Below are 54,604 nucleotides of genomic sequence, written 5' to 3'. Positions count from 1 at the left end.
ATCCGGACCCGGAAGCTGCCGCTGCTGTACAACATCGGCATCGCGGTGGCCGCCCTCGCGATCGCCGCGGCGATCGTGTTCCCCACCGGCATCGGCAACTGGGTGCTCGTCGCCGTCCTCGGCGTCGTGTTCTACCTGATCGGTCTTCAGGTGGTGGCCGGCCGCATCGAGGGCAGCCGCGCCGCGCGCAACCGCATGTGGCAGGCGGCCATCTACTGCGCCTGCGTGCTGGCCATCCTGCCGCTCGCCTCGGTGGTGTGGACGCTGGTCTCCAAGGGCGTGTCCCGTCTGGACGGCAACTTCTTCAGCACCTCGATGAACAACATCGGCGCCCGGGACCCCGAGGGGGGCGCCTACCACGCCATCATCGGCACCCTGGAGCAGGTCGGCATCGCGGCCCTGATCGCCGTGCCGCTCGGCGTGCTCGGCGCGATCTACCTGGTCGAGTACGGCCGGGGCAAGTTCGCCACCACGGTCCGCTTCTTCGTCGACGTCATGACGGGCATCCCGTCCATCGTGGCCGGTCTGTTCGTCCTGTCGTTCTGGGTGCTGATCGTCAGCCCCTGGTTCAACAACGGGACGCCGCGATTCTCGGGCTTCGCCGCCTCGCTGGCGCTGACCGTGCTGATGCTGCCGACGATCGTCCGGTCCACCGAGGAGATGCTGCGGCTGGTGCCCGGCCCGCTGCGCGAGGGCGCCTACGCCCTCGGCGTGCCGCAGTGGAAGACGATCGTCAAGGTCGTCCTGCCGACCGCCCTGCCCGGCATCGTCACCGGCGTGATGCTCTCGATCGCCCGCGCGGCCGGCGAGACGGCCCCGGTGCTGCTGGTCGCGGGCGGCGCCGCCGCGATCAACTTCGACCCGTTCGCGGGTGGTCAGCAGTCGCTGTCGCTCTTCGTCTACCAGCAGGCCGCCGACGCCTCCCGCTACGCGCCGGCGCGGGCCTGGACCGCCGCCCTGACGCTGGTCGCTCTCGTACTCGTCCTGACGATCGCGGCGAAGCTGCTCGCCCGCCGCTCCAGTCTCCGATAAGAGGTATCCCCCATGGCCAAGCGCATCGAGGCGAGCAACGTCAGCTCGTACTACGGCAACTTCAAGGCGATCGACAGCATCTCGATGACCGTCGAGCCCAAGACGATCACCGCCCTGATCGGGCCGTCGGGCTGCGGCAAGTCGACGTTCCTGCGGTCCATCAACCGCATGCACGAGGTGCTGCCGAACGCCCGCATCGAGGGCCGGCTCACCATCGACGACCAGAACATCTACGACCCGGACGTGGACGTCACCGCGGTCCGCCGGCTGATCGGCATGGTCTTCCAGCGCCCCAACCCGTTCCCGACCATGTCGATCTACGAGAACGTGGTCGCCGGGCTCAAGCTCAACGGCGTCAAGAAGAAGTCCGTGCTGGACGACGCGGCCGAGCAGTCGCTCAAGTCGGCCAACCTCTGGAACGAGGTCAAGGACCGGCTCAACCGGCCCGGGGCCGGCCTCTCCGGCGGCCAGCAGCAGCGTCTCTGCATCGCCCGCACCATCGCGGTGGAGCCCCAGGTCGTGCTGATGGACGAGCCGTGCTCGGCCCTCGACCCGATCTCGACGCTGGCCATCGAGGACCTGATGTTCAAGCTGAAGGACCGCTTCACGATCATCATCGTCACGCACAACATGCAGCAGGCGGCCCGGGTCAGCGACAAGACCGGCTTCTTCTCGATCGACAAGACGGGCGACCCCGGCCGCCTGATCGAGTACGACGACACGCAGAAGATCTTCAGCAACCCGTCGGAGAAGAAGACCGAGGACTACATCACCGGCCGCTTCGGCTGAGTCTTTCCGTATGAAGCGAAGGCGCCCTGCTGCTCAAGGAATGTGCAGCAGGGCGCCGCCGTCTTCGGTGAACTCCACGCGAGGCCGGACCGGGATGGCGGCGTTGCGGCGACTCGCGGCCGCGACGACTTCGGCAATCCGGCCGTACGGGCGTAAAGAGCTCACGGTCGAGCGCGTCGGCGGGAGCATGGCCAGGCCGTCGGCGGCCGCCGGGCTGACCCACGTGGTGCCGTCGCTCTCCCCGGAGACGTCCCGGGCCGTCTGCCCCTCCGGCAACAGAGCCACGAAGAACCAGGTGTCGAACCGCTTCGGCTCGAACTCCGGGGTGATCCAGCGGGCCCACGGGAGCAGCAGATCGTCACGCAGGCGCAGCCCGTGCCGGCCCAGCAGCTCGGTCAACGTCAGCTCGCGCGCCGCCAGGGCCGCCCGCTCAGCCTCCCAGGCGCCGGCGCCCACGTCGCCGACCGTGCGGCCGGGCTGCCCGGCCGGTCCGGCCAGCAGAACGCCGGCCTCCTCGAACAGCTCACGGGCGGCGGCGCCGACGACCGCCCGGGCCCGCTCGCCGGGCACGCCGAGCAGCTCCGACCAGTCGTCCCGAATCGTCTCCGGGCGGTCCGACGGATCCACGCCGCCGCCCGGGAACGCGTAGAGGCCGCCGAAGGACATCGTCGTGGCGCGCTTCAACGCGTACAGCTCGAAGGAACCGCCCGAAGGGCGCAGAAGCACGACGGTGGCGGCGTCGCGGACGGGAGCGGGAGTGCCGCGGAACTCGCGCGCCCTCTTGACCATGGCCGGGGGAAGGCTGAACGGTGTCGAGTCGGTCACCATTCGATCCTCACACCGGAAGGGGTCCGAAGGATAGCGTAAGGATCATGACCGCACAGAAGGTTCGCTGGGGCATCCTGGGCCCCGGCGGGATCGCCGCCACGTTCGCCGCCGACCTGCCGCTCGTGCCCGGGGCCGAGCTCGCCGCCGTCGGATCGCGCTCGGCGGAGACCGCCACCGCGTTCGCCGAGCGGTACGGCTTCGCCCGCGCCCACGGCTCGTACGCCGACCTCGCCGCCGACCCCGACGTCGACGTCGTCTACATCGCCACCCCGCACGCCTTCCACGCCGAGGCGGCGCTGCTCTGCATCGAGGCCGGCAAGCACGTCCTGGTCGAGAAGCCGATCACGCTCGACCTGCTGACCGCGGCCGAGGTGATCCAGGCGGCCCGGGAGAAGGGCGTCTTCCTCATGGAGGCCATGTGGATGCGCCTCAACCCGGCCATCCGCAAGATCAGCGAACTGGTGGAGGAGGGCGCGATCGGCTGGGTCAGCGCCATCCACGCCGACTTCGGCCTGCAGGGGCCGTTCGACGCCGAGCACCGGCTGCGCAACCCCAAGCTGGGCGGCGGCGCCCTGCTCGACCTCGGCGTCTACCCGATCAACCTGGTCCACCTGATCCTCGGCGCGCCGGCCTCGGTGCAGGCGTGGGCCCACCTGACCCCCGAGCGGGTCGACGAGAACACCGGCGTGCTGCTCGGTTACGAGCCGGGCGCGGTCGCCGCCATCACCTGCAGCATCAACGGCGAGAGCCGCAACAACGCGACGATCACCGGCACCGAGGGCCGGATCGAGCTGCCCTCCGGCTTCTTCGTGCCGCGCTCGTTCGTGCTGCACCGTGCGGGCCAAGCCCCGGAGACCTTCGACTTCCCCTTCGAGGGCAGCGGCTACCAGTTCGAGGCGGCCGAGGTCCAGCGCGCCCTCCTGGCCGGCGAGCCGGAAAGCCCCCTCATGCCCCACGCCACCACGCTGGAGGTCATGACCCTCCTGGACACCATCCGCGACCAGATCGGCGTCGTTTACTGAAGGATGCTCATCGGCTCTGTGGACGCGCGGGGGCAGGCCGTCGCGGTGCTGACTCCCGGGTGTCCCAGCGCGTGCTGGCCAACTGCCGCTCGGTCAAAGTGAGCAGGTCGAACACCTCCCGAGCGAGATAGGCAGTCGTTCCCCGATCCACTGCCTTCCGGCTGAGAATGCGGGCGCCGGCCAATTCCTCCAGGGCCGCTCGCGCGGCCGGGGCGGACACGTCCAGCAGCCGCTGTACCGACTGGGGTGTCGTGACTGGGACTTCGGGAAGCAGGGGCAGCAGTCGCATCGCAGCCGAGTTGGTCCGAGGCTGTCGCGTCGCGCCGCCGTCGAACCGATGAGCCAGATAACTTTCAATCCATTGCCGGCGAAGATCGGCGAGCTGGGTAACAAACTGTTGAGCTTGCTCGACTGCTACCTCCACAGCGCGCAGGAATGTCTGCAGCCATGTACTCACACCAACGGCGGCCTCCGCGCCGTCAGCCGCCCCGATATAGCGGTAGGCGGTCAGCCCGGCGACATACTCCTCCGATCTGGTGAGCAGCACGAGGCTGACCGGTAGAACAGCGGCGCGGGTGAGCCCTCGTCGCGTCAGAACGGTATGGATCAAGGCCCGGCCGACCCGCCCGTTACCGTCGGCAAAGGGGTGGATCGTCTCGAACTGGGCGTGCACCAAGGCGGCTTGGACGAGCGGAGCGTGGATGGCGCCGCTCAGATAGTTGGCTAGGTCCTCGACCAGACCGGTGACCTCCTCGGGCGGCGGAGGGACGAAATCTGCCTGCAAGGGGTGCCAGTCACTGCCGCCGATCCAGTTTTGTTTGTCTCTGAGCCCCTGCTGAGGATGGTCGGGGAGCAGTGCCCGGTGAAGATCGCAGAAGTTCTCCGGCCCGATGAGGTCGTATGAGGCCAGATCGCCCGCCGCTTGCCGCAGAGTGACGATGTTGTTGGCGACCAGGCGTGCGTTCTCGTTGAAGCCGGCGATCGGCGCATCTTCTGTGGTGGCCAGTTCGGCCAGAGCCACCTGCTGCGCGGAGACCTGTAGTCCCTCGATCCGGGAGGACGCGATCGCCTCGTAGCGCAGGAGGAAGCGTGCCAGGCTTTCAAGACCCGTCGACCCCGGTGCGTCGGCGAGCCCACGAACGGCCGTCTCGACCCGGGCGGCCGTCTGCGCCAACTCGAGGCCAACTACTACCGGCCGGGTCACCAACCTGTCCGGGATGTAGGTCGCGTAGTGGCCGCCCTGCCTGTCGCGGCGGGCCGGCGCGTCCCAGGACCGGTCCCAGCGGGCCTCACGAAGCTCGGCCATAGTCCTTATCCTCTCGCTGGAGGCTGGTCTGAGAAAGGATAGCCCTTAAACTTTCTTTGTTGAGGGGTCTGAGCAAGGTTAAGAGTTATCGGCTTTACGTCAGCGGATCGTTAGCCGGCTATTGGGTTGTGCTGCGGCAAGATCGTTAGCTGGCTATCCTTCGATGGTGAAGAGCGTCGAGGTCATGCGCGTCAATTCGGCGCTGAACAGGATGAGTCAGCTGTATCGGGTGGCCAAGGCCAGGCGGCTCGGGGAGCTGGGGCTGCACCCGGGACAGGATGTGCTGCTCTGGAATCTGGCGCAGGAGCCGGACGGGATGACCGTGACCGAGCTGGCGGCGCGGCTCGGGGTGGAGCCGCCGACCGCGACGCGGAGTCTGGCCCGGTTGGGGGCCGGCGGGTGGTTCCGGCGGGAGCCGGTGCCGGGGGACCGGCGGCAGGTGCGGATCGTGATCACCGAGGCCGGGCTGAAGCTGGTGCCGCGGATCGAGGACGCCTGGAACGACCTGGCCGACCAGATCATCGGGTCGGCCACGGTGGCCGAGCGGGCGATCGTGCTGAGCGCCCTGGAGCGGGCCAACGACCGGCTCCGGGCGGATCTCGGCGAGGACGCCGACGGTTAGCCGGGCAACGGCCGGCCCGCCCGGTGGATGACCTCGGCGGTCAGCCGAACAGCGGGCGTACGGCCAGGTAGATGCCGCAGGCGATCAGGCCGGCGGCCGGGAACGTGGTCACCCAGGCGACGACGATGTTGCCGGCCACGTTCCAGCGGACCGCGTTCAGTCGCTTGGTGGCGCCCACGCCCATGATCGCCGAGGTGATCGTGTGGGTGGTCGAGATGGGGGCGTGCAGGACGTACGCGTTGAAGAAGAGGACCGAGCTGGCCACCGTCTCGGCGGCGAAACCCTCGGCCGGGCCGAGGTCGATGATCTTGCGACCGAGGGTACGGATGATCCGCCAGCCCCCGGAGTACGTGCCCAGGGCCAGCATCGTCGCCGTGGTGATGTAGACCCACCAGGGGATGTGCGTCGCGCTGGACTGGAAGCCACCCGTGTAGAGGGCCAGCACCACGATGCCCATGGTCTTGGCCGCGTCCTGGATGCCGTGCCCGATCGACATGGCGGCCGCGGAGAGGGTCTGCGCGACCCGGAAGCCGCGGTGGAGCCGGCCCGGGTTGCCGCGCCGGAAGATCCACATGATGGCGATCATCACGATGAAGCCGAGGACGAAGCCGACGACCGGCGACGCGACCATCGGGATGAGCACCTTCTGGACGATGTTGCCCCACTGCACGATGCCGTCGCTGGCCAGCAGCGTCGCCCCGACCAGGCCGCCGAACAGGGCGTGGGAGGAGCTGGAGGGCAGGCCGAACCACCAGGTGATCAGGTTCCAGGCGACCGCGCCGACCACCCCGGCGAAGACCACGCCGAGGCTGGGCACCCCGATCGGCAGCTTGACCAGGCCCTCGCCGACGGTCTTGGCCACCTCGCCGCCGAGGTGGGCGCCGATGAAGTTGCCGATCGCGGCCATGGCCAGGGCGATCCGCGGGGTCAGGGCGCGGGTGCTGATGCTGGTCGCGATCGCGTTCGCGGCGTCGTGGAAGCCGTTGGTGTAATCGAACGCCATCGCGGCGATGATGACCGCCAGGACGGCGATGAGCTCGGGCGACAAGGTCTAGGACTCCTTGACCGCAATGGTCTCGACGGTGTTGGCCACGTGCTCGAAGGCGTCGCAGGCGGCCTCGAGCTCGTCGGCCACCTCCTTCATCTTCAGGACGGTCAGCGCGTCGTACTCGCCGGAGAAGAGCCGGACCAGCAGCATCCGGTAGGAGCGGTCGCCCTCGTTCTCGAGGCGGTTGATCTCGATCCAGTACTCGTCGAGGCCCTTCATGGCCCGCAGCTTGGGCATCGCGTCAGCGGTGATCTTGGCCTGCTGGTCGAGGACGTCGACCAGCTCGTGCATCTCCCGCGGAAGCGAGGGCAGCTCCGTGAGCCCGTACAGGTAGAGGAGGTTGCCGACCGCCTCGAGGTGGTCCATCACGTCGTCGAGCTGGGAGCCGAGCGAGTAGATGTCCTCGCGGTCGAACGGCGTGATGAAGGTGGAGTTGATCTTCTTGTAGAGATCGTGGGTGATCTGGTCGCTGTCGTGCTCGACGTCGGTGAGCCGGTCGCTGACCGACTGCACGTCGACACCGGGCAAAGCCAGCTCGTTGAGCAGCTCGGTGCCCTTGACGAGGTTGGCGGCCGCCTTCGTGAAGAGCTCGTAGAAAGCTCCCTCGACGGGACGGAATGAAAACTTCACGGGGCGACCTCGATCGGCAAGCTGGGGATGGATCTCCAGGAATGCTAAGGCCTCCCGTGGTTTACCTTTCGTTCGCCTGTTAAACGGGTGTGCCGGAACGACGTGGGGCGGTGGGCCGGGGGGAGGTGCGCCGGACGGCGCGGGTCGGCAGCGGCTCCCGCGCCACCCACCGGCTGACCGGGTGACGGCGCAGGTGCCGGGCGAGTCCGCGCTGGTCGGTGTCGGCGATGACGTCCACGCCGGCCTCGCCGAGCTCGGTCCAGACGGCCCGGCGGGCGGAGCGGGACCCGTCGGGCAGACCGGAGATCCGGACCGTACGCCCGTCCTCGTGGGCCGACCGGACCAGCGCGTGCAGCAGGTGGCGCTCCTCGGCGGAGATCGGCTCGCAGCCGTCCCAGCCGAACCGGCGGCCCCAGGGCTCACTGATCATCGGGACCAGCCCGGCCGGCGCCGCCCGGGAGCCGATGTCGTCGAACGTGCCCTCGGCGAACGCGTACCGCACCTGGTCCGCGGCGAGCAGCTCCCGCACGTCGACGATGCCGGTGATCGAGACGGTGACCGCCCCCGGGGCCAGCTCGCCCTGGTCGTAGTGGCTGAGCAGGGCGGAGTGGTCCCGCAGCTGCTGATCGAGCATGCGGTACGCGTGCAGCAGCGCCGCCGCGTCGCGGTTGGCCCCGGTGAACTCGACGACCAGGCGGAACGGCACCTGCTGCTGAGGCGCGAGCCGGCCGCCGTGGGCGCGGATCCGCGCGAAGAGCGGCGAGAGCACGAGCCGGCGCAGCGTACGCCCGGGCTGGGGCGCTCCGGGGCCGAGGAAGAGCTCCCCGTGCGGTCCGGGGGTGACCGGCACCGTGAGACCGCCCAGGCCGTGCCGGAGCACGACCGGCAGCGGGTCGAGGTCGGCCGGGCGGGCGATCGCGTGACCGGCGGCCTGGTACGGGCCGGGCCGGCGGGCCAGCGCCACGGCCGTGACCGCCCCGGCCACGGCCGCGACCCCGGCGAGGCCACTCGCGATCGTCACGGCGTCGTTCACAGCACACCATCCTGTACTGGCTCAAAATCAGCATTAGTCCGAAATGCGCATTTTCACTGTGTCACATGTGCTACCTCTCGCCGGGCAATCTCGCGCAGAATTCCCCCATGCCGCCCGTCGAGGAGTTCGAGACCCACCGCCCGCACCTGTTCGCGGTGGCCTACCGGATGCTCGGCAGCGCCGCCGAGGCCCAGGACGTGGTGCAGGAAGCGTGGCTGCGCTACTCCAAGAACGCGGATGAGGGCATCCGCGACTTGCGCGGCTGGCTCACCACCGTGACCGGGCGGCTCTGCCTCGACGTGCTCAAGTCGGCCCGGGTCGCCCGCGAGGCCTATCCGGGTCAGTGGCTGCCCGAGCTCTTCGTCGACCCCGACGGCGACCCGGCCGGACAGGCCGAGCGGCGCGACCAGGTCGGCCTGGCCCTGCTCGTGGTGCTCGAGCGGCTGACCCCCGAGCAGCGGGTCGCCCTCGTGCTGCACGACGCGTTCGCGGTTCCGTACGGCGAAGTGGCCAAGGTCCTCGGCAGCAGCGAGGAGGCCGCCCGGCAGCACGCCTCGCGCGGGCGGCGGGCCGTGGCCGAGGGGCAGGTACGGCACACCAGCGACCCGGCCGAGCAACGACGCGTGCTGGCCGCCTTCCTCGAGGCGGTCGACGGCGGAGACGTCCGCGACCTGGTCGCCGTGCTGGCCCCCGACGTGGTGTCGATCAGCGACGGCGGCGGCTGGTTCAACACGGCCCGGCGCCCGGTCGTCGGGGCCGACCACGTGGCCCGCTTCTTCCTGGGCATCCTCAACGGCAAGCGGCTCGGCGCCGACGCCACCTTCGTGCCGGCGATGGTCAACGGGATGCCCGGGGTCTACGCCTTCGGCCACTACGCCGACGGGCGGCCGATGCGGGCCGCCCTCGGGCTCACCGTCTCCGACGGCCGCATCACCGGCATGTTCCAGCAGCTGAACCCCACGAAGCTGTTAGTCAGCGACCTTCTGTAGGTATTTGTGGAAGTGGGTGGCGAAGGGCTCGGTGCCGTCGCCCAGCGCCACCAGCAGCTTGTCGGCGGCCGCGCGGGCCTCCCGGACGAGATCATCGGGGTAGCCGAACAGGGCGCGGTGCTCGTCGAACTCGTCCTCGTCGCGCAGCTCGACCACGCCGGTCGAACGCCGGCGCACCACGTCGAGGTCGAGGTCGACGATGTGCACGGTGTCGCCCTCCCACCGCGCCGGCGTGGTGATGTCGCAGTAGACCTCGCTGGTCCGCGGGGGCGGGTTGAACATCCCCGTCCACCAGGCATGATGAGGGATGAGCAGGACGAACGGGATCTGCTCGACGCTCGGCCGGCCGTGGTAGACCGACGACGTGCCCCGGGTGACGCCCACCCAGACACCGAGGTCGTCCTCGTCGAACACGCGGGCCGGATAGTCCCGGTGGGCCGAACCGTCGTACTTCGTGTAGACGACCCGGACCGTCTCGTTCGGCATGCGAGAACCCTAACGGTGGTCGGCTTCTGTCGGTGGTGGCGGGTACCGTCTGCGCGTGCCCGCAGCGACGAAGAAGAAAGCCACCGCCGAGCAACTGCTTGCCGCCGCCGTCGGAGCGGTCCCCGGCGGAGCCGCCCGCCCCGGCCAGCAGGCCATGGTCGCGGCCATCGACAAGGCCATACGGGACCGGGAGCACCTGCTCGTGCAGGCCGGCACCGGCACCGGCAAGAGCCTGGCCTACCTGACCCCGTCGCTGCTGGTGGACGGGCCCGTGGTGATCTCCACCGCCACCCTGGCCCTGCAGAACCAGCTCGTCGAGCACGACCTGCCCCGGCTGGCGGCCGCCGTCGAGCCGGTGCTCGGCCGCAAGCCCACCTTCGCCGTGCTCAAGGGCCGCCACCACTACCTGTGCGTCGCCAAGATGGAGCACGCCGACGAGGAGGCGCCGACCGACACGCTGTTCGACGACGCGCCGCCGCAGCGGGCCACCCAGTGGCTGGGCGAGGCGGGCCGGCTCGGCAAACAGATCCAGCGCCTGCAGGCCTGGGCCGAGAAGACGAAGACCGGCGACCGCGACGAGCTCGACCCCGGCGTCGACGACACCGCCTGGCGTCAGGTCTCGATGCCGGCCCGCGACTGCGTCGGCGCCGCCAAATGCCCGTACGGCGCGGAGTGCTTCGCCGAGGCGTCCCGGGCCCGGGCCCGCGAGGCCGACATCGTGGTCACCAACCACAGCCTGCTCGCGGTCGACATGCTGGCCGAACGCCACATCGTCCCGCCGCACAAACTGCTCGTCATCGACGAGGCGCACGAGCTGGCCGACCGGGTCTCGGCCGCCTCCCAGGCCGAGCTGACACCCGACGCGGTCGAGCGCTCGGCCCGCCGGGCCCGCACCCTGATCCCGCCCGCGGTCGCCGAGTCGCTGGCCGAGGCGGCCGACGCGCTCACCGTCGGCCTGGCCGACGTCCCGGCCGGCCGGATCACGAACGGCCTGCCCCAGCCGCTCCGGCACGCCCTCACGCTGCTCGACGCGGCCACCCGGGCCGCGCTCACCGCGATCGGCGAGGTCAAGTCCGACGACTCCGACCCGGTCCGCAAGCAGCAGGCCAAGGCGGCCTTCGACGACCTCGGCGACACCACCGAGCGGCTGCTGGCCGAGGACGCGTTCGACGTGGCCTGGGTCGAGAAATCCGACATGGGCTCCGGCCGCCGCGCCCTCGTCGTGGCCCCGCTGTCCGTGGCCGGCACGCTCTCCCAGGGGCTGTACTCGGACCGTACGGTCGTCGCCACCTCGGCCACCCTGACGCTCGGCGGCCGCTTCGACACGGTCGCCCGCTCGCTGGGGCTGCCGGTCGCGGCGTCCGCTCCCGCCGAGAGCGCCTCGGGCGACGGCTGGACCTCACTCGACGTCGGCTCACCCTTCGACTACCCCAAACAGGGCATCCTGTACGTGGCGGCGCACCTGCCCCGGCCCCAGATGTCCGGCCTGCCCGACGCGGCCGGCGAGGAGCTGCTCAAGCTGGTCGAGGCGCTCGGCGGCCGTACGCTCGGGTTGTTCTCCTCCCGCAAGGCGGCCACCCAGGCCGCCGAGCTGCTGCGCGCCCGCACCGACCTGCCGATCCTGCTCCAGGGCGAGGAGTCGCTGCCGATCCTCGTCCGCAAGTTCCGCGAGCAGAAGGAGAGCTGCCTGTTCGGCGTGATGTCGCTCTGGCAGGGCGTCGACGTGCCGGGCGACGCCTGCCAGCTCGTGGTGATCGACCGGCTGCCGTTCCCGCGCCCCGACGAGCCGCTGGCCGCCGCCCGCTCGGCCGCGGTCGACGCCAACGGCGGCTCCGGCTTCGCCTCGGTCAGCGTGCCGATCGCGGCCGTCCGGCTGGCCCAGGGCGTCGGCCGCCTCATCCGGGCCACCGGCGACAAGGGCGTGGTCGCGGTCCTCGACTCCCGCCTCGAGACGGCCCGCGGCTACGGCGCCTTCCTGCGCAAGTCGCTGCCCCCCTTCTGGTACACGACCCGCACCGACGTCGCCGTCGGCGCCCTGCAGAGGCTGGCCAAACAATGATCCACATCGCCTGCACCTTCGTCGTCGACGCCACCGGCGCCCTCCTGCTGCAGCTGCGCGACGACAAGGCGCCCTACCACCCGAACGTCTGGGGCCTGCCCGGCGGCTCCGTCGAAGAGGGCGAGACCCCGGCCGAGGCGGCGGCGCGGGAGCTGTGGGAGGAGGCGTCGATCCGGCCGTCGGCGCCGGTGCGGCTCTTCGCCCGCCAGGAGCTGCCGGACGAGGGCCGGGTGAAGAACTACTTCTACGCCCCGACCGCCGCCACCCAGGCCGACGTGGTGCTCGGCGAGGGGGCAGCGATGATCTTCGTCCCGGCCGCGCAGGTGCCCGGCCGCCCGTTCACGCCGGGCACGGCCGAGATGGTCGACCGCTTCCTGGCCTCACCGGAATACGCGGCGCTCCACCCATGACCGACCTGCCGCCGCCGGCCTCCGGCTCCCCGCCCGGCGCTGGCTCTCCGCCGGGCGCTGGCTCTCCGCCGGGCGCTGGCTCTCCGCCGGGCGCTGGCTCTCCGCCGGGCGCTGGCTCTCCGCCGGGCGCTGGCTCCCCGCCTGGCGGGGGCTCCGCGCTGCCCGACGCCGGTCCCGGCATCCCGCCGGCCGCGCCGGGCTCTCGGCCGGCCGGGTCGGGGTTCCCGGCGGCGACGGCGCCGGCCGGGTCCGGGTTTCCGCCGGCTGAGCCGGTGCGGCGGCGGTGGTGGCTGATCGGGCTGGTCGGGGTGTGGATCGTGGTGGTCGCGGTGCTGGCGGTCTGGTCGGTCGGGCACGAGCGGGCGAGCGTGCCCGAGCAGCGGGACATCGCCCACGCCGTCCCGGATCTCCAGCGTGCGGCCGGGACTTTGCTGGCGGCCGCCGACGGGCCGGGCCGGGCGGTGGTTCTGGGCGAGTTGGAGCTGGCCGACGGCTGCCGGGTCACCCCGGTCCGCGACGGCGTGGCCGGCGCCCGCGACGTCACCGTCTACGTGCCGCAGGGCGAGATGCGCACCGCGATGGAGCAGATCCGCAACGCCCTGCCCAAGGCCTTCGAGACGGAGCTGGGTGAAGGCCGCGGCGGCACGCGACTGTCGTTCCACGCCGACGCCGGCAACTTCATCGCCGTCGACGGCGTCGCCGAATCGACCGCCCAGGTGCTGACCTTGCGCCTGACCACCGGTTGCCGCCCGCACTCGGACGACCTCGACCGCTCGGATCCCGCCGCCGCCCCGGCCCCGGCGATCTTCCAACGGGCTGTCGACGCGCTCGGCCGCGGCGACACTCCGGAGACCTTCGCCGCTCCCTGTCCGGATAAATCCGTCACGGCGACCTACGTCGCGGCGGGGGTGCCAATGGCCAAGGATTTGGCGACGGCGCTGGCCACGGTCAGCAACGGCGCCGAGGTCATCCGAGCCGACAAATCGGTCCGGGCCTACCGGTTCGGCGAGGACTCGCTTGTCGTGGTGCCCGACGGCAACGACGGGAAGCTGCTGCGCATCAGCGTCACCACCGGCTGCGCCTAGTAGACGAGGGCCTGGGCGCCTTCTTGCATGATCTCTTCCACGAAGACGGCGGCGCCGGCGATGCGGATGCCGGGTAGGACGTCGGCGGGGGTGATGTCGCGGCGGGCGGCGCACTGGGTGCAGAGGGTGATCTTGCCGCTGGCCAGCAGCAGGTCGATCAGGTCGGGCAGGGGGGCGGCGTGCGGCAGTTCGAATTCCGCCGCCTTGCCGGGCAGGGCGAACCAGGCCGACTCGCCGGTCAGCCAGAACGACACGTCCACCCCGGACGCGGCGGCCGTGCTCGCCACGGTGAAAGCCTGCGAACAGCGCTCGGGGGCGTCGGCCCCGGCGGTTGCCTTGACGACCAGCAAGCGTGCCATGAGCGCCAGCATAGGATGGGCCGGTCATGGTTACGGAAATCGGGTTCGTGAGTCTGCTGGTCGCCGGTCTGGGCGGCCTGGCCGGTGGTTTCGGCTATTTGGCGATGCGTGTTGCTAGGGGGCGTTGGTGAGCGAAAATCCGTTGGGCCCACCCCCTTGGCTGAACGCCCCGCCCGTCGAGAGGTATCCCTATGAGGACACCCACGACCTGCGGTCCGGCCCTGATCTGCATCCGGCGCTGCTGGGCCTGCTGCCGTTCATCGGCCTGTGGCGTGGTCGCGGGCAGGGCGGCTTCCCGCAGGAGGAGGATTACGACTTCGCCCAGGAGGTGCGGATCAGCCACGACGGCCGTCCGTTCCTGCGCTGGGAGTCGCGGGCGTGGCTGCTCGACGATGACTCGAAGCCGGCTGGTGAGTGGATCGTCGAGTCGGGCTTCTGGCGGCCGGTGCTCAACGAGGGCCGGGCCACCGACGAGATGGAAGCCACGATGATCACGGCTGACGGCGTGGCCGAGCTTTACGTCGGCAAGGTCATCGGCACGACTCGCCTCGAGATGGAGGCGGACGCGGTGGCGTACGTCCCGTCGGGTCTGCATGTGACCGGTGGGCAGCGGTTGTTCGGCATCGTCGACGCGGCGCTGCTCTACGCGCACGAGCAAGCGGTGGACGACAGCGGCCTGCGCCCGCACATGTCGGCGCGACTGCTGCGCATCGGCGGCTGAGGAAGCGGCGCCAGAAGCGGCTGAGAAAGCGGCTAAGAGAGCGAGGCGGCGGGGGCGTAATCTCGTAGCGTGTCCGCCACTTCGCTAGCCGCCATGCTCCGGGAACGAGGCCTGCGGCTCACCCCGCAGCGCCAGCTCATTCTGGAGGCGGTGCACGAGCTCGGTCACGCCACACCCGAGCAGGTGCACAACCACGTGCGTGAGCGGGCCGCCGGCGTCAACATCACCACCGTCTACCGGACGCTTGAGCTGCTGGAAGAGCTTGGGCTGGTCAACCACACGCACCTGTCGCACGGGTCGCCGACCTACCACACGGCGGGTGAGGATCAGCACGTTCACCTGGTCTGCCGTGGATGCGGGTCGATTTCTGAGGTAGACCCGTCGGTGATGGAGCCGGTCACCGATCGGCTGCTCGCCGAGCGGGATTTCCGGGTCGATGTCGGCCACGTCTCGCTCTTCGGGGTGTGTGGGGACTGCAAGGAGCTGTGAGATGACCGTGGTGATGGCCGAGGATCTCGACCCCACGTCCGCCGATGCCGGCGTGCCGGTGCACTACGGCGACCCGATGCGCGAGCAGCGCACCCTGGCCACCGCCGTGGGCCTGGTCGACCGCTCGAACCGTGACGTGATCGCTGTGCCGGGCGAGGAGCGCGCCTCCTGGCTGCACACGCTGACAACTCAGCACTTGTCGGATCTGTCGGCCGGGCAAGGCAGCGAGCTGCTCGTGCTCTCGCCCAATGGGCACGTGGAGCAGCACGCCTTTGTCACCGAGGACGGGACAACCGCCTGGCTCGACACGGAGCCGGGCGCGGGTACGGGCCTGCTGAAGTACCTGGAGATGATGCGGTTCTTCACCCGTGTCGAGCCTCGTGATGCCAAATCGGAAGTGTCCGTCCTGTCGCTCGTGGGCCCCGGCGCGGCCGATCTCTTTCCGGGGCTGGCGGCTCCGAGGGTCGCGGCCGTCCCGGGCGCGAAATTCGCTGCGGGCGAGGTGCCCGGCCACGCCACCAGCGTCTACGCGGTCGCCGAATACGAGGGCGGCCTGGCCCGCCGCGTACCCCTCGGGGTTGATCTTCTGGTGCCGCGGGAAGCGAAGACCGCGGTGATCGAGAAGCTCGGGGTGCCGCTGGCCGGCCTCTGGGCCTACGAGGCGATCCGGGTCGAGCACCGCATCCCGCGGCTGGGCTGGGAGACCGACCACCGGACCATCCCGGCCGAGGCCGACCTCGTCGCCGCCGCCGTCCACCTCGACAAGGGCTGCTACCGCGGCCAGGAGACGGTGGCCCGGGTGCACCACCTGGGCCGTCCGCCGCGCCGCCTGGCGCTGCTGCACTTCGACGGCGTCGCCACCGACCAGCCCCCGGCCCAGGGCACGCCGGTGGTCCTCGGCGACCGCGAGGTCGGCTTCGTCGGCACCGCGGTCCGCCACCACGAGCTGGGCCTGATCGCCCTGGCCGTGCTCAAGCGCAACGTCGCCGACGACGCCGAGCTCAAGGTGGGGGAGTCCGCCGTCGCGATCGATCCCGCCTGAGGCAGGATCGGTGCCATGACCGGTACCGTGATCACCGTCGCTCCGACCGGCGCCGAGAGCAGCAAGGCAGCCGTACCCGCGCTGCCCGTGACCCTCGACGAGCTCGTGGCGACCGCCAAGGAGTGCGAGGCGCTGGGCGCCTCGATCATCCACGTGCACATCCGTGACGACCGCGCCGAGCCGACCCTCGATCAGGGCCGGTTGCGGGCGACCGTGGCGGCCCTGCGCGACTCGACCGACCTGATCGTCCAGCTCTCCTCGGGCGGGGCCGTGACCGACCCGGAGTCCGACCGGCTGGCCGTGCTCGACGCCGGGCCCGAGATGGCCTCGTGCACGATGGGCACGGTCAACTTCGGCGACGGCGTCTTCCTCAACCGCTGGGATTTCATCGTCGACCTGCACACCCGCATGCAGGAGCGGGGCATCGTGCCCGAGTACGAGATCTTCGACCTGGGCCAGCTCACCACGCTGCAGCGCTTGCTCAGTCAGCACGGCCTGCCGTTCGGCGGTCACGTGCATGTCGATCTGGTGATGGGTGTCCCGGGCGGCATGCCGGGCACGCTGGCCGCGCTGGCCGCCTGCGAGCAGGCCATCCGCGATCTTCCGGCGGGCACCACGTTCTCGGCCACCGGCATCGGCCGTACGGCCATCCCGGTCATCCTGGCCTCGCTCTCGGCCGGGGGTCACCTGCGGGTGGGGATGGAGGACACCGTGACGTACGCCAAGGGGCGCCCCGTGGAGTCGAACATGCAGCTCGTGGCCCGGGCGGCCGGGTTCGCCCAGCTGGCCCAGCGCCCCCCGCTGACGACGGCCGAGACCCGCACCCTGCTAGGAGTCCCCGTCCGATGATCATCGCTGAGGTGGTGCGCTCGGGGTTCGTCGAGAGTGTGCACCACGGATCGGTCGCCGTCCTCGGTGGCGAGAGCCGCGGCGACGTGACCAGCCCGATCTTTCCCCGTTCGTCCAACAAGCCGATGCAGACCGTCGGCATGCTGCGGGCCGGCCTGGTCCCGCGCGACGGCGCCGACCTGGCCCTGATCAGCGGCAGTCATTTCGGTGAGCCGTTCCACGCCCGCCGGGTCCGGGAGATCCTGGCCGGCGCCGGTCTGACCGTCGACGCGCTGCGCTGCCCCGCGTCGCTGCCGCTGGCCGAGAAGGACCGGGACGCCTGGCTGCGCCAGGGTGGTGGCCCCGAGCGCGTGCTGATGAACTGCTCCGGCAAGCATTCCGGCATGCTGGCGACCTGCGTGGCCAACGACTGGCCGCTGGAGACGTACCTGGACCCGAAGCATCCGCTGCAGGTGGCGATCGCCGAGGCAGTGGCCGATCTGACCGGCGAGACCGTCGCCGCGACCGGGGTGGACGGCTGCGGCGCGCCCGTGCTGGCGGTGTCGCTGACCGGGCTCGCCCGCGCGTTCCAGCGGCTGGTGGAGGGTTCGCCCGGGAGTTTCGAGCGCCGGGTGGCCGATGAGATGCGGGCCCACCCGGAGCTGGTCGCCGGCACCGGGGCCGATGACACCGTGCTGATGGGCGCGGTGCCGGGCCTGCTGGCCAAGGGTGGCGCCGAGGGTGTGGTGGCGGCCGCCGTGCCGGGTGTGGGCGCGGTCGCGATCAAGGTCGACGACGGCGGCATGCGGGCGCGGACGCCGGTCCTGATCGACGAGCTGCGCCGGCTCGGCGTCGCGGTCCCGATGATCGAGGAGCTGGTGCTGGGCGGCGGGGAACCGGTGGGAGAAGTCCGCTCAGTGAGGTGAGACACGCTAGCTATTGTTAGCGTTTTGCTTGCAATAGCTAGCACTCCGCGCTAGCTTCGAATGCGTGGCCGCACCCAAGGACCTGCCCCAGGACATCGGTGGTTTCATCCGCGACATGCGGCAGACCGCCAAGATTTCGCTCCGCCAGCTCGCCGACAAGGCGGGCGTGAGCAATCCGTACCTGAGCCAGATCGAGCGCGGCCTGCGCAAGCCCAGTGCCGAGGTGCTGCAGCAGATCGCCAGCGCGCTGCGGGTTTCGACACCCGCGATGTACCTGCGCGCCGGCCTGCTGGACAGCGAGGGCCAGCAAGGGGTGCTGGCCGCGATCGCGGCCGATCCCGAGCTGACGATCGCGCAGAAGCAGTCGCTGTCACAGATCTACGAGACGTTCCGTAACGAGAATCTGCGCAACCAGCCGGCCGAAGAGACCCCTCCGACCGTCGAGGAGACGACATGACCGAGCAGACCAAGACCCGCTTCCCCGCCCCCATCTACGCCGCCGCCGGCGCCGGTGACCTCGCCTACCAGCAGCTGCGCAAGCTGCCGGCCGTGGTCAACGAGCTGAGCGAGCGCGCCGCCGCCTCGCTGCGCGTCTACAACGAGCAGGCCGGCACCAAGGCCGCCGAGCTGCGCGACAAGGCCGCCACCACCGACTTCGACGCCCTGCGGGGCAACGCGGCCAGCGTGGCCACCTCCTTCGCCCAGATCGCCCAGGACCGCGCCCTCGCGGCGTACACCGCCCTGGTCGCCCGCGGCGAGCGGGTCGTCGGCAGCGGTGTCGTCGAGGCCGCCGACGTGGTCAACGCCGACATCGAGACCACCGAGGAGCCCAAGGTCCTCGAGGCCGCCGAGGCCACCAAGGAGGTCGCGTCCGCTCCGGCCACGCCGAAGCCGCGCAAGCGCGCCCCCAAGACCGACTCGGCCAAGTAAAGCGACACGACATGATCAGCGGGGCTCGGCAGCAGCCGGGCCCCGCGGCATAGACTTCTCCTCATGGCCTATTCCGCGCCGCTCTTCTACGACGACGTCGTCGTCTACCTCAACCTGCTCGTCCTGATCCTTTCGCTGGTCGTCCAGGCGGTCGCGCTGATCCACTGCCTCACTCAGCGCGGTGACGGTTTCCAGGCCATCGGCACCCTGCCCAAGGGCGCGTGGGCGGCCATCCTGGCCGTCTGCATCGTGCTGACCCTGCTGCTCAGCGGCCCGGTCGGCATCTTCAGCCTGATCGGCATCGCCGCCGCCCTGATCTACCTGCTGGACGTGCGCCCCGGCCTCAAGGACCTGTCGGACGGCAAAGGTTTCTGGTGAGGCGGTTCGGCCCGCCCCCGCCCGACGGCGGGCCCCGCGTGTTGCGCGCCGATTCCACGGGCCCTCGTTCCGGGCGGCCCACGCTGCCCGGTCCGCCCACCGAGATCGTGTCAACCCCCTCGGGCGTACGCCTGGAGATGCTGACCACCGGCGTCGGTGACCCGGTGACCGTGTTCGGGCACGGGCTGGGCGGTGACATCTCGGGCACCCGCCCGCTGGGCAGCGCGGTCGCCGGCCGCCGGGTCTTCTTCCACTTCCGTGGCCACGGGCGGTCCGAGGCGCCGGCCGGCCCGTGGAGCTTCGGCGACCTGGCGAACGACCTGCGCTCGGTGGCCGACCTGTCCGGCGCGACCCGCGCGCTCGGGGTCAGCATGGGCGCGGCCGCGCTGTGCCGGCTGCTGAGCGAGACCCCCGACCGGTTCGAGCGGGTGGTGCTCTACCTGCCGGCGTCGCTCGACGGCACCCGTCCGGTGGTGGCCGAGGAGCGGGTGGAGCGCCTGCTGGCCGCCGTGGAGTCGGGCGAGGCGGCGTCGATCGCGGCGGCCGCCGAGACCGAGCTGCCCCCGTCGGTTCGCAACACGCCGACCGGCTGGTCCTATCTACGCCAGCGGGTCGAGCAGTTGCAGCGCGACGGCCTGGCCGCCGAGCTGACGACGCTGTGGCACGCGCCCGCGGTCGCCGACCCCTCGACCCTGCGGAAGTTCACCGGCCGGGCCCTGGTGATCGGCTGCCAGGGCGACGAGGTGCACCCGGTGGCCTGGGCCTCGCAGGTGGCGGAGCTGCTTCCGGACGCTGAGCTGCACGTCTACGACCGGCCCGCCGTGCTCTGGACCAATCGCCGCGAGCTGCGTGAGCGCATCTCGCACTTCCTCAACGCATAGAAAAGGGCCCCTTCCGCGCTCAGCTGTTGAGGGTGATCTGACGCCAGGTCAGGTCGCTCCAGTTGCCGACCTTGTCGGCCGCCTGGTACTGCGGCTCGATGATCCAGCCCTTGGTCAGGCCCTTGACCGGGACCGACCAGGTGCCGGCGGCGGAGACGGCCGACATGCCCCAGACGCTCTCCGGCACGTTGTCCAAGCTCTGACCGGTGTAGCGGACCCAGGTCTTGGCGCCGAAGTTGTAGTAGTACTCGACGCCCGCGGTGTTGTACTTCCACAGCCAGACCGCGGCGAGGTCCGCCCCCGACTGGCTGTCGTGGGCCGTGCCGCGGATCGTCGCCCACGAGGCCGCCTTGTTCGGGCTGCCCGGGTAGGTCAGCGCGACCGTCGGGGCCGTCCCGTCGGTCAGCACCGACAGGGGCGGCGAGGCCACCGGCTGCGACTTGCCCTGGGCGTTCTTCAGAGTGGTCTGCGGCGTCCAGGTGCCCGGCCCGTACCAGTGCTCGGCCGTGGTCGAGGTGCCCTGGCGCAGCAGCGTCTTGGTGTTGTCGCCCCAGCTGGTCCAGGTGGCGGTCGACCTGGCCGGGATGTTGCTGGCGTTCCAGGTGGCCAGGTTCTGATAGGAGCCGTACGTCCAGACCGTGGACTTGCTCCACCGGTACGTGCCGAACTCCTCGGTCACCGCGACTGTGGCGCCGGCGCTGAAGGTGCCCGGGCCGGACGCCTCGCCGTCGCTCAGGAGCACCTCGACCGTGGACTCGCCGAGGCGGGTGTAGGAGTGCTTCCAGGTGGTCTCGCCGGCCGCCGCGACCGTCGTGGCGCCGTCGCCCCACTTGATCGTGCGGGTGATCAGGCCGGGCTCGACGTCGTCGTCGGCGAGGTCGGTCTGGGTCAGCGTCACGGTCTGCCCGGGCCAGATGCCGGTGCTGTCGAGGGTGTAGGTGCCGGTGGGTGCGGCGCCCGCGGCGAACGCGGGGGTGGCCACCCCGACGAGGCCGGCGGCAAGTGTCAAAGATAGGAGAGATGCGAGCTTCATGAGGACCCCCGTGGGTGGTGCTCTCCCTTCTCGACAGAGGGGAGCCAGCGGACAGTACCGGCGGTGCCCGGTATTGATCAACCCCGTTCTGCTCGTTGGGCCGTAACCTTTCGCTGCCATCGGGCTGTTGTTCAGACCGTGCGGTTATCCCCCAAATCACTTTTTTTCGGACTCGTGGCGCTGGGTCTGCCGATCGCGGTGACGGTCGGATGGTCCCTGGCCGCCCCGGCCAAGCACCCGGCGGCGATCGGCGTCCCCGGCGGTGAAGGCGCCCTCGGCTCGGCCCCCAAGCCCGAGCAGACCACGCCGATGACCCCGGTCCGGTATTCGCCCCGGCCCGGCCGCCCGGCGCCGGTCACGGCCTCGTCCTCGGTCACCCCGGCCGCCGTCCCCACGGCCACGGTGACCGCGGTGCCGAGCGCGACCACCGCCGCCGTACCCACATCGGCCCCGCCGCCGGTCGTGTCGTCGGAGCCGGAGCTCCCGCCGCTGGACCAGCCCCCGGTCCCGACCCCGACCGAGATCACCTCGATCCCGATCCCACCGATCGAGTCGGGTGATCCAAGCGCCATCCCCAGCGAAAGCACGCCGACGCCGTAACCGGCGGGGCTGGGCCGCAGGTCATAGACTCCCGGGTCGTGAACGTTGACGCGGGTAAACCGCTCGGAGCGGCCCGACGCTTCCTGATCGGGGCCGGGCTGCTCGCCCGGGGGCTCGGCATCCTGCTGCGCCGCCCCCGGCTGCTGCTGCTCGGCCTGATCCCGGCGGTGATCGCGGGCGCGCTCTACGCCACCGCGCTCTTCTTCCTGATCGACTTCCTGCCCGAGCTGTCCGACGCGGTCACCTGGTTCGCCGACGACTGGGGCGAGACGTGGGGCGACCTGGTGCAGGTGCTCGCCGGGGCCGGCCTGCTCGGCGTGTCGGTGCTGCTCGGCGTGCTCAGCTTCACGGCGGTCACCCTGCTCATCGGCGACCCGTTCTACGAGCGCATCTCCGGGCTGGTCGAGGACCAGTTCGGCGGCGTGCCGGACGAGGTCGAGGTCGGCTTCTGGCCGTCGCTGGGCCGCAGCCTGGTCGACTCGCTGCGCCTGATCGGACTGTCCATCCTGGTCGGCATCCCCCTGTTCCTGCTCGGCTTCGTCCCGTTGGTGGGCCAGACTGTCATCCCGGTCCTGGGCGGCGCCGTCGGCGGCTGGCTCCTGGCCGTCGAACTCACCGGCGTCCCCTTCCAGCGCCGCGGCCGGCGGCTGCGCCACCGCCGAGCCGTCCTCAAACAGAACAAGGCCCTGGCCCTCGGCTTCGGCGTCGCCGTCTTCTGCTGCTTCCTCATCCCCCTCGGCGCCGTCCTCCTGATGCCCGCCGCCATCGCCGGCGCCACCCTCCTGTCGCGCGAGGTCCTGGGCCACCCCACCACCTCAAGCCGACTCGCGGACCACCAGCTCAGTCGATAGGCCGCCGCGCCCAACAGGCCGACCTCATCGCGTCCTCAGGCCGCTGATCAGATCCGCGGCCAATAATGATGTTGAAAGCGCGACCGTTTCCGGCTGTCCGAGTCCCTCTTCGGCGCGTCTCCATACGTTCGGCGATCTTGTAGGTCTTCGTCACGAGGAGTGCAGCCGGGCCGGCAACTCGTGCTTCGAACGATCGGCCATCCACCGGGTCAAGAGCCTTGATGATCTCGGTGGTGTTGTCGACGACGGTCGCCTCGAGACCGCGAGCTCGCCGCATAGCGCGCTTGCTGTGCGGCGGCGCGCGCTCCCCGAGCGGTAGGACCACCGGCTCCGGCGAGACCCTCGGGGACCATCAAATCAACGGGTATGCCCGAGGCGTTCACCACGATCCGGGCTGGCGGTGAACGGGATCCGGCATGAAACCAGCAGCCTCCATCGCGGCCTCCACTCGAGGATCATCGCCAAGCGACCGAGGATCAATAGCGAGATCGCGAGAGTAGATCGACTTCAGCGGCGCCATAGTTGTTCATTTGCCCTCATCCATTCGAGGAGTTCTTCCGCCTCCTGCGGGCTGCGACCGGGCCCAGTCATGAGGCGACAGCAACCTGAGCCGGCGCGGCGATCTGAATGCCGATCGAGTTGGCCGTGCTCCTGACGAACGGAACGTCGATCTTCGGCTCGGCCAGCATCACGTTCGCCCCGGCTTCCGCCGGCCGCAGTCCCCACTCCTCAGCGATCGCCTCGACGTCGCGTACGTAGACCATCGCGGCCCGGGCTGGGGCGTAAGAAGCCCATTCGGCCGCCGCGACAGTCCCGGTGAACGCATACTTCGACGGTTCTGTCCCAGCGGCACGTTCTGTCAGGTTGTCCAGTCCTCGTGGTGCTATCCAGCGACTCACTTGGCTGTTGCTGACGAAGCCATAGTCCTCGCTCCACCGGCGCAGCACCCTGTCCCAACGCGGGATGACGATCGATCCACGATCCGTGCGTTCCGCCAGCTCCTCCCTTTCCAGGAAATCGACGACTCGGTATCCAGCACCCGTGGATACGTTCGCCAAGCGCACCAACTCCCGGATCGTCCAGTTGTCTGAGAAGTCAGCGATCGCTCGGACGATCTTCGCGGCTGGAGCTCCTTTGAGGGTGTCTCGCGGCCGGCCGGGTCCACGCCATGGGTCTCCATCAGTCCCATGATGAGCAACGTGCAGTCCGGGCGACGACATCTCTATGTGGACATTGCTCGTCACATCCACGAAGGACAGCCCTCGGTCGATCAATCGGGTCCGAAACTGGGGTGAGAGATAGCGGGCGGTTACCAAGCCCTGGCCATTGCCCACCTTCGCCACGTACTTCGAAAGCTGACTTGCGATGCCCTCGATGTCCCGGCTTTCGACCGCACGCTTGGCCTCGATGGCCAGGGTGGCGGAGCGACCGTCAGGGGCGGTGACGACATAGAGCTTGTCGGCGCCCACGTCGGTCACAACTTCGGCCGCTGCTTGATCCAGAGACCAACTCTTGGGGAGAAGCTCCCTCAGGAGCGCCAAGGCGCGACGTACCACTTCACCCTCGGTCTCGGGCGGGGGTAGATCGGTGAACTTTGCCGCGATGTTCATAAACCAGCTTCGTCCGCTGACAGCGGAAACAAATCTTTTCCGAACGCCGAGGTATTCTTCGCGGCTCGGACCGACGTGGTGCGCCGGCGATCAGTGATACATAAAATCTTCTCGTTCCGCTGGCGCGGAACAACGTGATAACCCGAACGAGAGACGCGCGGCTAAGCCGACTCGCGGACCACCAGCTCAGTCGGTAGGACGACGGCGTCGGGGAGGGCGGTGTCGCCGTTGATGAGGCCCAGGAGCTGGCGGGCCATGGTGCGGCCCATGTCGGCTATGGGCTGGCGGACGGTGGTCAGGGGCGGGTCGCTGTAGCGGCTGATCTCGAAGTCGTCGAAGCCGATCACGGCGACGTCCTCGGGGACGCGGCGGCCGGCCTGGCGGAGGGCGGCCAGGGCGCCGTGGGCCATCATGTCCGAGGCGGCGAAGACCGCGTCCAGGGCCGGGTCGGCGTCCACAAGGGAGCGCATCGCGGTCAGGCCCGACTCGCGGGTGAAGTCGCCCAGGGCGACCCGCTGGGGCAGGCCGGCCTCCTCCAGGGTGGCGCGGTAACCGGCCAGCCGGTCGATGCCGGCCACCATGTCCTGGGGGCCGGCGATGGTGGCGATCCGCTTGCGCCCGTGGGTGACCAGGTGACGTACGGCCGCGGCGACCCCGCCGAAATGGTCGACGTCCACATAGGGCACGGGAGGGCCGCCGATGGGGCGGCCGCTGCAGATGACCGGGATGCCGAGGCGGACGAGGGCGCCCGGCAGGGGGTCGGCGCCGTGCATGGAGGCGAACATGACGCCGTCGACGTGACCGGCCACGGCGTACCGTTCGACGCGGTCGTGGCTCTTGGCCGAGCCGGCCATCATCAGCACGAGCTGTTTGTCGGCGGCCTCCAGCTCGACCCCGGCCCCACGGATGATGGCTGGGAAGAACAGGTCGTCGGAGAAGACCCGGTTCGCCGTCTCCGGCAGGATCAGCGCGATCGACTCGGTGCGCTGGGTGACGAGGCTGCGGGCGGCCTGGTTCGGTACGTAACCGAGCTCATCGACGGCCCGGTTGACCGCCTCCTGGATTCGGGCGGCCACCGAGGTGGATCCGTTGACGACGCGGGAGACGGTCGCCCGGGACACCCCGGCGCGGCGCGCCACTGCTTCCAGGGTCGGCCGCTCCCGCGTCACCACCAAAGGTCACCCTTCGTCAGAACCCGGCGCCGCGATGCCGTTGCGCCGGATCACCTCCCTGTACCACTTCGCGCTGTCCTTGAGGGTCCGCTGCTGGGTCGCGTAGTCGACGTGCACGACCCCGAAACGCTTGCGGTAGCCCTCGGCCCACTCGAAGTTGTCCATCAGCGACCAGACGAAGTAACCGCGCAGATCGACGCCGGCCGCCAGGGCATCATGGCAGGCCCGCAGGTGGCCGTCGAGGTACTCGACGCGCCGGGTGTCGTGCACCTCGCCGTCGGCCGACGGTCCCTCGGGGTACGCGGCGCCGTTCTCGGTGATCATCAGCGGGGTGCCCGGGTAGTCCTCGTGGATCCGCTTGAGGTGGGCGGTCAGGCTGGCCGGCTCGATGAGCCAGTTCATGTCGGTGACCGGGCCGTTCGGCTCGCGGTAGGCGATGCCCTCGCTGCCCGGCTGGTCGAGCGCGGCCGGCGTTCCGGGCTTCGCGGAGACGTACGCCGGCTGGTAGAAGTTGATCCCCAGCACGTCGATCGGCGCGTTGATCGTCTCGAGGTCGCCGTCCCTGATGATCGACGACGGGTCGACGAACTGCGAGATGTGCTCGAGCACGTCCGCCGGGTACTCGCCCTTGAGCAGCGGGTCGTAGAAGATCCGGTTGGAGAGCCCGTCGATGATCCGGGCGGCCTCGCGGTCGGCCGCGTTCTGCGGGTCGACCGGGAAGACGACGGCCGGGTTGAGCGTGATGCTGACGCTGCGGGCGCCGGCCGAGCGCAGCGCCCGGGCGGCCAGGCCGTGGCCGAGCAGCAGGTGGTGCACCGCGGTGAGGGCGGCCGCCGGCTCCTGTCGGCCCGGCGCGTGCACGCCGCTGCCGTAGCCGAGGTAGGCCGAGCACCACGGCTCGTTGAGCGTGGTCCAGGTGCCGACCCGGTCGCCCAGCCGGGCGTACATGATCTGGGCGTAGTCGGCGAAGGCCTCCGCGGTCTCACGGTTGGGCCAGCCGCCGCGGTCCTCGAGGGTCTGCGGCAGGTCCCAGTGGTAGAGGGTGACCACCGGGTCGATGCCCTTGCCGAGCAGCTCGTCGGTGAGGCGGTCGTAGAAGTCGAGGCCGCGGGTGTTGACCGGGCCGGAGCCGTCGGGCTGGATGCGCGGCCAGGCGATGGAGAACCGGTACGACTTCAGGCCGAGGTCCGCCATCATCGCCACGTCCTCGACGTAGCGGTGGTAGTGGTCGCAGGCGACGTCGCCGGTGTGCCCGCGGTAGACGCGGCCGGGCGTGCGGCTGAAGGTGTCCCAGATGGACGGGCCGCGACCGTCCTCCCGGGCCGCGCCCTCGATCTGGTACGACGCCGTGGCGGCGCCCCAGATGAAACCGTCGGGGAAAGTTGCCCCGGCGAGGGCCGGCTGCGCCGACGTGGAGGTGACGGTGGCCGTCATACGTTCTCCGCTTCCTGGGTGGCTTACGCGAAATCCGAACTTAACCGGTTCATCATAGGGACGGAACCGGTCCCGGGGTTGTCCGTAAGTCGAATGTAAGCGTCAGCCGGCTTGCAGGGCGGCGATCAGCCTAGGGTCTCCGGTGACGACGAGGTGGTCCGTGCGCTGGCGTCCCATCAGCACCAGCAGCAGGTCACTGGCGGTGCCGGTGGCCTGAGCGCGGGCGTGATGGTCGTCGTCGTCGAGGATCGTGCTGGTGTCGAGCAGCGCCACACCCATGCCGCGCAACCGGACGAACCACTCATGTCCGGCATCGTTGGCCACCAACTGGACCACGCCGCGCAGGTCGGTCGGGCCGGTCCGGCGGCCGGCCGGCAGCCAGGTGTCGAGCACCTCGCCGATGCCGTCGGCGGCCAGCTTGGTCTCGATCGGGGTGGCCCGGCCGGCCGCGGCCTCCGCGTCCCAGCGGCGCAGGGAGATCTCGTGGGCCGTGCGCCGGTGCCAGAAGCCGGCCGTCTTGGCCTGGGGCGCCCAGTTCCACGCGGGGACGTCGGCCTCGAGCGCGTCGAGCGTCTCGATGGTGCCGGTGAGCTCGCGGCGCAGGCCGTCGAGCTGGGTCTCCCAGTCGGGGCGGGGCGGGAGCGGCAGCTCCTCGGGCCGGGTGGTGACGCCGCGGGGCGTGTAGTCGCGGACGAAGCGCAGGAAGGAGGTGACCTGCTCGACCAGGTCGCCCGCCGCCTCGGGCCCGGCCTGGGCCACGGCGTCCTGCAGCGCCGGGCTGTCGGCCCGCAGAGCAGCGAGCCAGAAGTCCTTCGTCGCGTGCAGCCTGTTCATCGCGTTGCTCTCCGCTCCACCGGACCGCCGATGAGATGCCGAAATCGTTGAGCCTAGGGTTGGACTCGTGCAGAACGTTAGCGCCGCACCGCAAACCGACCTGTCGGCGTACACGACGCTACGCCTCGGCGGGCCGCCCGGCATCCTCGCGGTCGCCACCGAAACGGACCAATTGGTTGATACGGTGCGTAATGCCACGTCGGAGGGGCGACAGATCCTCCTCCTGGCGGGTGGCAGCAACGTGGTCATCGGCGACGAGGGCTTCCCCGGCTCCGTCGTGCTCATCCGCACGCGCGGGATCCGCGAGATCGAGCCCGCCACGCTGCGGGTCGCCGCGGGGGAGCCCTGGGACGACTTCGTTCAGTACGCCGTGACGAACGGTTACTCGGGCGTCGAGTGCCTCTCGGGCATCCCGGGCTCGGCCGGCGCCACGCCGATTCAGAACGTCGGCGCGTACGGCGCGGAGGTCGCCCACACGATCGTGGCCGTGCACGTGTACGACCGGGAGACCGACACCGTCCGCGAGATGACCCCGGAGGAGTGCGGCTTCGCGTACCGGGCCAGCGTCTTCAAGCACAACGACCGGTTCGTGGTCCTGGAGGTCGACTTCCGGCTGGCCCGCTCCGGCGACTCGGCCCCGATCCGCTACGCCGAGCTGGCCCGCAACCTGGGTGTCGAGGCGGGTGACCGGGTGCCGCTGCAGCAGGCCCGCGACACCGTGCTGAAACTGCGGGCCGGCAAGGGCATGGTGCTGGACGCCGACGACCGGGACACGTGGTCGGTCGGCTCCTTCTTCACCAACCCGGTGGTCAGCGCGCACGAGTGGGAGGCGCTCGGCCTCGACGCGCCGCACTGGCCCGGCGAGGACGGCCGCGTGAAGATCCCGGCGGCCTGGCTGATCGAGCACGCCGGCTTCCCGAAGGGTTTCGGCGGCGACGGCGTGGCCATCTCGGCCAAGCACACCCTGGCCCTGACCAACCGCGGCACCGGCACGACGGCCAAGCTGCTCGACCTGGCCCGCACGGTCCGCGACGGGGTGCGGGACCGCTTCGGCGTCGAGCTGCACCCAGAGCCGGTGCTGATCAATTGTGAAATCTAGACAGCCCTAGCCGGTCAAGGGTGGCGGCGGGGTGGTTGGACGGGATCAGTCCCAGCCGAAGACCTGGGTGTAGTAGGGCACGCCGTTGGCGCCGTAGGCGACGCCGGTGCCGATCGAGTGGGCGCCGCAGTTGAGCATGTTCGCGCGGTGGCGGGGGCTGGCCATCCAGGCCCCGACCACCTCGCTCGCGGTCCGGTAGCCCCAGGCGATGTTCTCCCCGGACGGTTGCTCGTAGCCGGCCTCGTGCGAGCGCCGGACGAAGTTGGTCCCGTCGTTCCAGACGTGGCTGAACCGGCCGGTCCGGGCCATGTAGAGGCTCTGCCGGACCGAGGCGACGATCAGCTCCCGGTCGACGACGAGCTGGCCGCACCCGTTGGCCGACCTCTGCTGGTTGGTCATCGTGACGACCTGGGACATGAGGACCGCCGGGTTGACCGCGCCGGGCTGGACGACCGTGCCGAACCGGACGGCCGAGCCGACCTCCACCACGGTGAGGGGCGGGACCGTGCCGGACGGGCCGCCGGTGCCCGCGTACGCGGATGTCGCGCCTGTAAGTAGTAGAGCCGGAACAGCGGCGAGCAGGAAAAGGCGTCGCAGCACGGTAGCCCCCAATCCCCAATTCGCGGGCCGGGTCGGCCCATCTAGGCCTATCGCAGCGGTTAATTGGTCTTACGTCCCTTATTTGCCGGAAACCGGAATCCGCGGACGGGAAAGTGTCAGGCTGAGGGGATGGGTTTCGGCGGGACGGCCGGGGGCCTCTCGGTCGATCCGGGCGGACCGCGCCCCGGCGGTCGATTAGCTCGCTAAACTGTGACTGTCCGTAAATAGGCCGTGACATCACGCTATCGTGGGTTTGCGCGGTTGATTCCGAAGCCGGCGGTCGTGCGAGCGACGCCGAGCGGGACCTCTGCGAAAAAGGCAACGAGCCACCGGACGCCGATCCCGGCGCCCCGGCGGACGGTCGTGCCCGGACGAAGAGCACGAGCGAGGGGTGGGGGCAGGGTGAGCACAGCATGAGTCGCCTTCTCGTGGTCGAGGACGATCCGGACATCGCTCTTGCCCTGCGGCTGCTTTTTAGCCGTGCGGGTTACGAGGTCGCGCATGCCGGCGACGGGCGTACCGGTCTCAAGGAGGCGTACGCCGAGCACCCCGACCTGGTGGTCCTCGACGTCGGCCTGCCTGAGATGGACGGCTGGCAGGTGCTGGAGCGGCTCCGCGACGTCTCCGACGTCCCGGTGCTGGTGCTCACCGCGCACGGCCAGGAGGCGGAGAAGGTCCGCGGCCTGCGCGGCGGCGCCGACGACTACCTGACCAAGCCGTTCGCCAACAACGAGCTGCTGGCCCGGGTCGAGGCGTTGCTGCGCCGCTCGTCGAGCGGTCAGAACCAGTGGGCCAGCCAGGTCTACGACGACGGGCTGGTACACCTCGACCCGACCAAGCGCCGGGTCTACGTCAAGGGTGACGAGAAGCGCCTGACGCCGACCGAGTTCCGGCTGCTGAACGCCCTCGTCCGGCACGCCGGCGCCGTGCTCAGCCCGAACCAGCTGCTGACGCAGGCGTGGGACGACCCCACCGGCATCGGTCAGGAGCGGGTCAAGTTCGCCGTTCTGCGGCTGCGCCGCAAGCTCGGGTGGTCCGATCCCGACGATTCACCCATCGAATCCGTTCGCGGATTCGGCTACCGCTACCGCCGTCCGGGCGGAGAGGGCTGAAATTTCCCATTCGGTCGACCTCCGGGTGTCCTCAGATGACGCGATCGATCGTCGATGAGGGCTGTGGGAAGGCGAGCAGGAGGTAGTAAGCGTGGAAGACCTTGGTGAGATCGTCGGCGAATTCCTCATGGAGAGCCACGAGAACCTGGACCAGATCGACCGTGACCTGGTGGATCTGGAGCAGGAGCCCAACTCCCGTGATCTGATCTCCCGGATTTTCCGGGCGATCCACACGATCAAGGGCACCAGTGGCTTCCTGGCCTTCACCCGGCTGGAGACCCTCGCCCACGCGGGCGAGTCGCTGCTCTCCAAGCTGCGGGACGGCGTCATGCCGGTCACCCCGGCCACGATCACCACGTTGCTGGCCACGATCGACGGCGTGCGCTCGATCCTCGCGTCGATCGAGGAGCACAACGTCGAGGGCGACGTCGACATCGAGTCGATCATCGCGCAGGTCCATGCGCAGATGAACGCCGGCGGGGAGGCCGCTGCCGCTCCGGCCGAGCCCGCGGGTGAGGCCGAGACCGAAGCGGAGGAGACGCCCGAGCCGATCGCGGAGGTCCGCCCGGCGCCGGAACCGGTGGAGAACCAGCGCAAGCCGGTGGGCGAGATCCTGGTCGAGTCGGGCGCGGCCCAGCCGGCCGACGTCAGCTCCGCGCTCCAGCAGCAGATCGAGGGCGACGAGCGCAAGCTCGGCACGATCCTGCTCGACGAGGGCAAGGCGCAGCCGGCCGCGGTCAACGAGGCGCTGCAGCAGCAGGCCCCCAAGCGCAGCATCGCCGACAGCGCCATCCGCGTCGACGTCGACCTGCTCGACACCCTGATGAACATGGTCGGCGAGCTCGTGCTCGCCCGTAACCAGCTCGTCCGCGGCGTCATGGAGATCGGCGACGCCACGCTCGTGCGCAGCGCCCAGCGGCTCGGCATGATCACCAGTGAGCTGCAAGAGGGCATCATGAAGACCCGCATGCAGCCCATCGAGCACATCTGGTCGAAGCTGCCCCGGGTCGTCCGCGACCTGAGCAACTCGCTCGGCAAGAAGGTCGAGCTGGTCATGGAGGGCAAGGAGACCGAGCTCGACCGGAGCCTGCTCGAGGCGGTCAAGGACCCGCTGACCCACCTGGTGCGCAACGCGGTCGACCACGGCATCGAGGACCCGGAGCGCCGGGCCGCCTCCGGCAAGGGCCCCGAGGGCACGCTGACCCTGCGCGCCTACCACGAGGGTGGGCACGTGGCGGTCGAGGTGGCCGACGACGGCGCCGGCCTGAACGTGGAGCGGATCGCCCAGAAGGCCGTGGAGAACGGCCTGCTGCGGGCCGAGCAGATCCCCAACATGGACAAGCGCGACATCATGGCGATGGTGTTCCAGCCCGGCTTCTCCACCGCGGCCAAGGTCACCAACGTCTCCGGCCGCGGCGTCGGCATGGACGTGGTCAAGACCAACATCGAGAACATCGGCGGCGCGGTCAGCGTCGACTCGACGCCCGGTGAGGGCACCGTCTGGCGGCTCACCATCCCGCTGACGCTCGCCATCATCCAGGCCCTGACCGTCGACTGCGGCGACCAGCGGTACGTGGTGCCGCAGGTGGCGGTGCTCGAGCTGGTCTTCATCGACGGGCAGTCCACCAAGATCGAGTACGCCTCGGGCGCACCCGTCTACCGGCTGCGCGGCAAACTGCTCCCGCTGGTGCGCCTGGACAAGGCGCTCGGCTTCGAGGTGGCCGGCGACCAGGGTGTCTACATCATGGTCCTGCAGGCCGACGGCCGCCGGTTCGGCCTGGTCGTCGACCGGGTCCTGAACACCGAGGAGGTCGTGGTCAAGGCCCTCAACAGCCGGCTCAAGGACATCGGGCTGTACGCCGGCGCGACCATCCTCGGCGACGGCAAGGTGGGCCTGATCCTCGACGTCTCGTCGCTGGCCCGGCGCAGCCACCTGGCCGCCGACGCCGAGCGCAAGGGCATGGACTCGTCGTCGCGGGCCGCGGGCGCGGGCGGCACCGGCGAGCGCCTGCTGGTCACCGCGGTGGGCGAGCGGCGGGTGGCGATCCCGCTGGACACGGTCACCCGGCTCGAGGAGTTCCCGCGGGACCGCATCGAGCACGCCGGCTCGCGGGAGGTGGTCCAGTACCGCGGGCAGATCCTGCCCCTGGTGCGGCTGTCGCACCTGCTCGGCGCGTACGGCGAGGAGCCGGACGGCGACACGGTGTCGGTGGTCGTCTACAGCGAGGGCGGCCGCAGCGTCGCCCTGGTGGTGGACCGGATCGTCGACATCGCCGAGAACTCGACCACGGCCCGCCGGGACGCGGAGGAGGACGGCCTCGTCGGCACCGCGGTGATCCAGCAGCGGGTGACCGAGCTGCTCGACGTCCGCCGCGCGATCCTCGCCGCCGACCCGAACTTCTACACCGACCTGGAGAACGACGAGATGCTGGTGGAGGCCTGAGATGGCGAGCCGACAGTTCGCCACGTTCGAGGTGGCCGATCAGCTCTTCGGCGTCGAGGTGCACACGGTGCAGGAGGTGCTCTCGTACAACGAGTACACCCCGGTGCCGCTGGCGCCGGCGGCGGTGGGCGGCTTGTTCAACCTCCGCGGCCAGGTGATCGCCGCGGTGGACCTGCGGGTCCAGCTCGGCATGGCCCGCAAGGCGCTGCAGGGCCCGGTCATGAACGTGATCCTGCGCGGCGACGGTGAGCCGGTCAGCCTGGTCGTCGACAAGATCGGCGAGGTGGTCGACCTCGACGAGGCGACGTTCGAGCCGCCGCCGGACACGCTCAGCGGGCCGACCCGGGAGCTGGTGGTGGGCACGTTCAAGCTGGACGGCCGCCTGATGCTGGCCCTGGACGTCAACCAGGCCGTCGACACGCACCGCGCCACCACCTGATGTACAGCCTCGTCAGCGCCCCGGTGCTCGGCTTCGACCTGACCCGCCTCAGTGGCGGGTCGGCGACGGCCGAGGTGCTGCTGCGCGGACTACGGCTGAGCGCCGCCGACCTGCCGGTGCTGGCCGAGCGCCTGCCCGACGAGGGCACGCGCGGTCTGCTCTGGGTCGAGGTGGAGAGCGCGGCCCACCGGATGCCGTCGCTCAAGGGCATGTCGAAGGACGACCCGGCCGGCAGCCTGGCGCTGGTCGAGCGGGCGCCCATCGGCTCGGTGGACGCGCTGCTGACCTGCATCCGGTACGACGTGATGGCCTGGACGTGGACCGGCGCCGGCCGCGACGCCACGCAGACCGAGACCGCCGCGGCGGCGACCGGGCTGATCTGCGACGCGGCCGTGGCCAGTTACCTCCGCGAGGTGCTGGACTCGGACACCCGGCGCCGGCTCGGCGCGGGCTGGGTGGCGGCGATGCGCCGCCTCCCCACCGGCGCGCCGATCGACCTCGGGCCCCATCACTACACGGTCTCGGCGCTGCTCGACCGGTTGCGGTCGCTGCGCTCGACGGATCTCAGCCGCCTGGTGGCCTCGGCGGAGGACGCCCGGCGCAACGCCGGCGGATGGTCGCCGGCCGTGCATTCCGCCTCCTGGGCGGCGTATCTCTCGGATCGGGTCCGCACCGCCGCCGCGGCGCAGATGCTGTTGGTACAGGCCGTCGACACGGCCGCGATCCCGTTGGCCGACCGGGCCGGCGGGGTGTGGAACATGCTCAGCGGCGCGGTGCAGGCGCTGGTGGTGCGGGATCTTCTGGACACTTCCACCGCCCATCGTCTCCTCGCACCCGTGGTCGCCGCTCTCGGTCCCGCGTGGCTCGGGTGAAGGGGGGTGGTCCGGTGATTTCGGTCCTCGTCGTGGACGACTCGGTGGTGGTCCGCCGGCTGATCGTGGACGCGCTCGGCGGTGCGGAGAACATCGAGGTCGTCGGGACGGCTTCGAACGGGCAACTGGCCCAAGCCAAGATCGATCAGCTCAAGCCCGATGTGATCACCATGGACATCGAGATGCCGCAGATGGACGGCATCACGGCGGTCCGGGAGCTGCGCAAGCGCCACAAGCACATCCCCGTGATCATGTTCAGCACGCTGTCCGCCTCGGGCGCGACGGCCACGCTGGAGGCGCTCTCGGCCGGCGCCACCGACTACGTCACCAAGCCCAGCAACGTGGGCTCGGTCAGTGAGTCGATCGCCGCCGTACGCGGGGAGCTCGTGCCCAAGATCTACGCGCTGGCCGGCAAGCGCCGCCCCGGCACCGCGCCCGCGGGCCCGGCGACCCGCCCCGGCCCGGCCGGCCCGGCCACCGCGGCCCGCCCGATGGCCCGGCCCGGCACGGCGCCGCCCCGGGCCGGACTACCGCCGTCGGGACCGGGCCGCCCTGGCGCGGCCCCGCCCGGCGCCGCCCCGGCCCGCCCGGTCAAGCGGACGGGACCGGGTGGCCGGATCGACATCCTGGCGATCGGCTCCTCCACCGGCGGACCGGACGCGCTGACCAAGGTGCTGCAGGGTCTGCCCGCGGACTTCCCGGTGCCGATCGTGGTCACCCAGCACATGCCGCCCGTCTTCACCAAGATGTTCGCCGAGCGGCTGGACCGCAGCACCCCGCTGCGGGTGGTCGAGGCGACCGACGGGATGGAGTTGACCCCCGGGTGGGCCTACATCGCGCCGGGCGACAACCACCTGGTGTTCCACCGCCGGGGCACCGCCACGCTGACCCAGCTCAGCGGCGCGCCGCCGGAGAACTCCTGCCGCCCGGCCGTGGACGTGATGTTCCGGTCGGTGGCGGCCCTCTATGGCGCTTCGGCGTACGCGACCGTGCTGACAGGAATGGGACACGATGGACGAGGTGGTGCGAAAGTGCTGAGAGACGCGGGCGCCGAGGTGCTGGCGCAGGACGAGGCCACCTCAGTGGTGTGGGGTATGCCCGGCGCGGTCGTCGGGGCCGGCCTGGCGGACGAGGTCCTGCCGCTCGACCGGATCTCGGCCCACCTGGTCAGCCGCATCAAGAGCGGCCGGTCGGCGGCGGTGGCCCGATGACTCTCTCGCAGGCCGAATTCACCTTCGTCGCGCAACTGGTGCGGCGGGAGGCCTCGATCGTGCTCGCCCCGGGCAAGGAGTACCTGGTCGAGGCCCGGCTCATCCCGGTCGCCCGGGCCGTCGGGGCGCCGAACGTCAACGAGTTCCTCGCCGACCTGCAGCGCCGCCCCAACCCGCAGAATCAGCGCAAGATCATCGACGCCCTGACCACGAACGAGACGTCGTGGTTCCGGGATCGCGAGCCGTTCATGGCGCTGACCGACGTGGTCCTGCCCGAGCTGGTCAAGTCGCGCTCGGCCACCCGCAAGATCCGGATCTGGTCGGCCGCCAGCTCGAGCGGCCAGGAGGCGTACAGCCTGGCCATCACCCTGCAGGAGAACCTCCCGCCGGGCTGGTCCTACGAGATCGTCGGCACCGACATCTCGACCGAGATGGTCAAGCGGGCCGAGACCGGCGAGTACAGCCAGGTCGAGGTGAACCGCGGCCTGCCGGCGCAGCAGCTCGTGCAGTACTTCGAGCGGGCCGGCGCGCACTGGCGGATCAGTCAGCAGCTGCGCCGCAACGTGTCGTTCAAGCTGATGAACCTGACCACGCCGTTCCCGGCCATGCAGCCCTTCGACGTGATCTTCCTGCGGAACGTCCTGATCTATTTCGACGTGGCCACCAAGCGCAACGTGCTGCAGAACATGGCCAAGGTGCTGCGGCCCGACGGCTGGCTCTTCCTGGGGGCGGCCGAGACCACGATCGGGATCGACGACAACTACGAGCGGGTGGCCGCCGGCCGCACGTCCGCCTACCGAGCACGTACCGGAGCGCCCGCGGGCGCCGCGAGAAGGGGATGAAGCCGCGATGCGCGCCATGGTGATCGACGACTCCCGCGCGATGCGCATGATCCTCAAGCGCATTGTCTCGAAGCTCGACTTCGAGGCTCTGGAGGCAGGCGACGGCAAGGAGGCTCTCGACCTGCTGGAAACCCTCGATCAGGTGCCGGAACTGGCCCTCATCGACTGGAACATGCCCAACATGAACGGGCTCGAGTTCGTCACGAAAGTCCGGGCTGATCCGCGTCTGCGCGAGATGACGCTGGTCATGGTCACCACCGAGAGCGAACAGAGCCAGATCGTACGGGCGCTCGCCGCGGGCGCCCACGAGTACGTGATCAAGCCCTTCACCGAGGGCGCAATGATCGAAAAGCTGGCCCTGCTGGGCCTCGTCCCGACCGGAGCGAATTCATGAGCGTCGAAGTCGAGGTCAATGAGAACGACCTCGCCGAGATGGTGGAGCAGGTGTGGGAGTCGTACCTGGATCCGGAGGGCATCAGCCCCCTGATCCCGACGTACGACGAGAACCAGCCCTCCGAGGTGCACTCCTCGGTCTCCATCACCGGATCCTGGACCGGGCACATCGTCTACGCGTCCTCCACGTCGGCCGCCCGCCGGGCCGCCGCCGCCTTCCTCGCCATGGAGATGGACGAGGTCAGCGAGGAGGACGTGTCCGATGTGCTCGGTGAGCTCGCCAACATCGTTGGCGGCAACGTGAAGGCCATGCTGCCGCCGGGGGCGTTGCTGTCCCTGCCGCAGGTGGTTCTCGCGCCCGAATCGACCGCTCGCTTTCCCAACACCCAGCGCATCAGTGGCGTCTACGGGGTCTGGGACGGCGAACCGGTGTCCATTTCCATGTGGCAGAGCCGCGGCGACAACAAGGAGGGCGCGGAATGAAGATTCTCATCGCTGATGACAGTCGGGTGATGCGGCAGATCGTGGTCCGCACACTGCGCCAGGCCGGCTTCGGCGACCATGAGCTGATCGAGGCCGCGGACGGCAAGCAGGCCTTCGAGATGACCAAGTCGGAGAACCCGGATCTGGTCCTCTCGGACTGGAACATGCCCGAGATGACAGGTATCGAGGTGCTGCGGCAACTCCGCGCGGCCGGCAACGACGTCAAGTTCGGTTTCGTGACGTCGGAGAGCACGCCTGAGATGAAAGATCAGGCCGACGCCGCCGGTGCGCTTTTTTTCATCGTGAAGCCGTTCTCGGCTGAGCGATTCGATGAGGTCTTCGCTCCTATTTTGGGATGATTACGACATGTCTGATGTCTCCGTTCTTCCAGGCACCCTGGCCGTCCGCAACCTCTTCGAGGACCTGCTCGGCCGGGAAGTGACCGTCAGCCCCGGCGACCCGCTCTCCGCGGATGAGGTCAACACCTCGACGATCGCCATCTTCACGGACAACGCACAGCAGATCTACGGCGTGCTCGGCATGGATCTCACCCTGTCGGCCAACGCCGGCGCCGCCCTCGGCCTCCTGCCGGCCGGCGCCGCCGAGGACAGCATCGACGAGAAGAAGCTCTTCCCGAATCTCGCCGAGAACGTCTTCGAGCTGTGCAACGTGCTGACCAGCCTCCTCAACCGCGAGGGCGGCCCGCACATCAAGATGTACCAGGTGATCTACCCCGGCGATCCGCTGCCGGCCGACGCCCGCGCCCACCTGATGGCGCTCGGGCGCCGGGTCGACCTCATGGTCGAGGTGAACCGGTACGGAAAGGGAAAGTTCAGCCTTTCTCTCGCGCCGTGACCGGACGTACGACAAACGACGCGGGGCCGCTCTTCAGCGGCCTCGCGTTTTTTCGTGGCTAAGCATTTCCGCCGACCTGTCGAAGCGTAGTTCGAGCTAGCTATAAGGACAGGAGTGCGTGATGACCTCACCGACTTCCGGATCCACGGGACCGTCCGGCACCTTCGCCGCATCGGCCGCCGCCGCCGCGGCGGCCGCGGCCAAGGCGGACACCCCGGAGAAGCCCAAGTCGCTCGGCGACAAAGACACCTTCCTCAAACTGCTGGTGGCCCAGCTGAAGTACCAGGACCCCAGCAAGCCGGCCGACTCGACCCAGTTCCTGGCCCAGACCGCCCAGTTCACCCAGGTCGAGAAGCTCGGCGAGGTCGCCGACATGCTCAAGGCCCAGCAGCTCGTCGGGGCCAGCTCCCTGGTCGGCAAGACGGTCACCTACCTCGACGAGTCGGGGGCTCAGGCGACCGGGGTCATATCGGCCGCGAAGCTCAACGGCGGCAGCGAACCGACGCTCCGGGTCGGGAACACGGAAGTGCAGCTGTCCAAGGTCATGGAAGTCCAGACGCAGGGAGCAGCCGCTCCCCCGGCCGCCGCACCGGCACCAGCAGCGGCGCCGGCTCCCGCTCCGGCGCCGGCTCCGAAGCCGGCGGCCAAGGACGAGACCTCAGAGACACCCAAGCCGTAATTCCTCTCCACCGCGAAGGATCTATTCATGCTGCGCTCTCTTTACTCGGGCATCAGTGGTCTGCACGCCCACCAGATGATGATGGACGTGACCGGTAACAACATCGCCAACGTCAACACCGTCGGTTACAAGGCCAGCTCGGTGCAGTTCCAGGACACGCTCAGCCAGATGGTCGGCGCGGCCGGCGCCCCGCAGGACGGCATGGCCGGTACCAACCCGGCCCAGGTCGGCCTGGGTGTCCGCAACGCCGGCATCACCTCGAACTTCAGCCAGGGATCGGCCCAGGCGACCGGCAAGGCCGGCGACATGATGATCCAGGGCGACGGCTTCTTCATGACCCGCCGTGGCCAGGAGGAGCTCTACACCCGGGCCGGCTCGTTCTTCTTCGACGCCAACGGCATGCTCTCGACCGCCACCGGTGATCCGGTGCAGGGCTGGACGGCCGAGGACGGCGTGGTCAACACCGCGGCCAAGCCGGGCGACATCAAGATGCCGCTGGGCCAGAGCATCGAGCCCAAGCCGACCAGCACGGTCGAGATCAAGGGCAACCTCACCTTCGACGTGCCGGAGGACGTCACGGACGTCTCGACGATCCCGCCCATCGAGATCCCGTTCAAGGCGTTCGACAAGTTCGGCAACCCGGTCAGCCTGTCGGCCTACTTCACGCGAACCTCCGACGCCGGGGTCAACCCGAGCACGTACGACGTGAAGATGGGCAAGTCGGGCGACTTCGCCAACGCCAAGGACATGGCCACCCCGGCCGGCACCCTGACGTTCGAGGACGGCAAGCCGACTACCAAGTCACTGGAGTTCTCGGGTCTCTCGGATCTCGACCCCAACCTCAGCGACACCATGACCGTCGACGGCTCCGACCTCACCATGTACCACGGCCTGACCGAGGCCCGGGTCTCCGACTCCAACGGCAACGCGGCCGGCACGCTGGCCTCGCTGTCGTACACGGTGTCGGACACCGGCCAGATCATCGGCGCCTTCAGCAACGGCCAGAAGAAGATCCTCGGCCAGGTCGCCCTGGCCACCTTCAAGAACGTCAACGGTCTCGAGAAGACCGGTGACTCGATGTACCGCGCGACCGTGAACTCCGGCCTGGCCCAGGTCGGCACGCCCACCAGCTCCGGCCTCGGCCAGGTGATCAGCGGCGCGGTCGAGATGTCGAACGTCGACCTGGCTCAGGAGTTCACCAACCTGGTCATCGCCCAGCGCGGTTTCCAGGCGAACTCCCGCGTCATCACGACCTCCGACGAGCTCCTCCAGGAGCTCGTCAGCATGAAGCGCTAGTAGTTCCGCAGCAGTCCGGCCGGCGGCCGGGACAGGCACTTGAGTGCCTGTCCCGGCCGCTCTGTCTATCCGATCGGCTGCACCCGAACAGCGACTGGATGGATCTCATCGGCAACCGTCAGGTGGCCGAAGTACCAGGTGAAGGGCCACGGAGGGTCCTACAGCCCAGGACCACACCACCACCCAAGGACGGATGATCGTGATCCTCGTAACCCGCATCAACGGTGCCGTGTTCGCCCTCAACCCGGACCTGATCGAGCGCGCCGAGTGCACGCCCGACACGGTCATCACCTTGGTCGACGGCACCAAGTACGTCATCGCCGAGTCCGTACCCGAGTTCATCGATTCAGTGCGCCACTACCGCGCCTCGCTGATCTCCCAAGCTTCCCGCCTCGAGGCCCAGCCCGCGGCCGCCGCCATCCCGTCTGACGACGACCACGACGCCCAGGTGCTCACGCTGCACCGGAAGGACCGCTGAACATGGATATCTCAACGATCGTCGGTGTAGTTGTTGCCTTCATCATCATCTTCACGGTGCAGATCCTGGAGGGCGGTTCACCGGCCTCCATCATCCTGATCCCCTCGATGCTCCTGGTGTTCGGTGGAGCGCTCATGGCCGGTATGGCCGGCGGTGTCCTCAAGGACACGACGGGCATCGGCAAGAGCCTCCAGAAGGCCTTCCTGGCCAAGGTCGTCCCGCCCACGCAGCTGGTCGACAGCATCGTCAAGCTGGCCGAGCGGGCCCGCCGTGAGGGCCTGCTGGCCCTCGAGGACGCGGTCAAGACGGTCGAGCACCCCTTCCTCAAGCGCGGTCTGCAGCTCGCCATCGACGGCACCGACCCGGAGGAGCTGCACGACGTCCTGCACGCCGAGATCGCGGCCAAGAAGAAGGCCGACAAGGCCGGCAAGAAGCTCTTCGAGAACATGGGCGGTTACGCCCCGACGATCGGCATCATCGGTACGGTCATGGGCCTCGTGCACGTGCTCGAGAACCTGAACCAGCCCGAGACGCTCGGTCACTCGATCTCCGCCGCGTTCGTCGCCACCCTCTGGGGTGTGCTGAGCGCCAACGTGCTCTGGCTGCCGCTCGCCGCTCGTCTCGACCGCCTCAGCGGCATCGAGGCCGAGGAGATGGAGCTGGTCGTCGACGGTGTCCTGGCCATTCAGGCCGGCTCCAACCCGCGCCTCGTGGCGCAGAAGCTCCGCAGCCTCCTCCCGCCGGACGAGGCCAAGAAGGCCGAGGCGGCCGCTAACACCAAGAAGGCGGCGTAACCCATGAGCTCAGGCGGCAAGCGCAAGCAGCGTCACGAGGAGCACGAGGAGCACGTCAACCACGAGCGCTGGCTCGTCTCGTACGCCGACATGCTGACCCTGCTGTTCGTTCTCTTCGTGGTCCTGTACTCGATGAGTGACGTCAACATGAAGAAGTTCGCCGAGCTGGCGTCGGGCCTCTCGTCCGGCTTCGGTGCGCAGAGCGCCGCCTTCTCCGGCCAGACCTCGACGCTGGACGGCGCCGGTCAGAGCACCGAGGTCGTGGCGATCTCGCCGGGGGCCAACCCGGGCGACGGCAAGGCCGGCTCGTCCAACCTGACGGCCAAGCAGCAGGAGGCGGTCAAGGCGGCGATGGCCGCGGAGGACCGCGCCAAGGCTTCCAAGAACGCTCAGGCCGCGACCAAGGAGGCCGAGAACCTCAAGAAGATCGAGAACAAGATCTCGGACGTGCTCGCCGCGCAGAAGCTGCTCGGCTCGGTCAAGTTCACCATCGACCGGCGTGGCCTGGTGGTCACGGTGCTCACCAACGACGTGGTCTTCGCCGGCAACAAGGCGGACCTGCGGCCCGGTGGCAAGAAGATCCTGGACGCGATCGCCCCGACCCTGAAGAACCTGCCCAACAACATCGAGGTCGACGGCAACACCAACCAGCTCAAGGTGCAGACGTCGTACTACCCGAGCGGCTGGGAGCTCTCCGCGGCTCGTGCCTCGACGACGGTGCGCTACTTCGTCAACAAGGGCATCGCCAAGACCCGCATGACGGCCGTCGGCAACTCCGACACCAAGCCGCTGATCGACCCGTCCGACCCGCGCTCGATCACCATGAACCGCCGTGTCGACATCGTCGTCCTGACCACGCTCACCGCCGACCAGGCCGCGCTCCTGCCGGCCGCCTCCGGCGCCGACAGCAAGTTGCATTCCGGTCAGACCTCGGCCCAGGCCGCCAAGGCCGCTCAGCAATCCAGCAGCACGACCGAAACCACCACTGAGTCCAGCACCACCAGCGCACACAACTGAGGGGGAGTTCCGATATGAGCACCGAGCAGACGCCGGCCGCCGAGGCGCCGAAGAAGTCCAAGAAGATGCTGATGATCATCGTGCTCGCCGCGGTGGTGCTGCTGGGCGGAGGTGGCGGGGCGTTCTTCATGCTGAAGGGCGACAGCGCCGAGGCCGCCGCCCCCGAGAAGGGCGCGGTCACCGCGATCGACGAGGCGCTGACGATCAACCTGGCCGACGGCCACTACCTCAAGCTGGCGTTCTCCCTGCAGCAGACGGCGGACGCGGCCGAGGCGGTCGACACCAGCGAGGCCATCGAGCTGGCGATCGACGAGTACACCGGCAAGAAGGTCGCCGAGCTGGAGACCGAGAAGGGCCGCGAGGCCATCAAGGAGGAGCTGCTCGCGAAGATCGTGAAGGCTTACACGGTCGACAAGACGCAGGAAGTCATGGGCATCTACTACACGCAGTTCGTGACGCAGTAAGACTTCCCCTTCGGGCGGGTTCACTTCGGTGGACCCGCCCGATCGGCGTTTCCGGGGACGAAACGGCGCTCCGGCTCAGCCGTTCCGGAAACGAGCCGATGGGGACAACGTGACCACAGCTGCACGCTCCCCGGGCAGGATGTCGCGTCGTGGGCAGGGCGCCGGGCCGGCCCCGTACGACTTTCGCCGTCCCATCAAGCTCTCTCGCGAGCACGTCCGCACGCTGCAGATGTCCTTCGAGACCTACGCCCGAAGTTGCGGAACCCTGCTGACCACCCGGCTGCGCGCCGTGAGCAGCGTCAGCCTCGTGTCGATCGAGCAACTCAACTACGACGAGTACGTCGCCTCGCTGAACAACCCCACGGTGATCGCGGTGGTGGCCCTCGACCCGCTGCCCGGCCTGGCCCTGATGGAGATGTCCACCTCGGCCGCTATGACCGCTATCGATCACATGCTGGGCGGCCCTGGCGGCCCCCAGCCGGAGCGGCCGCTGACCGAGGTCGAGATGCCGCTGCTGCGCGGGCTGCTGGAGCGGATGCTCGGCGAGCTGCGCTACGGCTTCGAGAACCTGGTCTCCATCTCGCCCAAGCTCAAGGACATCGAGTACAACGCCCAGTTCCTGCGCACCCATCAGCCGGGCGACGCCTGTGTGATCGCCACCTTCGACATGAAGATCGGTGCCGAGGAGTGCCTGGCCAGCATCTGCCTGCCGTTCAACACGATCCTGCCGGTGCTCTCGCGCACCGAGACGGTGGTGCTCAGCGATGCCGAGCGGGCGACCAAGGACATGGCACTGCGCAACATCACGGCCGGGCTGTCGGCGGCCCCGCTCGATGTGGCAATCCGATTTCAGCCCATCCGGATGCGTACCGATGACATCGTGGACCTACGCCCGGGTGACGTCGTCCCGTTGGGCCACGCGACCAGCCGGCCGCTCGACGTGACCGTCAACGAGACCGTTTTCGCCCATGCAGTACCCGGTAACCAGGGGGCTCGGCTCGCCGTCCTCGTGGTGCCGACCCCCAAGGAGTCCTCGCCCAAGGAGTCTGGCCGCCCATGACCGCGCCCACCATCACCGCGCCGCAGCTGGCGCTCGCCCGGACGGCCGCCGAGGCCGCGCTCGCCGTCCTGCCCACCAGCCGCCCGCTGGCCGTCGCCGAACCGATCACCGCCTCCCCGGACATCCTGTCCGAGGGGCAGGCGGTGACCGCGCGGTTCAGCGGCGCCGCCACCGGCGAGGTGGTCGTGGTGGTCGGGCAGGACCTGGCGGACGCGCTCAAACAGAGCCCGATCGGCGAGCTCGACCTGACCGCCGCCGTCCGGCCCGCGCTCGAGGCCGCGGCCCGCGCCTTCGGCCCGGTAGTGCTCGATCCGGGAACGGTCATGGAGCCCGGCGTGGCGCTCAGCGCGCTCGCCACCAAGGACGACGCCGTCGCGGTGCCGCTGGTCGAGGGCCCGGAGATCCGGGCCGTCCTGGCCCTCTCGCTGACGCCCTGGCCCACCGACGACCTGGGCGCCGCCGCCGGGGGCGGGGTGGCCCGCCGCGAGACGGCCGCGGCGTCGATGGCGATCCGCGGCGGCCTGGACATGCTCCACGATGTCGAGATGGAGGTCTCGGCCGAGCTCGGCCGGACCCGGATGAGCGTGCGCGAGCTGCTCTCGCTCACCCCGGGGGCGATCGTCGAGCTCGACCGGGCCGCCGGCAGCCCGGCCGACCTGCTGGTCAACGGCCGGCTGATCGCCCGGGGCGAAGTGGTCGTGGTGGACGAGAACTTCGGCATCCGGATCACCGAGATCGTCGCTCCCGGCACCGAACGGGAGTAGGGCCTTGTTGGAGCTCGCCCTGCGGATCGGCTTCACGCTCTTCGTCATCATGGGCATGATGTGGCTGCTGGCGCGCCTGATCCGCCGGCCGCTGGGGCGTGGGCACGGTGCGCTCGTCGTGCTCAACCGGCAGCAGCTGACCCGCAGCGCGGCGGTCGCCGTGGTCCGGGTGGCCGACCGGGCGATGATCCTCGGCGTCACCGACCAGCACATCAGCCTGCTCGGCGAGGCCGACGTGGAGGACTTCGAGAAGCACCCGCACGAGCACCGCGACCACCTGTCGGTCGGCTCCGACCTGATCGCCGACGAGCTGCCGGGCCGGCACCCCGCGGCCGGCCCCAACGGCCGGCTGGACGGCTCGATCCTGTCTCCCAAGACCTGGTCGCAGACCATGGGCTTCCTGCGCGATCGGACGACCCGGCGATGATGCGGCGCGCGCTTCTTCTCATCCTCGCGGGTCTCGGCCTCGCGCTCGTCCTGCTGCCCGGACCGGCGGCGGCCGAGCCCGGCGCCGGGCCGTCCGGGCCGGGGGAGCGCGCCGCCACGACGACGGTGGTCGCGCTGCCCGAGCGGGCGCCGGCCCCACCGACCCCACCGGCCCGGCCCGGTCAGTCGAACATCAACGTCAACATCAACGGCACCAACCCGGACGGCAGCCGGCCCGCCTCGTCGCTGGTCATCATGCTGGGCCTCACGGTCCTGTCGGTCGCGCCGGCCCTGCTGCTGCTCTGCACCTGCTTCACCAAGATCTTCATGGTCCTCGGCATCACCCGCAACGCGCTCGGCCTGACCTCCATGCCGCCCAACCAGGTGATCGCCGGCCTGGCCCTGTTCATCAGCCTGTTCATCATGGGACCGACCGTCTCGGCCATGAACCAGCAGGGCGTACAGCCCTATCTGAAGGGCGACAAGACGCAGTCGCAGGCCTTCACCGACGGCGTCAAGCCGCTGCGGGACTTCATGTGGCGCACCACCCGCGAGGAGGAGCTGGGCCTGCTGGTCAAGCTCTCCGGCCAGGATCAGCCCCGCAACAAGGACGACGTCGAGCTGACCACGCTGATCCCGGCCTTCGTCCTCTCCGAGCTGCGCCAGGCCTTCATCATCGGCTTCGTCATCTTCATCCCGTTCCTGCTGATCGACATGGTCGTCTCGGCGTCCCTGATGTCGCTCGGCATGATGATGCTGCCACCGGTGACCATTTCTTTACCCTTCAAGCTTTTGCTGTTCGTGCTGGTCAACGGCTGGGGGCTGATTCTCACCGCGCTCGTGGCGTCGTACAAATGAACTTCGACGTCCCGACCGCCGACCTGATGGCCATCCTGCTCGGCGCGGCCCGCACCGGCGCCTGGCTGATGATCTCGCCGCCGTTCAACTCGCGGCTCATCCCAGGCACGGTCAAGGCGCTGCTCTCGGTCGGGCTCACCCTGCCGCTCGCGCCCTACCTGCGCGGCACGGTGCCGTCACTGGAGACGTCCGACATCCTGTTCAGCGTGGCCCTGCAGATCTTCGTCGGGGCCGGCCTCGGCTTCATCACCGCCCTGCTCTTCGCCGCCCTGCAGGCCGCCGGCGACCTGCTCGACCTGTTCGGCGGCTTCACCCTGGCCATGGGTTACGACCCGCTCTCGCAGAACCAGAGCTCGGTCTTCGGCAAGTTCTACAACCTCGTCGCGGTCACCCTGCTCTTCGTCAGCGACGGCCATCAGATGGTGCTCCGCGGCTTCCTCCAGTCGTTCCGGACCATCCCGCTCGACGTCACGTTCTCGCTCGGCACCTTCAGCCAGGTGATCCTCAAGGGGATCGGTGACATGTTCGTCTCGGCCATCCAGATCGCCGGCCCGCTGGTGGCCGTGCTGTTCCTCACCGACTGCGCGTTCGGCCTGCTCAACCGGGTCGCCCCGGCCCTCAACGCGTTCCAGCTGGGGTTCCCGGCCAAGATCTTCGCGGTTCTTCTGCTGTCCGGCATCGCGATCACCGCCCTGCCCGGGGTGCTCGACAAGGTGGTGGAGCGCGCGGTGAGCGCCGTGCTCCAGCTCTCCGGCGGCTGAAGGGGGGTGTGCCATGTCGGGGGAGAAGACCGAACAGCCGACACCGCAGAAACTCAAGAAGGCCAAGCGTGAGGGCCAGATCGGCCGCACCCAGGACCTCGGCGCCTGGTTCGGCATGCTGGCGGCCAGCATCATGATCCCGCGCACCATGGAAGCGGCGATGAAGCACGCCGAAGAGGTCATGGTGCAGGTTCCCGACGTGATCGCCGACCCCGAGCCGGCCCAGGCGCTGGCCATCCTCAAGGAGGCCATGTTCGGAGCCGGCTGGGCCGTGCTCCCGCTGGCCATGACGATGATGGCGGTCGGCGTGGCCGCGGCCGGCGCCCAGGGCGGCATCCGGGTCGCCACCAAGCTGTTCATCCCGAAGTTCAACCGGCTCAACCCGCTGCCCGGCATCAAGCGGATGTTCGGGCCCCAGGCCCTCTGGGAGGGCATCAAGGCCCTGGTCAAGACGTCCGTGCTGGCCGGCGTGCTCTACACCACGACCAAGGGCGTCATCCCGGTGCTCATGACGGCCGGGCAGCTGCCGCTCACCTCGCTGATCGGTGAGGTCGTGGACGCCGTCCTCGGCCTGATCCGGGCCGCCTCGGTGGCCGGCATCGTGATGGCCGCCGCCGACTACTTCGTGGTCCGCCGCCGCACCAACAAGCAGTTGCGGATGACGAAGGAGGAGGTCAAGCAGGAGTACAAGAACAGCGAGGGCGACCCGCTGATCAAGGCGCAGATCCGGGCCCGGCAGATGGCGATGGCCCGCAACCGCCAGATGGCCGACGTGCCGACGGCCGACGTGGTGCTGGTCAACCCGACCCACGTGGCGGTGGCGCTGAAGTACGAGCCGCAGAAGGGCGCGCCCCGGGTGGTGGCCAAGGGCCAGGGGCCGCTCGCTCTCAAGATCCGCGAACTGGCCACCGAGCACCGGGTGCCGATGGTTCAGGACGTCCCGCTGGCCCGGGCCTTGTACGGCGGCACCGAGGTCGGGGCCGAGATCCCGGCCGACTTCTTCGGCTCGGTGGCCAAGGTGCTGGCGATGGTGATGAGCCTGAAGTCGAAGGGGTCGGCGGCAGGCCTGCACCGCAGCCCTAATTCCACCTCAACCGCCGCATAACGAAAAATACGGAGATTTCCTCACATCGGCCACGCTGACGCGAGAAGATCGCCTGGTACCGCCAAGGCGACGGCGACCACTTCGGGAAGGTGCCGTGAAGAACCGCAACCTCAGCAAACTTGTCGTACCCCTCGGGGTCATCGGCATCATCCTCATGATGGTCGTGCCGATGCCGACCTTCCTGCTGGACACGCTGCTGGCGGTCAACATCACGGCGGCCCTGCTGATCCTGCTGACCAGCATGTTCGTCGAGAAGCCGCTGGACTTCTCGGTCTTCCCGGCGCTGCTGCTGGTGGCCACGCTGTTCCGGCTCGCGCTCAACATCAGCGCCACCCGGCTCGTGCTGCGCGACGGCGACGCCGGCAAGGTGATCCACGCCTTCGGCAGCTTCGTCGTCGGTGGCAACCTGGTCATCGGCCTGGTGATCTTCCTGATCCTGGTCATCGTGCAGATGGTCGTGGTCACCAAGGGCGCCGAGCGGGTGGCCGAGGTCGGCGCCCGCTTCACCCTCGACGCCATGCCGGGCAAGCAGATGGCGATCGACGCCGACCTCAACGCCGGCCTGATCGACGAGGACCAGGCCAAGAAGCGCCGGGCCGAGGTCGGGGCCGAGGCCGAGTTCTACGGCGCGATGGACGGTGGCTCCAAGTTCGTCAAGGGCGACGCCATCGCCGCCATCATCATCACGCTGATCAACCTGGTCGGCGGCTTCGCCATCGGCGTCGCCCAGCAGGGCATGTCGCCCGGCGACGCGATGAACCACTACAGCCTGCTGAGCATCGGCGACGGCCTGGTCTCGCAGATCCCGGCCCTGCTGCTCTCGGTGGCCACCGGTCTGATCGTGACCCGCTCGGCCACCTCGGGCGACATGGGCTCCAGCGTCACCGCCCAGCTCAGTCAGAACAAGCTCGCCCTGCGCATCGGCGGCGGCGCCGCGCTGGCCCTCTGCGTCATCCCGGGCCTGCCCAAGCTGCCCTTCCTGGTGGTCGGCGTGGCCGTCCTGGTCTTCGCCCAGCGGATCAAGGACCCGGTGCCGGAGGCCGAGGTGGCCGCGGCCGAGGCGGTCGAGCTGCCCCCGGCCGACTCTCCGGAGCAGCTGCTGGGCGAGATGCGGGTCGACCCGCTCGAGCTGGCGCTCTCGCCCGACCTGGTCGACCTGGTCGACGCCAGCAGCGGGGACCTGCTCGACCGCGTACGGGCCCTGCGGCGCAAGATGGCGATGGAGCTCGGCGTGATCATGCCGCCGGTCCGCACCCGCGACGACCTCGACCTGCCGCTCTCCTCCTACGCGATCCGGATCTCGGGCGTCGACGCCGGCACCGGCGAGGCGCCGCCCGGCACCGTGCTGGCCATCGGCGACGGCCTGCAGGGCCTCCCCGGCCGGGCCGGAGTGGAGCCGGTCTTCGGCCTGCCCGGCAAGTGGGTGCCCTCCGAGCTGCACTACCAGGCCGAGCTCTCCGGGGCGACGGTCGTCGACCGGGCCAGCGTGATCATCACGCACCTGGCCGAGGTGGTCCGGAGCAACGCGAGCCGCCTGCTCGGCCGCGAGGACGTCCGCGCCCTGACCGAGATGGTCAAGCGCACCCACCCCGTGGTGGTGGAGGAGCTGACCCCCGGCATCCTCAGCCTCGGCCAGATCCAGAAGGTGCTGCAGGCCCTGCTCGACGAGGGCGTGCCCATCCGCGACCTGGTCCGCATCTTCGAAGCGCTCTCCCTTCGAGCGAAGGTCACCGTCGACCCCGACAGCCTGGTCGAGGCGGCCCGGGCCGCGCTGGGCCCGGCGATCGCCGCCCAGTACGCGACCGGCGGCCGGCTCACGGTGATCACGCTCGACCCCATGCTCGAGCAACAACTGCTCGAATCGCTGCGGCCCAGCGAGACGGGCGCCTTCATGGCGATCGACGGCATGCGTGCCGAGGCGATCGTCACCGAGGCGGCCCGGCTCGCCGAGACCGCGGAACAGCAGGGACTGGCCCCGGTGCTGGCCTGCTCGCCACAGCTGCGGCTGCCACTGATGCGGCTACTGCGCGCCGGCTCCCGCCGGGTGCAGGTGCTGTCGTACGGCGAAATCTCTGGTTCCACAGCACAGATCGAGACGATAGGGGTGGTGAACGGTGCCTACGCGGGTGCTGCTTGAGGGACCGGCCATCGAGCCGTTGCTGGCTCAGGTGCGCGATGAGTACGGCTCCCGTGTCCGGATCATCTCAGCCGACAAGGTCCGCAGTGGCGGCGTCGGCGGCTTCTTCGCGAAGCAGCATTACGAGCTTTCCGTGGAAGTGCCGGACGGGAACGAGGACGGGAACGACATGCCACAGCGAACCAAGACGGCCGACAACGGCCAGCACAGCCTGGAACGGCTCCTGGAGCGGGCCGAGTCGCAGGACCGGATGGACGAGCCGGCCCGGCCGGCGTTCGGCACGGCCACGCCGCGCTCGGTGACCCCGGCGTCGTTCGCCGCGGCCCGCCCGAAGCCACCGGCGGCCGAGACCGGCTTCGGCGCCGACGAGGGCCGGCACGCGGCCATCGGCGACACCGGCGCCGCCTTCGCCGAGCTGATGGCCGGGCTCGACGCCACCGGCGGCACGGCCACCGAGCGGTCGCGGCCCAAGCCCCCACCGGCTCCGGAGACGCCGACGGTCCGGCCGTTCCGCCCGGCCGCGGCCACCGAGCCGGCGGTCAACGTGCCCAAGGCCCCGCAGGCCTTCCAGCCGCCGCCCGTGCAGAACATCCAGCCGCAGTCACCGGCCCACGCGCCGATGCCGGAGCCGGTCGCACCGGCCCCGGAGCCCGTCGCCGCCGCGGCGGTGCCGCCGGTCGCCGCACCCGTGAACGCGCCGGTGTCACCGGCCGCGCACGCCCGGCACTTCGCCGAGCACATCGGCGGCCTGGCCATCGGCGAGGTCGAGGTCGACGAGACGCCGGCCCCGGTCCCCGAGCCGGAGCCCGAGACGTACGGGTTTCGGCAGGTCACCCCGGTCTCGGCGGTGCCCGCGGCGACCGAGCCGCCGTCGGCCTCGGAGCAGGTGGTCAGCAACCTCGTCTCGGTCGGCATGCCGGAGACGATGGCCCGGCAGATCACCGGCACCGACACGTACGCCGGCGTGCTCAGCGTCCTGGCCGCCCGCCCGTCCGCGCCGGGCATCCCGGACGGCCCGGGCGAGATCCTGGTCCTGGCCGGCGACATCAACATCGCCGTGCCGATCGCCCGCCAGCTCCTCGAGAACATCGACGTGCCGGAGAACCACCTGCTGCTCGCCGCGCCGTCCACGGCCGGCACCGGACTGCACTCGTCGCGGCTGATCTCGACCGCCGAGGCGGCCGAGACCCGGGCCGAGAAGCTCCACCAGGCCGAGCAGTCGTGGGTCGTCGTGCTGGACGCGCCGGTCGGTGGCACCGACCCGCTCTGGGTCAACGAGATGTGCGACGCCATCGGGGCCACCGCGCTCTGGGCGGTCGTCGACGCCACCCGCAAGACCGCCGACACCGGCCGCCACCTGCGCACGCTGGGTGAGGTCGAGGCGCTGGTGGTGCACGGCGTCGAGCTGACCGCGGACCCGGGCTCGGTGCTCGGGCTGGACCTGCCGATCTACTCGCTGGACGGCAAGCCGGCCACGCCGCACGCCTGGGCGGCCATGCTCTGCGCGCGGATCGCCTCCGACGTGGCGCCGGTCGCGGCCGCGCCCCGCCGGGTCACCCGATCGGTCCGCCAGTCGTGATCCGCCCGTCGGTCCTGCTCTTCGCGCTGCTGATCAGCGCGCCGGCGCTGTACCGATACGTGCTCGACCAGGTCGACATCACCCAGGTGCTGATCCGTTTCCTCATCGCCGTGCCGATCGCCGCCCTGCTGCTGGCCGGGCTGCGGTTCGTCACGGCCGGCTATGGCCGCAAGGACGAGGAGAAGGGCACCCCGGTGACGCCGACGCCGATGGAGGGCCAGGCCGAGAAGCCCGCCTGAGTGACCGGCGACCACAAAGGACCGGCGGCCCACAGCCGCCGGTCCTTTCGCCGTCCCTCAAGCCTGAATGTCGATGCGGTTGTCGCCCGGGACCGCCCGCCGGATCGCGGGGGCGGGCTCGGTCGGCAGCGCGGTCTCGGCCCGTTCACCGCGCCCGGCGCCCGGGAAGCTCGCCGCGAACTGCTGCCGCGCCTGCTCCTGCTGCTGGTTGCCCTGCCGCAGGTCGAGCGTCGTGTTGCGGAACCCGGCGTCGCTGAGCTCGCGCCGCAGGTCGTCCATCGCGTTGCGGAGCGCCTCGTTGCCCGCGTCCGTGCCCCCGGAGAGCTGCACGGTGATGTCGCCGTTGCGGATCTCGGCCACCACCTGGACCGGGCCGAGGTCGACCGGGTGCAGGTGCACGGTCAGCCGGTGCACGCCGTCGGCGTCCAGCTTGAGCGGCACGATTCGCATCGCGAGCTGGGCCGCGGGTGGGCTCGGGAGCTGACCGGCCGGCGGTGGCGGCGCGGCGGGAGCCGTCGGGGCGGCCGGTGCGGCGGCCTGGGGACCGGAGACCCCGGCCAGACCGGCCTGCCCGAGCACACCCGCGTTGGCGGCGCCGTCGGGTGCCACCCCCGGCGCCGCGGCCGGGTTGACCGGGTTCGCGGTGGGCGCGGTGGCGGCCGTCGCATCCGGCGGAGTGGCCTGGTCGGCGGCCGGCGCCGGTGCGGCCGGCGGTCCTGCGGCCTCGGTGGTGGTCGCGGTGGCGGGGGCGGTTCCGGCTTGATCCGGTACGCCCGTGAGCGCCGCCCCGGTGGCATCGGCGGGGGTGGTCGCGGCCGGGGCCGGGGCCGTCCCCGCGGTGGCGGTGGGCGTGGCGGCCGGACCGGCGGGGGCGGTGAGACCGGCGGCGGCGACGGCCGCGCCCGGGTCACCGAGCCGGCCCGATCCGTCGGGCGCGGTGGCCGGCGTCATCACAGCGACACCGCTGTCGGCGAGCTGCGTGGCGAGTTCGGCCGGAATGGGTGTGCCGGCCTGACCGGCGGCGCCGGCCGGTACGCCGGTGCCGAGACCCAGAGCCGAGCGGCCGGTGGCCGCCTGCACCGCCGCGGCCTGCGCCTCGGGATTGAGGTGGGCGCCCGTCGCGGGCAGGCCGCTGCCGCCCGCCGCGGTGGCGGCGGTCGCCGGCCCGCCGGCGAGCGCGACCCCGCCGATCGCCGGGTCCTGACCGCCCTGGGCGGGAGTGGCGGCCTGCTGGCCGGGCTGAGCGGCCGGCGTGGTGGGGGCCGGGGCCGTGATGGCGGCGGCCAGGGCGCCGGCCTGGGCCAGAGCCATCCCGCCGGGTGCGGAAGTCGTTGCCGTCGCCATATCCTCCGGGGCGGTCGAGGTGGGGCCCGGCGTCGTCTCGCCCTCCGCCGCATCGGCCCCCTCGGGGTCGGCGTCGCCGGCCCGCTTGGATCCGCCGCGCGTGCCCTCGACCGGCCGGCCGTCCGCCCGCGGATCATCGGCCCGCTCGGTGCCCCGGGGCCGGTCGTCGTCGCGATCGGTGGCGCGGCGGTCGTCCCCTCGGTCCGTCCGCTCGGCTCGGTCTGAACGGTCGGCTCGCTCTGAACGGTCGGCTCGCTCCGTGCGATCCGGCCGCTGCATGCGATCCGGCCCCTCCGAGCGATCCGGTCGCTCCGAGCGATCCGCCCGCCGGTCGGTGGTCTCGCGGCGGTCGGCGGTCGCCCGCCGGTCGGCCGCCGAGCGGTCGGCGTCGGCCCGGTTGAAGCGGGCCCGGTCCGCGGCCTCGCGCTGCAGCACGCTGCGCCCCGCGTCGGCCCGCTGGTCGGCGGCCCGCTCGCCGGCCAACCGCTGATCGGCCCGTTGCTGGTCGGCCCGGCGTTGATCGTCCCGGCCCTGGGCGGCCCGGCGGCCGTCCTCCACACCCGGGCGGGTCAACTCGGCCGACAGCGCGGAGTCGAACTCGTCACCGCCCTCGCCGCGCTTGGCGCCCGGCCGGCGGCCGATGTCGGCCACCGACGCGCGGTCGGCTCCGGTGACGGAATTCGGGCTCTTCATGAGACTCTCCTCGCCTCTGCCTCAGCCGCCCAGCGAGGCCAGGGCCTTCTGGACCTTCGGGACGTACGCCTGGGTCTCCGAGAACGGCGGAATGCCGCCGTACTTGTGCACCGCCCCGCCACCCGCGTTGTAGGCGGCCAGGGCGAGCGGCAGGGACTTGAACTCCCGCAGATTGCGGGCCAGCAGCTTGGCGGCGCCGTTGATGGCCTGCTCCGGGTCGAAGGCGTCCTTCACTCCCAGGCCCTTGGCCGTGGTCGGCATGATCTGCATCAGGCCCTGGGCGCCGACCTTGCTGACCGCATTCGGGTTGTACCCCGACTCGACCTTGGCCACCGCCGCTAGCAGCTTGGGCGAGACCCCGTACCGGTTGCCGGCCTGCACGAACAGATCCGCGTAGGGCACACCGGTGAGCGAGCCGCTGCCCCGCAGACTCGCCGGGCGGATCGCGGCGGCGGCGTTCTGCGCGGCCACCGCCCCCGAATCGGCGGTCTCCGAGACGACGCGGCGGATGTGGGTCGGCTTCTCGTACACGCTCTGGATCTTGACTTGATCGCCCGGCTTCGGCGCTGCGATCATCTTGTTGTCGCCGACGTAGATCGCCACGTGGTCGACCGGGGAGTCGAAGGCCAGAATGTCGCCCGGCTTGGCCGAGGCCAGGTTCGGCACCGCCTCACCCACCTTGGCCTGCTGGTACGACAGGCGCGGGACTTTGATGCCCATGTCGCCGAAGGCCCGCTGCACCAGCGACGAGCAGTCCAGGCCCTTGTCCGGGTCGGTGCTGCCGAAGACGTACGGCGTGCCCAGGTACTTCTTGGCCGCGTCGACCACCGACTGCCCGGTCGCGGCGTTGCTCGCGCGCAGAGTGGAACCGCCGGTGGTGGCGGTGGCGAGCGCCGAGGCGAACGTGGTGCCCTGGGCGGCCGTGGTCACCGTGCCGTTGGCGGCCGTGCCGGTGGTGCCGGGGGCCGAACTGACCGGGGTCAGGCCGAGCTGGCCCTGAAGCTCCTGGATGCGGTTGAGCACCCCGGCGACGCCCCTCACGCCTCGCTCCCGCCACCCCGGGCGGCGTTGCGCGCCTTGCTCGTCATCGCCAACTCGTCCAGGTTGGCCTGGTCCTTGCGCAGGTCGTGGGCG

Annotated in this window: 61 protein-coding genes and 1 pseudogene (2 of these 62 cut by a window edge); 46 read left to right on the top strand and 16 right to left on the bottom strand. The window is 70.3% G+C overall.

Annotated features, from left to right (window positions below):
- Both pstA and pstB read left to right on the top strand, forming a co-directional pair.
- Positions 1-1,032, top strand: the 3' portion of a protein-coding gene (gene pstA, locus AB0J66_RS11270) for a phosphate ABC transporter permease PstA (RefSeq protein ID WP_364658592.1). The gene continues 51 nt to the left of window position 1, outside the view; the window shows 1,032 of its 1,083 coding nt (coding positions 52-1,083); its start codon lies off the left edge, out of view; it ends in the stop codon at positions 1,030-1,032.
- A gap of 12 nt (positions 1,033-1,044) precedes the next feature.
- Positions 1,045-1,821 (top strand): phosphate ABC transporter ATP-binding protein PstB, encoded by a 777-nt coding sequence (pstB, locus tag AB0J66_RS11265; RefSeq protein WP_364658590.1) that lies wholly within the window; start codon positions 1,045-1,047, stop codon positions 1,819-1,821.
- 33 nt (positions 1,822-1,854) lie between these two features.
- Here the strand turns inward: pstB and AB0J66_RS11260 are convergent, their stop codons facing one another.
- Positions 1,855-2,649 carry an NUDIX domain-containing protein gene (locus AB0J66_RS11260; RefSeq protein WP_364658588.1) on the bottom strand — a complete coding sequence of 265 codons (795 nt, stop codon included), beginning with the start codon at positions 2,647-2,649 and terminating at the stop codon, positions 1,855-1,857.
- A 44-nt stretch (positions 2,650-2,693) separates the two neighbouring features.
- Between AB0J66_RS11260 and AB0J66_RS11255 the strand changes: the two genes are divergently transcribed.
- Entirely contained in the window at positions 2,694-3,671 is a 978-nt protein-coding gene (locus AB0J66_RS11255; protein WP_364658585.1) for a Gfo/Idh/MocA family oxidoreductase, read from the top strand.
- Between the two features lie 7 nt (positions 3,672-3,678).
- On the opposite strand, the gene AB0J66_RS11250 is transcribed toward AB0J66_RS11255, so the two are convergent.
- Positions 3,679-4,977, bottom strand: a complete 1,299-nt coding sequence (locus AB0J66_RS11250; protein ID WP_364658582.1) for a Fic family protein — start codon at positions 4,975-4,977, stop codon at positions 3,679-3,681.
- A 166-nt stretch (positions 4,978-5,143) separates the two neighbouring features.
- Here AB0J66_RS11250 and AB0J66_RS11245 point away from each other — a divergent pair, with 166 nt between their 5' ends.
- Complete coding sequence (locus AB0J66_RS11245; RefSeq protein WP_364658580.1) at positions 5,144-5,599, top strand: MarR family transcriptional regulator; 456 nt, start codon at positions 5,144-5,146, stop codon at positions 5,597-5,599.
- Positions 5,600-5,639: 40 nt separating this feature from the next.
- On the opposite strand, the gene AB0J66_RS11240 is transcribed toward AB0J66_RS11245, so the two are convergent.
- The 3 genes from AB0J66_RS11240 to AB0J66_RS11230 all read right to left on the bottom strand — a co-directional run bounded on the left by AB0J66_RS11240 (position 5,640) and on the right by AB0J66_RS11230 (position 8,310).
- Positions 5,640-6,647, bottom strand: coding sequence for an inorganic phosphate transporter (locus AB0J66_RS11240; protein WP_364658578.1), 1,008 nt, complete (start codon positions 6,645-6,647; stop codon positions 5,640-5,642).
- A gap of 3 nt (positions 6,648-6,650) precedes the next feature.
- On the bottom strand, positions 6,651-7,277 hold the full coding sequence (locus AB0J66_RS11235) for a DUF47 family protein (RefSeq protein WP_364658575.1): 627 nt from the start codon (positions 7,275-7,277) through the stop codon (positions 6,651-6,653).
- 79 nt (positions 7,278-7,356) lie between these two features.
- Positions 7,357-8,310, bottom strand: coding sequence for a hypothetical protein (locus tag AB0J66_RS11230; protein ID WP_364658573.1), 954 nt, complete (start codon positions 8,308-8,310; stop codon positions 7,357-7,359).
- A gap of 107 nt (positions 8,311-8,417) precedes the next feature.
- Between AB0J66_RS11230 and sigJ the strand changes: the two genes are divergently transcribed.
- Positions 8,418-9,299: an RNA polymerase sigma factor SigJ gene (gene sigJ, locus AB0J66_RS11225; RefSeq protein ID WP_364658570.1), complete on the top strand. Its 882-nt coding sequence runs from the start codon at positions 8,418-8,420 to the stop codon at positions 9,297-9,299.
- Here sigJ and AB0J66_RS11220 read toward each other — a convergent pair.
- Entirely contained in the window at positions 9,279-9,785 is a 507-nt protein-coding gene (locus AB0J66_RS11220; protein WP_364658567.1) for a DUF402 domain-containing protein, read from the bottom strand. The two genes, sigJ and AB0J66_RS11220, sit on opposite strands and share 21 nt — an antisense overlap.
- 154 nt (positions 9,786-9,939) lie before the next feature.
- On the opposite strand from AB0J66_RS11220, the gene AB0J66_RS11215 reads away from it, so the two are divergent.
- From AB0J66_RS11215 to AB0J66_RS11205, 3 genes are all read left to right on the top strand, one after another.
- A complete protein-coding gene (locus tag AB0J66_RS11215; RefSeq protein WP_364658706.1) occupies positions 9,940-11,844 on the top strand; it encodes an ATP-dependent DNA helicase in 1,905 nt (634 codons plus the stop codon).
- Entirely contained in the window at positions 11,841-12,254 is a 414-nt protein-coding gene (locus AB0J66_RS11210) for an NUDIX domain-containing protein (protein WP_364658564.1), read from the top strand. The genes AB0J66_RS11215 and AB0J66_RS11210 overlap by 4 nt, the downstream gene beginning before the upstream one ends.
- A gap of 272 nt (positions 12,255-12,526) precedes the next feature.
- Positions 12,527-13,339: a hypothetical protein gene (locus AB0J66_RS11205; RefSeq protein WP_364658562.1), complete on the top strand. Its 813-nt coding sequence runs from the start codon at positions 12,527-12,529 to the stop codon at positions 13,337-13,339.
- Here AB0J66_RS11205 and AB0J66_RS11200 read toward each other — a convergent pair.
- Positions 13,336-13,710 (bottom strand): DsrE family protein, encoded by a 375-nt coding sequence (locus tag AB0J66_RS11200; RefSeq protein ID WP_364658559.1) that lies wholly within the window; start codon positions 13,708-13,710, stop codon positions 13,336-13,338. The two genes, AB0J66_RS11205 and AB0J66_RS11200, sit on opposite strands and share 4 nt — an antisense overlap.
- A gap of 14 nt (positions 13,711-13,724) precedes the next feature.
- Between AB0J66_RS11200 and mtfM the strand changes: the two genes are divergently transcribed.
- From mtfM to AB0J66_RS11150, 10 genes and pseudogenes are all read left to right on the top strand, one after another.
- Positions 13,725-13,829, top strand: coding sequence for a small membrane protein MtfM (gene mtfM, locus AB0J66_RS11195; RefSeq protein ID WP_364658557.1), 105 nt, complete (start codon positions 13,725-13,727; stop codon positions 13,827-13,829).
- Positions 13,823-14,419: an FABP family protein gene (locus tag AB0J66_RS11190; RefSeq protein ID WP_364658554.1), complete on the top strand. Its 597-nt coding sequence runs from the start codon at positions 13,823-13,825 to the stop codon at positions 14,417-14,419. Before mtfM ends, AB0J66_RS11190 begins: the two co-directional genes overlap by 7 nt.
- A 93-nt stretch (positions 14,420-14,512) precedes the next feature.
- Positions 14,513-14,908 (top strand): Fur family transcriptional regulator, encoded by a 396-nt coding sequence (locus tag AB0J66_RS11185; RefSeq protein ID WP_364658704.1) that lies wholly within the window; start codon positions 14,513-14,515, stop codon positions 14,906-14,908.
- Between the two features lies 1 nt (position 14,909).
- The gene (locus AB0J66_RS11180) at positions 14,910-15,950 is read left to right on the top strand and encodes a folate-binding protein (protein WP_364658551.1); all 1,041 of its coding nucleotides are present in this window, start codon (positions 14,910-14,912) and stop codon (positions 15,948-15,950) included.
- Between the two features lie 15 nt (positions 15,951-15,965).
- Positions 15,966-16,799 (top strand): 3-keto-5-aminohexanoate cleavage protein, encoded by an 834-nt coding sequence (locus AB0J66_RS11175; protein ID WP_364658549.1) that lies wholly within the window; start codon positions 15,966-15,968, stop codon positions 16,797-16,799.
- Positions 16,796-17,704, top strand: a complete 909-nt coding sequence (locus AB0J66_RS11170) for an asparaginase (RefSeq protein ID WP_364658546.1) — start codon at positions 16,796-16,798, stop codon at positions 17,702-17,704. Before AB0J66_RS11175 ends, AB0J66_RS11170 begins: the two co-directional genes overlap by 4 nt.
- Positions 17,705-17,768: 64 nt before the next feature.
- A pseudogene (locus AB0J66_RS11165) lies at positions 17,769-18,269 on the top strand (helix-turn-helix domain-containing protein).
- Positions 18,194-18,634 carry a hypothetical protein gene (locus AB0J66_RS11160; protein ID WP_364658703.1) on the top strand — a complete coding sequence of 147 codons (441 nt, stop codon included), beginning with the start codon at positions 18,194-18,196 and terminating at the stop codon, positions 18,632-18,634. The pseudogene AB0J66_RS11165 and the gene AB0J66_RS11160 overlap by 76 nt, the downstream one beginning before the upstream one ends.
- 63 nt (positions 18,635-18,697) lie before the next feature.
- Positions 18,698-19,012 (top strand): DUF2516 family protein, encoded by a 315-nt coding sequence (locus AB0J66_RS11155; RefSeq protein WP_364658543.1) that lies wholly within the window; start codon positions 18,698-18,700, stop codon positions 19,010-19,012.
- Positions 19,009-19,893, top strand: coding sequence for an alpha/beta hydrolase (locus AB0J66_RS11150; RefSeq protein ID WP_364658540.1), 885 nt, complete (start codon positions 19,009-19,011; stop codon positions 19,891-19,893). The genes AB0J66_RS11155 and AB0J66_RS11150 overlap by 4 nt, the downstream gene beginning before the upstream one ends.
- A 19-nt stretch (positions 19,894-19,912) precedes the next feature.
- Here the strand turns inward: AB0J66_RS11150 and AB0J66_RS11145 are convergent, their stop codons facing one another.
- A complete protein-coding gene (locus tag AB0J66_RS11145; protein WP_364658538.1) occupies positions 19,913-20,926 on the bottom strand; it encodes a hypothetical protein in 1,014 nt (337 codons plus the stop codon).
- A 174-nt stretch (positions 20,927-21,100) separates the two neighbouring features.
- On the opposite strand from AB0J66_RS11145, the gene AB0J66_RS11140 reads away from it, so the two are divergent.
- Together AB0J66_RS11140 and AB0J66_RS11135 are read left to right on the top strand one after the other, a co-directional pair.
- Positions 21,101-21,526, top strand: coding sequence for a hypothetical protein (locus tag AB0J66_RS11140; RefSeq protein WP_364658535.1), 426 nt, complete (start codon positions 21,101-21,103; stop codon positions 21,524-21,526).
- 38 nt (positions 21,527-21,564) lie between these two features.
- On the top strand, positions 21,565-22,377 hold the full coding sequence (locus AB0J66_RS11135; protein ID WP_364658532.1) for an EI24 domain-containing protein: 813 nt from the start codon (positions 21,565-21,567) through the stop codon (positions 22,375-22,377).
- A gap of 587 nt (positions 22,378-22,964) precedes the next feature.
- On the opposite strand, the gene AB0J66_RS11130 is transcribed toward AB0J66_RS11135, so the two are convergent.
- The 4 genes from AB0J66_RS11130 to AB0J66_RS11115 form a co-directional block, all read right to left on the bottom strand.
- Positions 22,965-23,987, bottom strand: a complete 1,023-nt coding sequence (locus tag AB0J66_RS11130) for a hypothetical protein (protein WP_364658529.1) — start codon at positions 23,985-23,987, stop codon at positions 22,965-22,967.
- Positions 23,988-24,148: 161 nt separating this feature from the next.
- A complete protein-coding gene (locus AB0J66_RS11125) occupies positions 24,149-25,159 on the bottom strand; it encodes a LacI family DNA-binding transcriptional regulator (RefSeq protein ID WP_364658526.1) in 1,011 nt (336 codons plus the stop codon).
- Positions 25,160-25,165: 6 nt separating this feature from the next.
- Positions 25,166-26,593, bottom strand: coding sequence for a GH1 family beta-glucosidase (locus AB0J66_RS11120; RefSeq protein ID WP_364658523.1), 1,428 nt, complete (start codon positions 26,591-26,593; stop codon positions 25,166-25,168).
- A 102-nt stretch (positions 26,594-26,695) separates the two neighbouring features.
- On the bottom strand, positions 26,696-27,427 hold the full coding sequence (locus AB0J66_RS11115) for a hypothetical protein (protein ID WP_364658520.1): 732 nt from the start codon (positions 27,425-27,427) through the stop codon (positions 26,696-26,698).
- Positions 27,428-27,494: 67 nt separating this feature from the next.
- On the opposite strand from AB0J66_RS11115, the gene AB0J66_RS11110 reads away from it, so the two are divergent.
- Positions 27,495-28,526: a UDP-N-acetylmuramate dehydrogenase gene (locus tag AB0J66_RS11110; RefSeq protein ID WP_364658517.1), complete on the top strand. Its 1,032-nt coding sequence runs from the start codon at positions 27,495-27,497 to the stop codon at positions 28,524-28,526.
- A gap of 45 nt (positions 28,527-28,571) precedes the next feature.
- Here AB0J66_RS11110 and AB0J66_RS11105 read toward each other — a convergent pair whose 3' ends face one another.
- A complete protein-coding gene (locus AB0J66_RS11105) occupies positions 28,572-29,126 on the bottom strand; it encodes a CAP domain-containing protein (RefSeq protein WP_364658515.1) in 555 nt (184 codons plus the stop codon).
- 413 nt (positions 29,127-29,539) lie between these two features.
- Here AB0J66_RS11105 and AB0J66_RS11100 point away from each other — a divergent pair, with 413 nt between their 5' ends.
- The 25 genes from AB0J66_RS11100 (at position 29,540) to AB0J66_RS10980 (ending at position 51,433) form a co-directional block, all read left to right on the top strand.
- Positions 29,540-30,238 carry a response regulator transcription factor gene (locus AB0J66_RS11100; protein ID WP_364658512.1) on the top strand — a complete coding sequence of 233 codons (699 nt, stop codon included), beginning with the start codon at positions 29,540-29,542 and terminating at the stop codon, positions 30,236-30,238.
- Between the two features lie 91 nt (positions 30,239-30,329).
- Positions 30,330-32,681, top strand: a complete 2,352-nt coding sequence (locus tag AB0J66_RS11095; protein WP_364658509.1) for a chemotaxis protein CheW — start codon at positions 30,330-30,332, stop codon at positions 32,679-32,681.
- Position 32,682: 1 nt separating this feature from the next.
- Complete coding sequence (locus AB0J66_RS11090; RefSeq protein WP_203772359.1) at positions 32,683-33,120, top strand: chemotaxis protein CheW; 438 nt, start codon at positions 32,683-32,685, stop codon at positions 33,118-33,120.
- Positions 33,120-33,992, top strand: a complete 873-nt coding sequence (locus AB0J66_RS11085) for a hypothetical protein (RefSeq protein WP_364658506.1) — start codon at positions 33,120-33,122, stop codon at positions 33,990-33,992. Before AB0J66_RS11090 ends, AB0J66_RS11085 begins: the two co-directional genes overlap by 1 nt.
- A 14-nt stretch (positions 33,993-34,006) precedes the next feature.
- The gene (locus AB0J66_RS11080; RefSeq protein ID WP_364658504.1) at positions 34,007-35,203 is read left to right on the top strand and encodes a chemotaxis response regulator protein-glutamate methylesterase; all 1,197 of its coding nucleotides are present in this window, start codon (positions 34,007-34,009) and stop codon (positions 35,201-35,203) included.
- On the top strand, positions 35,200-36,045 hold the full coding sequence (locus tag AB0J66_RS11075; RefSeq protein WP_364658502.1) for a protein-glutamate O-methyltransferase CheR: 846 nt from the start codon (positions 35,200-35,202) through the stop codon (positions 36,043-36,045). The genes AB0J66_RS11080 and AB0J66_RS11075 overlap by 4 nt, the downstream gene beginning before the upstream one ends.
- Before the next feature lie 7 nt (positions 36,046-36,052).
- Positions 36,053-36,439, top strand: a complete 387-nt coding sequence (locus tag AB0J66_RS11070) for a response regulator (RefSeq protein ID WP_364658499.1) — start codon at positions 36,053-36,055, stop codon at positions 36,437-36,439.
- Complete coding sequence (locus AB0J66_RS11065) at positions 36,436-36,921, top strand: chemotaxis protein CheX (RefSeq protein ID WP_364658497.1); 486 nt, start codon at positions 36,436-36,438, stop codon at positions 36,919-36,921. The genes AB0J66_RS11070 and AB0J66_RS11065 overlap by 4 nt, the downstream gene beginning before the upstream one ends.
- Positions 36,918-37,280 (top strand): response regulator, encoded by a 363-nt coding sequence (locus AB0J66_RS11060; protein ID WP_364658494.1) that lies wholly within the window; start codon positions 36,918-36,920, stop codon positions 37,278-37,280. Before AB0J66_RS11065 ends, AB0J66_RS11060 begins: the two co-directional genes overlap by 4 nt.
- A gap of 7 nt (positions 37,281-37,287) precedes the next feature.
- Complete coding sequence (locus AB0J66_RS11055; protein WP_364658491.1) at positions 37,288-37,776, top strand: hypothetical protein; 489 nt, start codon at positions 37,288-37,290, stop codon at positions 37,774-37,776.
- 121 nt (positions 37,777-37,897) lie between these two features.
- On the top strand, positions 37,898-38,455 hold the full coding sequence (locus tag AB0J66_RS11050) for a flagellar hook capping FlgD N-terminal domain-containing protein (protein WP_364658488.1): 558 nt from the start codon (positions 37,898-37,900) through the stop codon (positions 38,453-38,455).
- A 27-nt stretch (positions 38,456-38,482) separates the two neighbouring features.
- Positions 38,483-39,751 carry a flagellar hook protein FlgE gene (locus AB0J66_RS11045; RefSeq protein WP_364658486.1) on the top strand — a complete coding sequence of 423 codons (1,269 nt, stop codon included), beginning with the start codon at positions 38,483-38,485 and terminating at the stop codon, positions 39,749-39,751.
- A gap of 199 nt (positions 39,752-39,950) precedes the next feature.
- Positions 39,951-40,229 carry a flagellar FlbD family protein gene (locus AB0J66_RS11040; protein ID WP_097318682.1) on the top strand — a complete coding sequence of 93 codons (279 nt, stop codon included), beginning with the start codon at positions 39,951-39,953 and terminating at the stop codon, positions 40,227-40,229.
- A 2-nt stretch (positions 40,230-40,231) separates the two neighbouring features.
- Positions 40,232-41,023: a motility protein A gene (locus AB0J66_RS11035; protein WP_364658484.1), complete on the top strand. Its 792-nt coding sequence runs from the start codon at positions 40,232-40,234 to the stop codon at positions 41,021-41,023.
- Positions 41,024-41,026: 3 nt separating this feature from the next.
- Entirely contained in the window at positions 41,027-42,040 is a 1,014-nt protein-coding gene (locus AB0J66_RS11030; RefSeq protein WP_364658482.1) for a flagellar motor protein MotB, read from the top strand.
- A gap of 14 nt (positions 42,041-42,054) precedes the next feature.
- Positions 42,055-42,504 carry a flagellar basal body-associated FliL family protein gene (locus AB0J66_RS11025; protein ID WP_364658479.1) on the top strand — a complete coding sequence of 150 codons (450 nt, stop codon included), beginning with the start codon at positions 42,055-42,057 and terminating at the stop codon, positions 42,502-42,504.
- A 139-nt stretch (positions 42,505-42,643) separates the two neighbouring features.
- Entirely contained in the window at positions 42,644-43,564 is a 921-nt protein-coding gene (locus AB0J66_RS11020) for a flagellar motor switch protein FliM (RefSeq protein WP_364658476.1), read from the top strand.
- Positions 43,561-44,328, top strand: coding sequence for a flagellar motor switch protein FliN (gene fliN, locus AB0J66_RS11015; protein WP_364658473.1), 768 nt, complete (start codon positions 43,561-43,563; stop codon positions 44,326-44,328). Before AB0J66_RS11020 ends, fliN begins: the two co-directional genes overlap by 4 nt.
- 4 nt (positions 44,329-44,332) lie before the next feature.
- Positions 44,333-44,755, top strand: a complete 423-nt coding sequence (locus AB0J66_RS11010; RefSeq protein ID WP_364658471.1) for a flagellar biosynthetic protein FliO — start codon at positions 44,333-44,335, stop codon at positions 44,753-44,755.
- On the top strand, positions 44,752-45,612 hold the full coding sequence (fliP, locus tag AB0J66_RS11005; RefSeq protein ID WP_364658469.1) for a flagellar type III secretion system pore protein FliP: 861 nt from the start codon (positions 44,752-44,754) through the stop codon (positions 45,610-45,612). The genes AB0J66_RS11010 and fliP overlap by 4 nt, the downstream gene beginning before the upstream one ends.
- Complete coding sequence (locus AB0J66_RS11000) at positions 45,609-46,373, top strand: flagellar biosynthetic protein FliR (RefSeq protein WP_364658467.1); 765 nt, start codon at positions 45,609-45,611, stop codon at positions 46,371-46,373. Before fliP ends, AB0J66_RS11000 begins: the two co-directional genes overlap by 4 nt.
- Positions 46,374-46,386: 13 nt before the next feature.
- Positions 46,387-47,478 (top strand): EscU/YscU/HrcU family type III secretion system export apparatus switch protein, encoded by a 1,092-nt coding sequence (locus AB0J66_RS10995; protein ID WP_364658465.1) that lies wholly within the window; start codon positions 46,387-46,389, stop codon positions 47,476-47,478.
- 94 nt (positions 47,479-47,572) lie between these two features.
- The gene (flhA, locus tag AB0J66_RS10990) at positions 47,573-49,615 is read left to right on the top strand and encodes a flagellar biosynthesis protein FlhA (protein WP_364658463.1); all 2,043 of its coding nucleotides are present in this window, start codon (positions 47,573-47,575) and stop codon (positions 49,613-49,615) included.
- Positions 49,605-51,194, top strand: a complete 1,590-nt coding sequence (locus AB0J66_RS10985) for a hypothetical protein (protein ID WP_364658460.1) — start codon at positions 49,605-49,607, stop codon at positions 51,192-51,194. Before flhA ends, AB0J66_RS10985 begins: the two co-directional genes overlap by 11 nt.
- Entirely contained in the window at positions 51,191-51,433 is a 243-nt protein-coding gene (locus AB0J66_RS10980) for a hypothetical protein (protein WP_364658458.1), read from the top strand. Before AB0J66_RS10985 ends, AB0J66_RS10980 begins: the two co-directional genes overlap by 4 nt.
- Before the next feature lie 57 nt (positions 51,434-51,490).
- On the opposite strand, the gene AB0J66_RS10975 is transcribed toward AB0J66_RS10980, so the two are convergent.
- The 3 genes in view from AB0J66_RS10975 to AB0J66_RS10965 are tightly spaced (at most 21 nt apart) and all read right to left on the bottom strand, a layout consistent with a single transcriptional unit that may run on beyond the window.
- Positions 51,491-53,470, bottom strand: a complete 1,980-nt coding sequence (locus AB0J66_RS10975; protein ID WP_364658455.1) for a flagellar hook-length control protein FliK — start codon at positions 53,468-53,470, stop codon at positions 51,491-51,493.
- 21 nt (positions 53,471-53,491) lie between these two features.
- A complete protein-coding gene (locus tag AB0J66_RS10970; protein WP_364658453.1) occupies positions 53,492-54,511 on the bottom strand; it encodes a transglycosylase SLT domain-containing protein in 1,020 nt (339 codons plus the stop codon).
- A protein-coding gene (locus AB0J66_RS10965) for a cell envelope biogenesis protein TolA (RefSeq protein WP_364658450.1) crosses the window boundary here: on the bottom strand, positions 54,508-54,604 show its end. It continues 350 nt past the right edge of the window; 97 of the gene's 447 nt are visible here — the last part of the coding sequence; the start codon falls outside the window, past its right edge — the gene reads right to left on this strand; the stop codon is at positions 54,508-54,510. The genes AB0J66_RS10970 and AB0J66_RS10965 overlap by 4 nt, the downstream gene beginning before the upstream one ends.

The organism is Actinoplanes sp. NPDC049598, assembly GCF_040675435.1.
In the GTDB taxonomy this organism is placed as follows: Bacteria; Actinomycetota; Actinomycetes; order Mycobacteriales; family Micromonosporaceae; genus Actinoplanes.
Note: the sequence above shows the minus strand (reverse complement) of the source record. Positions and strands in the feature narration are given on the sequence as shown.

What these genes read in the sequence shown, in the direction of transcription:
- pstB (WP_364658590.1), top strand. Translation starts at nt 1,045, where the DNA reads ATGGCCAAGCGCATCGAGGCGAGCAACGTCAGCTCGTACTACGGCAAC.
- AB0J66_RS11260 (WP_364658588.1), bottom strand. Translation starts at nt 2,649, where the DNA reads ATGGTGACCGACTCGACACCGTTCAGCCTTCCCCCGGCCATGGTCAAG.
- AB0J66_RS11255 (WP_364658585.1), top strand. Translation starts at nt 2,694, where the DNA reads ATGACCGCACAGAAGGTTCGCTGGGGCATCCTGGGCCCCGGCGGGATC.
- AB0J66_RS11250 (WP_364658582.1), bottom strand. Translation starts at nt 4,977, where the DNA reads ATGGCCGAGCTTCGTGAGGCCCGCTGGGACCGGTCCTGGGACGCGCCG.
- sigJ (WP_364658570.1), top strand. Translation starts at nt 8,418, where the DNA reads ATGCCGCCCGTCGAGGAGTTCGAGACCCACCGCCCGCACCTGTTCGCG.
- AB0J66_RS11220 (WP_364658567.1), bottom strand. Translation starts at nt 9,785, where the DNA reads ATGCCGAACGAGACGGTCCGGGTCGTCTACACGAAGTACGACGGTTCG.
- AB0J66_RS11215 (WP_364658706.1), top strand. Translation starts at nt 9,940, where the DNA reads ATGGTCGCGGCCATCGACAAGGCCATACGGGACCGGGAGCACCTGCTC.
- AB0J66_RS11210 (WP_364658564.1), top strand. Translation starts at nt 11,841, where the DNA reads ATGATCCACATCGCCTGCACCTTCGTCGTCGACGCCACCGGCGCCCTC.
- AB0J66_RS11200 (WP_364658559.1), bottom strand. Translation starts at nt 13,710, where the DNA reads ATGCTGGCGCTCATGGCACGCTTGCTGGTCGTCAAGGCAACCGCCGGG.
- mtfM (WP_364658557.1), top strand. Translation starts at nt 13,725, where the DNA reads ATGGTTACGGAAATCGGGTTCGTGAGTCTGCTGGTCGCCGGTCTGGGC.
- AB0J66_RS11185 (WP_364658704.1), top strand. Translation starts at nt 14,513, where the DNA reads ATGCTCCGGGAACGAGGCCTGCGGCTCACCCCGCAGCGCCAGCTCATT.
- AB0J66_RS11180 (WP_364658551.1), top strand. Translation starts at nt 14,910, where the DNA reads ATGACCGTGGTGATGGCCGAGGATCTCGACCCCACGTCCGCCGATGCC.
- AB0J66_RS11175 (WP_364658549.1), top strand. Translation starts at nt 15,966, where the DNA reads ATGACCGGTACCGTGATCACCGTCGCTCCGACCGGCGCCGAGAGCAGC.
- AB0J66_RS11170 (WP_364658546.1), top strand. Translation starts at nt 16,796, where the DNA reads ATGATCATCGCTGAGGTGGTGCGCTCGGGGTTCGTCGAGAGTGTGCAC.
- AB0J66_RS11155 (WP_364658543.1), top strand. Translation starts at nt 18,698, where the DNA reads ATGGCCTATTCCGCGCCGCTCTTCTACGACGACGTCGTCGTCTACCTC.
- AB0J66_RS11145 (WP_364658538.1), bottom strand. Translation starts at nt 20,926, where the DNA reads ATGAAGCTCGCATCTCTCCTATCTTTGACACTTGCCGCCGGCCTCGTC.
- AB0J66_RS11130 (WP_364658529.1), bottom strand. Translation starts at nt 23,987, where the DNA reads ATGAACATCGCGGCAAAGTTCACCGATCTACCCCCGCCCGAGACCGAG.
- AB0J66_RS11120 (WP_364658523.1), bottom strand. Translation starts at nt 26,593, where the DNA reads ATGACGGCCACCGTCACCTCCACGTCGGCGCAGCCGGCCCTCGCCGGG.
- AB0J66_RS11115 (WP_364658520.1), bottom strand. Translation starts at nt 27,427, where the DNA reads ATGAACAGGCTGCACGCGACGAAGGACTTCTGGCTCGCTGCTCTGCGG.
- AB0J66_RS11100 (WP_364658512.1), top strand. Translation starts at nt 29,540, where the DNA reads ATGAGTCGCCTTCTCGTGGTCGAGGACGATCCGGACATCGCTCTTGCC.
- AB0J66_RS11090 (WP_203772359.1), top strand. Translation starts at nt 32,683, where the DNA reads ATGGCGAGCCGACAGTTCGCCACGTTCGAGGTGGCCGATCAGCTCTTC.
- AB0J66_RS11085 (WP_364658506.1), top strand. Translation starts at nt 33,120, where the DNA reads ATGTACAGCCTCGTCAGCGCCCCGGTGCTCGGCTTCGACCTGACCCGC.
- AB0J66_RS11075 (WP_364658502.1), top strand. Translation starts at nt 35,200, where the DNA reads ATGACTCTCTCGCAGGCCGAATTCACCTTCGTCGCGCAACTGGTGCGG.
- AB0J66_RS11070 (WP_364658499.1), top strand. Translation starts at nt 36,053, where the DNA reads ATGCGCGCCATGGTGATCGACGACTCCCGCGCGATGCGCATGATCCTC.
- AB0J66_RS11065 (WP_364658497.1), top strand. Translation starts at nt 36,436, where the DNA reads ATGAGCGTCGAAGTCGAGGTCAATGAGAACGACCTCGCCGAGATGGTG.
- AB0J66_RS11060 (WP_364658494.1), top strand. Translation starts at nt 36,918, where the DNA reads ATGAAGATTCTCATCGCTGATGACAGTCGGGTGATGCGGCAGATCGTG.
- AB0J66_RS11055 (WP_364658491.1), top strand. Translation starts at nt 37,288, where the DNA reads ATGTCTGATGTCTCCGTTCTTCCAGGCACCCTGGCCGTCCGCAACCTC.
- AB0J66_RS11050 (WP_364658488.1), top strand. Translation starts at nt 37,898, where the DNA reads ATGACCTCACCGACTTCCGGATCCACGGGACCGTCCGGCACCTTCGCC.
- AB0J66_RS11045 (WP_364658486.1), top strand. Translation starts at nt 38,483, where the DNA reads ATGCTGCGCTCTCTTTACTCGGGCATCAGTGGTCTGCACGCCCACCAG.
- AB0J66_RS11035 (WP_364658484.1), top strand. Translation starts at nt 40,232, where the DNA reads ATGGATATCTCAACGATCGTCGGTGTAGTTGTTGCCTTCATCATCATC.
- AB0J66_RS11030 (WP_364658482.1), top strand. Translation starts at nt 41,027, where the DNA reads ATGAGCTCAGGCGGCAAGCGCAAGCAGCGTCACGAGGAGCACGAGGAG.
- AB0J66_RS11025 (WP_364658479.1), top strand. Translation starts at nt 42,055, where the DNA reads ATGAGCACCGAGCAGACGCCGGCCGCCGAGGCGCCGAAGAAGTCCAAG.
- AB0J66_RS11020 (WP_364658476.1), top strand. Translation starts at nt 42,644, where the DNA reads ATGTCGCGTCGTGGGCAGGGCGCCGGGCCGGCCCCGTACGACTTTCGC.
- fliN (WP_364658473.1), top strand. Translation starts at nt 43,561, where the DNA reads ATGACCGCGCCCACCATCACCGCGCCGCAGCTGGCGCTCGCCCGGACG.
- fliP (WP_364658469.1), top strand. Translation starts at nt 44,752, where the DNA reads ATGATGCGGCGCGCGCTTCTTCTCATCCTCGCGGGTCTCGGCCTCGCG.
- AB0J66_RS11000 (WP_364658467.1), top strand. Translation starts at nt 45,609, where the DNA reads ATGAACTTCGACGTCCCGACCGCCGACCTGATGGCCATCCTGCTCGGC.
- AB0J66_RS10995 (WP_364658465.1), top strand. Translation starts at nt 46,387, where the DNA reads ATGTCGGGGGAGAAGACCGAACAGCCGACACCGCAGAAACTCAAGAAG.
- AB0J66_RS10975 (WP_364658455.1), bottom strand. Translation starts at nt 53,470, where the DNA reads ATGAAGAGCCCGAATTCCGTCACCGGAGCCGACCGCGCGTCGGTGGCC.